The following is a 53,797-nucleotide window of genomic DNA, read 5'->3' on the forward strand; positions in this document are numbered from 1 at the left end:
GGAAACTCGCCCACATCTGCTTCGGCGTGTTCAAGAACCGTCGTCCCTACCAGCCCGATTACGCTTCTGCGGCTTGACGGGAAAGACGGTATCTTGGCGGTTCAATCTTCTGGCCGCTGGCCGCTGGCCGCTGGCCGCGCATCATCCCCGCGACGGCCGTCCGCTCATGCTAGGATTTCGCCGCCGGGCGGGGGTCGTCCGGGGCGGCGGTCCGGCCTGGTCCGCGCGCGGCTTGATTTGAGGCAGGCAGTCGAGACGATCATATCTATGGAATCCATCCCAGCGCGCCCCGGTGCCGCGACCGCGCCGGGCGACATCCGTCGTGTCGCCACCGCGATCCGGCGACGGGTGCTCGAACACACCCTCGAGAACAACGGCGGCTATCTCAGCCAGGCCTGTTCCTCGGCCGAGATCCTCGCCACCCTCTATCTCGGGGTGATGCGGCTCGGGCCGAGCACGGCCCCGCCCACCCCGCGGCCCTTCGCCGGGGTGCCCGGTGCGGACAATCCGCACGCCTTCACCGGCGCCGACTACAACGGCGCGCCCGCGCCCGAGCTCGATCGCTTCATCTTCTCCCCGGTGCACTATGCGCTGGTGCTCTACTCGCTGTTGATCGAACTCGGTCGACTGGGGCCGGATGCGCTCGATGCGTTCAACCGCGACGGCAGCACCGTCGAGCTGATCGGTGCCGAGCACTCGCCGGGTCACGAGGTCACCGCCGGGTCGCTGGGTCAGGCGTTGAGTCAGGCCGGCGGGATCGCGCTGGCGCGTCGGCTGCGCGGCGACACCGGTCGGGTGTGGGTGTTCATGTCCGACGGCGAGTTCCAGGAGGGACAGACCTGGGAGGCCTTCGCCGCGCTGGCGCATCACCGGCTCGGCAACATCGGGGTCTATGTCGACGCCAACGCCCAGCAGTGCGACGGCCCGATGGACACGGTGATGACCACCGAGCCGCTGGCCGCGCGGCTGCGCGCCTTCGGCGCCGAGGTGCGCGAGGTCGACGGTCACGACCCCGTGGCGCTGGCCGAGGCCGGGGAGGGGGTCGGGGAGGACGGCGTCCCGCGGGTGGTGATCGCCCGCACCGATCCCTGTCGCGGCATCGACCGGTTGCGCGAGCGCTGGCCCAAGCTCCACTACGTGCGCTTCAAGAACGAGGCGGAGTTCAATCTGTATCGCGGCCTGCTCGCGGGCCTGTCCGAGGGGGATGCCTGATGGAGATCGTGCAGCGGCCGCACCGCGACAACCTGGTGCGCTGGGCCGAGCAGCGGCCCGAGGTGCTGGTGCTCTCGGCCGACCTGACCAGCTCGTGCGAGGCCGACGGCTTCCGCGACGCCTATCCCGAGCGCTTCTTCTCGATGGGCATGGCCGAGCAGAACATGATGGGCTTCGCCGCCGGGTTGGCGCGCGAGGGCTTCTTCCCCTATGTCCACACCTTCGCGGTCTTCGTCTCGCGCCGCCCCTTCGACCAGGTGGCGATGTCGATCGCCTACCCGAATCTGCCGGTGCGACTGATCGGCTTCCTGCCGGGGATCACCACCCCGGGCGGCGTCACCCACCAGGCGGTCGACGACATCGGGCTGATGCGTCTGCTGCCGAACATGACGGTGCTCGAGTGCGGGGACGCCACCGAGGTCGAGCAGGTGCTCGACCTCGCCCAGGCGGTGCCGGGGCCGGTCTATGTGCGCATGCTGCGCGGCGAGGTGCCGCGGCTGTTCGACCCCGCCGAGCCGATGGTGCTGGGGCGGGCGCGGCTGCTCGGCGAGGGCGAGGACCTGATCGTGCTCTCCTCCGGGATCTGCACCGAGGAGGCGCTGCGCGCCACCGGCGCGTTGCGCGCCCACGGGCTCTCGGTCGGTCATCTGCACGTCTCCACCCTCAAGCCGTTCGACGACCCCCGGGTGCGCGCGGCGCTCGCCAGCGCCCGGCTCGGGGTCATCACCCTGGAGAACCACAGCATCGTCGGCGGGCTCGGCTCGGCGGTGGCCGAGCTCATGGCCGAGCGCGGCATCGGCGCCCGGCTGATCCGTCTCGGGCTGCGCGACACCTATGCCCACGGCGCCAGTCGTCAGTACCTGATGCGCGAGTACGGGCTCGACGCCATGGCCCTGGTGCGCGCCGCCGAGCGGCTGGTCGGTGAGCCGCTGGGCATCGACGAGGACGCACTCGCCGCGGTGCGCCTGGAGACCATGGGGCGCGCCGAGCGGACCGAGGACCTCTGAGGTCGTGGCGCCCGTGCTCGAGACCGCGCGGCTGCGGCTGCGTCAGTGGCACGGGCGCGACCTCGCCCCCTTCGCCGCGCTCAACGCCGATCCCCGGGTGATGGCCTGGCTGCCGCGTCCGCTCAGTCGCGCCGAGAGCGCGGCCATGGCGGCGCGCTGCCGGCGCTTGATCGCCGTCCAGGGCTGGGGCTTCTGGGCCGTGGAGACGCGCGCCGAGGGTGCTTTTCTCGGGCTCGTCGGGCTGCATCGCTGTGGCGTCGAGCTGCCTTTCGCACCCGCCGTCGAGATCGGCTGGCGTCTGGCCCGTCACGCCTGGGGCCAGGGCTATGCCGGCGAGGCGGCGCGCGCGGCGCTGGGCTTCGGCTTCACGCGTCTCGGGCTCGACGAGATCGTCGCCTTCACCAGTCTCCACAACCAGCGCTCGCTGGCGCTGATGGCGCGTCTCGGCATGCGCGCCGATCCCCAACCCTTCGAGCACCCGGCGCTGCCGCCGGGACACCGCCTGCGCGCGCACCGGCTGTGTCGTCTGGCGCGCGCCGACTGGCGCGACACGGCGGCGTCCGACCCGGCGCGCGACCATCGGGGCGGGATCGGCTAGTCTATGGCCCTCGATCGTCACCGGACCCCATCGTCATGCAGGACAGCACCCGGCTCGCGCTGAGCGGCGAGCGACTGACCGCCACCTATCACCTGCGTGCGAGCGCCGCCGAGGCCGAGGCGCGCGCGCGGGCGATCTGCGTCGAGCAGACCGTCGAGTTCCCCCCCGAGCTGATCGCCGAGACCGCGATCCATGATCAGGTCATCGGTGAGGTGCGCGCGCTGCGCCCGCTCGCGCCGGGGCGCTTCGAGCTGGTGGTGGCCTATCCGGTGGAAGCGGCGGGGGCCGAGCTGACCCAGCTGATCAATCTGCTGTTCGGCAACATCAGCATCCAGCCTGGGGTGCGGCTGGTCGATCTCGAGTTGCCGCCGGGGCTCGCCGCCGGTTATCGCGGTCCGCGCTTCGGGCGCGAGGGGCTGCGTGCCTGTTGCGGCGATCCGGCGCGCCCGCTGCTCTGCACCGCGCTCAAGCCGATGGGGCGCTCGCCCGCCGAGCTGGCCGAGCTGGCCTACCGGCTGGCGCGCGGCGGCATCGACCTGATCAAGGACGACCACGGGCTCACCGATCAGTCCTTCTGTCGCTTCGAGCCCCGGGTGCGGCTGTGCGCCGAGGCGGTGGCCCGCGCCAACCGCGAGTGCGGCGGTCACACCCGCTATCTGCCCAATGTCACCGCCCCGGCCGGCGAGCTGAGGGCGCGCGCGCAGCTGGCGCGTGCGGTCGGTGCCGGCGGGTTGCTGGTCTGTCCCGGGCTGGTCGGGTTCGATGCCATGCGCGCGCTGGCCGATGACGACACCCTGGGGCTGCCGATCCTCGCCCATCCCGCCTTCCAGGGCGCGCACTGCGCCAACCCCGACGGCGGGCTCGCCCACGGCGTGCTCTATGGCCTGTTCAACCGGCTGGCCGGGGCCGATGCGACCATCTTCCCGAGCTGGGGCGGGCGTTTCGCCTATACCGCGGAGGAATGTCGTGCGCTGGTCGCCGGTGCCAGCCGTCCCTTCGCCGGGCTGCGCCCGATCCTCCCGGTCCCGGCCGGCGGGATGCGGCTCGATCGGGTCGGCGAACTACTCGAATTCTATGGTCGCGACGCCATTCTCTTGATCGGGGGCGATCTGCATCGCGGAGACCTGAGCGCCAACTGCGCCAGGTTCGTCGCCGCCGCGACGGCCTGAGGCCGGTGCCGGGGACGGGCACGACGACCATGCACGAGGGAACGGAGACCCACCGCCGTCCGCTCCGTTGTCGTCATCCGGCGTGCGCCCCTGCGCATGCCCTGCCCGGAGGTGATTGCCCGTGATACGCTGGTTCCCGAGCCGGTCGACTCGAACACATCCGCTGCTCGGTCGGCGCGCCCTGGTCTTCGCCCTGGCCAGCGCCCTCTGTCTGACGCTGGCGCTGGGCATCGTCTACGGGCGCGAACCGGTCTATCGCGCCACCGCTTCGGTGCTCACGGTCAAGCCCAAGGCGGTCGATGCACCGAGCGCTACCGCCGATCCCGAACACGTGATGATCCAGCGTCGGCTGCTGCTCGGCGAGTCGCTGCTCGGTCGGCTCGCCATCGATCTGGCCGAGGCCGGGCTGGCGGTCGATGTGGCGGCGCTGCGCACGCGGCTCGCCGTCGAGCCGATCCCCGAGACCAACCTGCTCGAACTGCGCGCCGAGGGCGGTGACCCGGAGCGTCTGGCGGCGATCGTCAATCACTGGGTGCGGGCCTACGAACGGCTGCGCGCCGAGCAGGTCTCGGCCAGCGCCGGGCGCACCACCACCGAGCTCGAAGAGGAACAGGCGCGGCTGGAGCGGCGCATCGAGTCGGCGCGCGCCGAACTCGAGACCTTCGCCGCCGAGCACGACATCGTCGGCATCGAGCGCGCCGAGAGTCGCGCGCTCGCCGAGCTCGAGGATCTCAACGACGCACTCGGCAAGGCGCGCAACCGCGAGGTCGAGGCACTCGCCCGGCTGCGTGCGCTCGACGAGGCGGTGGCGCGCGGCGAGCGACTGATCCCGCGCGAGCAGCAGAACGACATCGCCCGGCTGCAACGCTATGTCGAGCGTGGCCGCGAGCGGCTCGATCAGCTCTATGCCCGCTACACCCAGGCCTATATCGATCGCGATCCGGCGTTGCGCGATCTGCCCGGCGAGCAGGCCGCGCTCGAGCAGTCGTTGGAGCGTGCGCTGCTGGTCGCGCGCATCACTGTCCGCGACGAGGCCCGTCAGGAGCTGGATGCGGCACGCGAGACCGTCGCCCTGCTCGAGGACGATCTCGATCGTCAGCAGCGCGCGGTGCAGACCTTCTCGCGCCACTTCGCCACCTTCGAGGGGCTGCGCGAGGGACTCGACGGGCTCGAGACGCGTTTTGCCGAGAACGCCCAGCGACTCGCCGAGATCGCGCTGCGCGACTTCGAGCAGTATCCGCCGATCCAGGTGGTCGAGTGGGCCTATGCGCCGAGCGCGCCGATTCGCCCCGACTATGCCCGCGATCTGCCGATCGCACTCGCCGCCGCGCTCCTCGCCGCGCTCTTCCTGACCTGGCTGACCGACTATCTCGGCGAGCGCTCCACGGCGCCGCGGGTCTCCTATCTCGGGGTGCGCATCGAGCGTGGCGAGGACGGTGACGGGGTGCGCCTGGTCGAATCCGCAGCGCCGGCGCCCGAGGACGGTGCCGGGCAGTCGGCGACGCTCGAGGCGCCGCGCGCGCGCGCGGCGGTGATCGACCTGCCGCGGTTGCCACGGCTGCTCGATCCGGCCGAGATCGAGCTGCTGTTGCGTGATGTCGATACCGAGGTGCGTGGTCACTGCGCGCTCTTGCTCTCGGGGGTCACCCCGGCGGAGCTGATGCTGCTCGATCGCGACTGCTTCGACCCGGTCGCGGGCACGCTCTCGGTGCCGGGCGCGGGGCGGCGCGAGCTGGCGCTCGCGCCCGGGGCCTGGGGCCGGCTCGAACCGCTGCTCGATGGTCTGAGACGCGGTATCGGGCCACTCGCCGCCGAGCGACTCGACCGTGCGCTGGGCAAGGCCGCCGGGGCCTCGATGTTGCCTGAGCGGCGTGGGGTCGACGCCCAGGCGCTGTGGCACAGTTATCTGGTGTATCTGGCGCACCAGGGCGCCGATTTCGAGTGGTTGCAGCGTCGGGTCGGTCCGCTGGCCCCGGAGCTGCGCTCGGCGTTGCGCAAGTTCATGGTGGCCGGTGAGCGCGGCGAGGGGATCGACTGGGTCCATCCGGTCTTGCGTGACTGACAATCGATGGAGGGTTGGAGATGGCACTGAGGATCAAGAGTCACTGGTCGGACCCGGACCGTGCGCGCTCGCTCGACGAGGTCGCCGGCGCGCTGGCCTTCATCGCCTGGCGCATCGCCCTCGATCGCGCGATCAACCTGCACTGCGAGCGCTTCGTCTATCGCGACGACGCCCAGCGTCTGGCGGTGATCGAGGAGTATCTGGTGTTCCTCATCCAGATCGCCGATCGGCTCGCCCATGCCCGTCTCGACGAGGACCGGCGGCGCGACCTGATCACCGGGTTCGCGCGTCGGGTCTTCGATCACGTCCAGGACAACGCCACCGACCTGCTCGGGCCGGGGGCGCACGGCGCGGCCTTCATCGAGCGGCTCAACGCCCGCTCCGGGGAGTATGCCGAGTACGGCTTCACCGACGAGGGACCGAGCTATGCGCTGCTGCGGCACCTCGGCTTCGAGATCCAGCGCCTGATGGGCGAGGGGCAGGAGAATCGCTGGGTGATCGATCAGGTGATGGACCAGGACGGCTGGGAGGCTTACCGCCGCTTCGATCGCGCCTTCGCTGACCTGTTCGAGTCCGACCCCGTCTGATCCGCTCCGGCGTCGCGCTCGCGGCGCGCCAGCGCCATGCCGCCGAGGATCAGCGCCAGGGCGAGCAGGTGGCGGGAGGCGAGCGGCTCGCCGAGCAGTCCCACCCCCACCCCCAGCGCCCACAGCGGGATCAGATAGTTGAGCTGGGAGACGAAGGCCGCGCCGGCGCGCTTGACCAGTCGCATGTAGAGGATCGCTGCGAGCGCGGTCGAACCGCCGCCGAGGGCGAGCAGTGCCAGCAGGTGGCGCTCCTCGGGGTGGATTGCGGTCGGTGTCGCCGGCAGTGCGAGCAGTGTCGGCAGCAACATCAGGGTCGCCAGGGTGGTGGTTGCCGCGGCGCTGTAGAGGGCGTCGCTCGGAGGCCGCAGTCGCGTCAGGATGGCGGCCACGGCATAGCTGCAGACGCCGAGCAGGATCACTCCCATCGCCGGCAGTCGCGCCGGGTCGACATCGCCCCAGGCCGCCGGTCCAATGAGCACCACGATCCCACAGAAGCCGACGAGGAAGCCGCCGGCGCGGTGTCGGGTGATGCGCTCGCCGGGTACGAGATAGTGCGCCATGCCGAGGGTGGCCAGCGGCATCGTCGCCATCAGGATGCCGGCCTGGGCGCTGGCGATCGTCTGCTGTCCCCAGGTCACCAGCGAATAGGGCAGGGCGTTGCCGAACAGCGCGATCAGCACATAGGCGCCCCACAGCCGTGCGCTGTGCGCCGGACGGCGGGCGAACAGCAGCGCCGCCGGGAGCAGCAGGGCGCAGGCGATCAGCAGCCGGGCGGCGACCACCAGCTGAACCGGCAGCGCCTCGACGCCGATCCCGGTGAGCGCGAAGGCCGAGCCCCAGAGTGCGGTGAGCGCGAGGAGCAGCAGCCAGTCGGTCGGGCGGTGGTGCATGGGGCAGGAGCCTGGGCGGTTCGATCAAGGGGGGCGGTATGTCATGGTGCGGGCTCGGGCGCGCGTCGCCCCATTTCGGGGCCGATGGGGCACGGGCGATGCTCGCAATCGCTGATCCGGGTCATTGTCGGAGCGTGCAAATCCATTGCAACGGTTGTGGTTGGGGGTTTTGCCCTTGCTTTTCGCCGGTCCCGGCATCATGATCCACGGCACTGCCGCAGTCCATCGCACCGCGTCCGTTCTCCTCCCCGGAGAAGCTCCTGAGACGCCATCACAGTCGATGCGGTAGCCCTCATAGCGAATCCACTCGGTCGCCGACATCGCGGTCTGTATCTTCCGCCTGGACCGAGTCTTGGGAGAAGATCAAGTATGTCCATTAAGATAGGCGGCGACACTCTCGCGCTCGATGCCGATATTCGTCGTCAGATTGAATCCGAGGCCAAGAAGCTCGAGGATCGCTTCACCGATGAGCGGATCGAGACGCAGGCCACCATCCAGGAGGAGTTCGACCGGTTGCACGGTCATCGCGTGCGCTGTGAACTCCGCATCAAACTCGCGCAGGGTCGCCAGTTGGTGGTGCGCGATGCCAGCAAGACCGCCGTCGAGGCGATCACCGGGGTGTTCGGCGCGGCGCGGCGCAGCGTGCGTCGGGTGCGCTGGCAGGGTGTGCTCGAGCGGACACCGGCCGGTCAGTCCGGCGAGCACGCCACCGAGATGGCTGGTCACTGAACCGGCCTCGTGCCGGGATGAGCGCCGCCATCCCGGCCGCTCCCGCCACCCCGCCCGGGCTTCGCTCTGTCCCTCACCGTCCCCACATCCTTCGCCATGGGCGGACGCGGGTATGCGTATCCGGCGTCCGCGTCGACTTCGAGCGATCGTCGTGCGCGGTGGTCGCGACCGTAGAACAGGAGTTACTCGAACATGAAGGTTGCAATCATTGGCGGGACCGGCTTCGTCGGTGCCCATCTGATCGATCATCTGCTCGCCGCCGGTCATGTGCCCCGGCTGCTGGTGCGCCCGGGCAGCGAGTCCAAGGTCGAGCGTGGCGTCGAGTGCGAGCTGGTGCCCGGCACCGTGGCCGAGCGCGGCGCGCTCGATGCCTGCGTGCGCGGCGCCGATGCGGTGATCTATCTGATCGGCATCCTGCGCGAGTTCCCGGCGCGCGGCATCACCTTCGAGGCGCTGCAGCATCAGGGCGTGGTCGACACCATCGCCGCGGCCCAGGCCGCCGGCGTGGGTCGCTTCCTGCTCATGAGCGCCAATGGGGTGCGACCCGATGGGACTGCCTACCAACGCACCAAGTTCGCCGCCGAGGAGGCACTCAAGACCTCGGGGCTGGCCTGGACCATCTTCCGCCCCTCGGTGATCTTCGGCGACCCGCGCGGGCGCATGGAGTTCTGCTCGCAGCTCAACAAGGACATCATCGCCGCGCCGATCCCGGCGCCGCTGTTCTACGACGGGCTGCTGCCGCAGCAGGCCGGGGCCTTCGAGCTGGCGCCGGTGCATATCGACGATGTCGCCCGCGCCTTCACCCTGGCGCTCGGCGAGCCGCGCACCGAGTCCCAGACCTACAGCCTGTGTGGCCCGCAGCGGCTGAGCTGGAAGGCGATCCTCGGCACCATCGCCGCGGCCGTCGGCAAGCAGAAGGCGATGGTGCCGGCGCCGGTGTTCGCGGTCCGGGCGATGGCCGGGCTGTTCGATCGCTATCCCTGGTTCCCGATCAGTCGCGACCAGATCCAGATGCTGCTCGAGAGCAACGTCTGCAGCGAGAACGACAGCTTCGCCCGGCTCGGTCTGACCCCGACCCCGTTCAACGTCGATCAGCTCGGCTATCTCAACGGCTGACCCGGCTCAGCGCCTGATCGCCAGCACCAGGTCCATGACGTTGGTGCCGGTGGGGCCGGTGCGCAGCAGCTCGCCGGTGGCGGCGAACAGGCTGCCGGCGTCGGCGCCGGCGAGATGCTCGGCGGGGTCGAGTCCGAGCCGACGTGCCCGCGTGCAGCTCGCCCCGTCGATCAGCGCCCCGGCGTCCTCGGTGGGCCCGTCGCTGCCGTCGCTGCCGGCGCTGAGCAGGGTGACGTCGTCGCGGTCGTCGAGGGCGATGGCCGCGGCCAGCGCGAGGTGCTGGTTGCGACCGCCGCGTCCGGGGCGGGGCGGTAGCCTGACCGTGGTCTCGCCGCTCCACAGATAGAGCCCCGGCGTGGTCGTGGCGGCGAGCCGGGTGGCCAGGCGCTGACCGGCGACGGCGGCCTCTCCGGTGAGCGGCTGGGGGTGCGGCCAGGTGGCGAGTCCCTGCGCACGGGCGTGTGCGAGCGCGGCGGCGCGGGCGTGGGCGGCGGTGGCCACCAACTCGATCTCCGGGCCGGGGCCGAGGCCGGGGCCGGTGGGCGCGGGGCGCGCGGCCAGTCCGTGGCGGACCAGCCGGTCGAGCCAGTCGGGCAGTCCGTGCAGCCCGGTGCAGCGGGCTGCCAGCTCCGGTTCGGGCACCAAGAGCCCGGAGCCGATCACCCCGGGGTCGTCGCCGGGGACGTCGGAGATCGCCAGCACCCGGGGTGTGCACCCCGCCGGGCAGGCGGCGAGCAGTCCGCCGGCCTTGATCCGCGACAGCGCCTTGCGCACCAGATTCATCGTCGCGATCGGTTGGCCGCTGGCGAGCAGCCAGTCGTTGACCCGCACCAGGGTGTCGAGATCGACCCCGGCGACCGGTACCTCGACCAGGCTCGAGGCCCCGCCGGAGATCAGCAAGAGTGGCTCGACCCCGGCGGGCAACGCGGCGAGCCGCGCGATCAGCGCGCGCCCGGCATCGAGGCTGCCGGCATCGGGCAGCGGGTGGCCGCCGCAACGGCAATCGAGTCGGGGGAAGTCGGCCGGGTCGACATGGCCCGCCTTGGTGATCAGCAGGCCGCCGGTGATCCTCTCCTCGCCGAGGGCGTCAAAGGCGCCTCGGGCCATGGCGGCCGCGGCCTTGCCGATGGCGAACAGCTCGACCGGGTGAGGCGGCGCGCGCGCCTCCAGTGCGCGGGTGACCGCCCGGGTGCCGCCGACGGCTGCGATCGCCGCCATGAAGCAGTCGATGAGCAGGCGCCGCTCGTCGGTCATTCCCGGGATCAGCCCTTGCGGGTGACCTGATCGCGCAGATAGACGGGGATGGCCAGCTCCGGCACCACCTCGTGACCGAGCCGGTGCTCGGCCTCGGCGAGCACCGCCAGGTCACGCGCCTCGCAGACCCCTTCCTCGAGCACCCCGGCGAGTGCCGTGCCGATCTGCGGGCGCAGCCGTTCCGCATAGGCCGCCCAGCCGGGACCGACCCCGTACCAACCCTCGCCCTCGGGTGCTGGCACCGCTTCGGGGGCACAGACGCGCTCGCTGCCGCGCGCCTCGGCCAGCCCGGCTTCGTTGATCTCGAAGGCCCCCCAGTAGACCTCGTCCATGCGCGCATCGAGCGCCACCAGCAGCCGGGTGTGACCGCTGCGACGGTAGGCGCCCTGGGCGATCGCCGCCAGGGTCGAGACCGGGATCACCGGCTGGTCGACGCCGAAGGCCACGCCCTGGATCACCGAGGCTGCGATCCGCACCCCGGTGAAGGACCCCGGCCCGCGCGCGAAGGCGAGCGCGTCGAGATCGGTGAGCCGCAGCCCGGCCTCGTCGACGAGCTGCTGCATCATCGGCAGGATGAGTTCGGCGTGGCGTCTGGGAGCGGTCTCGAGGCGCTGGGTCAGGGTCCCGTCCTGCAACAGGGCGGCTGAACAGGTCTCACCTGAGGTGTCGATCGCGAGGAGCTTCATGATGGTGGGATTACCGGGGTGATCGATGGTGCCCGTCGAGGACGGGCGATGACGCCGGGGCCGGGGCCCCGGCGGGCCGGGGCGGGCGGGATCAGGCGAAGTCGCGCAGCACCGCCTGGGTTTGCTCCGTGGTCAGGCGCGGGCCGAGGCTGGTGACCAGTCGCGCCGAGGCCGCCGAGGCCAGATCGCCGGCGCGCTGATGATCCCAGCCCTGGCTGAGACCATAGAGGAAGGCACCGGCGAACATGTCGCCGGCGCCGACGGTGTCGACCGCCTTGACCGGCACCGGAGCGATCTCGAGCATCTGTGCGCCGTCCCACACCAGCGCGCCCTGCGGGCCGCGGGTGATGGCGAAGCTGCGGCTGAGGGTCTTGAGATAGGTGATGGCGTCGCCGAGGTCCTCGCTGCCGGCCATGCCCATGGCCTCGAACTCGTTGGCGAACAGCAGGTCGACGCCCGAGCCGATCATCTCCAGCAGGCCGTCCTTGAAGAACTTCACCATGTTGGGGTCGGAGAGCGAGAAGGCGGTCTTGACGCCGGCCTCGTCGGCGATGCGCTTGGCCGCCTTGGCCGCCTCGCGGGCGCTGTCGGAGGTGACCAGATAGCCCTCGGTGTAGAACCAGCCCGAGTCGCGCAGCGCCTCCTCGACCAGTTCGTTGGTCGACAGCCCCTGGCTGATGCCGAGGAAGGTACACATGGTGCGATCGCTGTCGGGGGTGACCAGCACCACGCAGCGACCGGTGTCGCCGGCCTCCTTCTTGGTGTGGAGGTTGGTGTCGATACCGCCCTCGACCAGGTCCTGCATGTAGAAGTGCCCGAGTTCGTCGTCGGCGACCTTGCAGGAATAGAAACCGCTGCCGCCGAACTGACCGACCGCGATCACGGAGTTGGCCGCCGACCCGCCCGAGCCGCGCTGATGGTGACGCTCACGGAGGTGGTCCATGATCGCTGCCTGCTGCTGCTCGTCGACCAGGGTCATCACGCCCTTGTCGATGCCGAGGATGCCGAGGTCGTTGGGGTCGACCTCGAACTCCATGTCGACGAGTGCGTTACCGATCCCATAGATGTCGTACTTGGCCATAGTGTCTCCGTGCTCCTGAAGTCGAGGGGGCACATTGTACAGATGTCGCTCGGGGGTGCAGGGCGGCGATGTGCTCAGTCGCGACCGGCGCGGTCGACGCGTCCGCCCTTGCAGCCAGCCGCGCGCGGCGGTGCGGCGCGCAGCAGTGCGTCGAGTCCGCGTCCGGCCTCGATCGGCCCCTTGAGGGCGAGGCGCAGCTCGCTGATCAGGCCGTCGTGACAGACCAGCTGCACCCGCTCGCCCGCGCCCTTGCTGAAGGCCCTGTCGAAGGCCGCGCGTACCTCGCTCGCGCGCAGGTGCTGGCCGATGCGCGAGACGAAGAGGTCGCGGACCGGCGAAGCGTTGAGCGCGGCCAGGAGTCGCAGCGAGTCGGCGAAATAGCCCTCGGGGTCGTCGCCGTAGCAGCTGCCGTGCTTGACCCACTCGTGACGGTGCAGGGCCGAGCGCGTGCCCGGCATCACCCGGTCGAGTTCGCGTCGGGTGTCGGGCGCGAGTGCGAGCGCCGGCAGACGCTGCCAGTCGCCGTCGCGCGACAGCGCCCGTGCCTTCGCCGGGACATCGCAATAGACGTTGTCGCGCGGTTGCGGCCATAGTCCGTGGAGCGAGAAGGCGCGGGCATCGAAGCGTTGCGGGGTCTGGTCGCGGCACTCCGGTGCGCGGCCACGGCGCTCGCAGAAGGCCGGCTGCCAGCTCACCGCGAGCAGATAGCGCGGTTCGCCGGTTGGGGCGGGCGGCGTGGCCGTGTCGGCGACCTCGACCAGCCGACCGCAGTCGTGCGCCACCCAACGCTGGGACGGCTCGACGCCCTGCAGACGCAGCAGATAGTGGCTGGGCTGGTCGGGGCGGTTGGCACCGACCACCGGGTAGCGCGCGCCCGGGTCGAGATGGATCGCCCCCGGGTTGGCGTCGTGACGGATGGCGACGGTGGCCGGGCAGGCGCGTTCGGCGATCAGGGTCGCCGAGAGCGGCGCGGCGCGCAGCGGCGCGAGCGCGCCGAGCGCGAGCAGCAGCGCCGCCGTCGCGCGCCATGTCGGCAGCGGTCTGATCGATGGGGTTCGGGTCATACGGTCACGTCCTCGCTGGCGCGGGCCCGGCGCGTGCCGGGCCGATCAATGTGGGTGCGGGTGCGCGGGCGAGGGCAGCTGACGGTATTCCGAGCAGCGTCGTGGCGTCGGCACGCCCTTGCCGGGGTTGAGCAGTCCCGCTGGGTCGAAGGCCGATTTTACCGCGTGGAACTGGGCCAGTTCGCGGGCGCTGAACTGTACGCACATCTGTCCGAGCTTCTCCACCCCGACCCCGTGCTCGCCGGTGATGGTGCCGCCGACCTCGACGCACAGCTCGAGCAGACGGGCGCCGAGCGCCTCGGTGCGTTCGAGTTCGCCGGGACGGTTGGCGTCGAACAGGATCAATGGGTGCAGGTTGCCGTCGCCGGCGTGGAACACGTTGGCCACCGCCAGGTCGTGCTCGGCGGCCAGCTCGGCGGTGCGGCGCAGCACCTCGGGCAGGGCGCGGCGTGGGATGGTGCCGTCCATGCAGTAGTAGTCGGGGGAGATCCGACCGACGGCGGGGAAGGCCGACTTGCGCCCCTGCCAGAAGCGCGCGCGTTCGGCCTCATCGCGCGAGACCCGCACCTCGGTGGCGCCGGCGCGCGCGAGCAGGGTCTCGACCGCCTCGACCTGGGCGGCGACCTCGGCCTCGGTGCCGTCGAGCTCGCAGAGCAGGATGGCGGCGGCCTCGACCGGGTAGCCGGCACCGATGAAGTCCTCGGCGGCGCGGATCGCCGGGCCGTCCATCATCTCCAGCCCCGCCGGGAGGATGCCGGCGGCGATGATCTCGCCCACCGCCGCGCCGGCCCGACCGACGTCGTCGAAGGCGGCGAGCAGCGCGCGCGCCAGCGGCGGGCGGGGCAGCAGCCGTACCGTCACCTCGACGGTGATCCCGAGCATCCCCTCGGAGCCGATATAGAGCGCGAGCAGGTCGTAGCCGGGGCCGTCGAGCGCCTCGCCGCCGAGTTCGATCAGCTCGCCCTCGGCGCTGACCAGCTTGAGCGCGAGCACGTTGTGCACCGTCAGGCCGTATTTCAGACAGTGCACCCCGCCCGAGTTCTCGGCGACGTTGCCGCCGATGGTGCAGGCGATCTGGCTGGAGGGGTCGGGGGCGTAGTAGAGCCCGTGGGCGGCGGCCGCCTCGCTGATGGCGAGGTTGCGCACCCCGGGCTGGACCCGCGCCAGCCGCGCCTCGGGGTCGAGTGCGAGGATGCGGTCGAGCCGCGCCAGGCTGAGCACGATGCCCTCGCCGCAGGGCAGGGCGCCGCCCGAGAGTCCGGTCCCGGCGCCGCGCGCGACCACCGGCACCCGACGCTGATGACACAGCCGCATCACTTGCTGCACCTCGGCGACATCGCGCGGCAGGACCACCAGCAGTGGCGTCTGGCGATAGACCGAGAGTCCGTCGCACTCGTAGGGGCGCACCTCCTCCTCGCGTGCGAGTACCGCCTCGGCGGGGAGGAAGGTGCGCAGCGCGCGCGCCAGTTCGGCACGGCTGGCGCACAGCTCGGGGTCGTCGAACGGACGTCCGGGTGGCTGGATCCGACTCATCGGCGGTCTCCTCGGCGCTGGTGTGATGGTGCGCCGTCGGTCGGGACGAACGACGGCATTTGAGCATCGGGTGCGCTTCGCGCTAGAATCGCCTCCCCCAGCACCCTTCTTGGGTGCCGGCACCCCTACCTCAAGGCTGGCGTAGCTCAGTTGGCAGAGCAACTGATTTGTAATCAGTAGGTCGTCGGTTCGAATCCGTCCGCCAGCTCCATTAAATCAATAACTTAGCACTGCATCCCGCCATCGACTACTTTGATGTGTGACGGAAAATGTGCCCCTTGATCGCGCGACTCGATCCGCGCTGCGTACTCGGCGAGATGCTCTGGAGCTAGGTGCGCATAGCGGCGCACCATCTCGAAGCTCGACCAGCCTCCCATCTCTTGGAGTGCGTGAAGCGGCGTCCCAGCCTGGACGTGCCAGCTCGCCCACGTGTGCCGGAGATCGTGCCAACGAAAGTCTGCAATCCCCGCCCGCTTGAGCGCTTTGTACCACGCGGCACTATTTGCCTCAGCGATCGGCTCCCAGCGCACACCGCCGCCCTTAACTCTGCGCTGATAGCAGAAGACACGCGTCGCGTGGCGACCGATCCAGCGACGCAACACCTGGACCGCGTCCGAGTTAAGCGAAACGCCGATGGCGCGCCGAGCCTTGGCCTGATCGGCGTGAATCCAGGCGACTCGGCGCGCCAGATCAACTTGACTCCACTCGAGCCCGGTGACGTTACTGGCTCGCAGCCCTGTCGCCAGAGTGAATCGCGCCATATCCGCCAGATGCTCCGGGAGCTCATCGATCAATCGGTCGGCCTCCTCGTGCGTCAGCCAGCGGATGCGCTGCTTGGGCTCTGGAAGCAGGCTGATTGCCGGCGCTCGGTCGATCCAGCGCCACTTGCGTTCCGCGCGTCGCAGGATCGCGCGCAGCACGGCCAGGGTTCGGTTGACGGTCGCATTGCTGACACCCGAGCCTTTGCGCCCCTTGATGACCTCATCCACGCGATCGATGTCGATCTCGTCCAGCATGACGTCGCCAAGGTGTGTGTCGAGCCAGCGCAAATGCATCAAGTCATCCCCGTGGCTGGCTTTGTGGCTGGTTTCGTCGATCCAACGCACCACGGCCTCCTGCCAGCTTTTGCGCGGCTTCTCGCCCAGCTTCGATTGCTGCCATAAGTCACGCTTCAGCTTCGCTTCATACCCTTCCGCGTCTTTGCGGTCGGATGTTCCAGTAGACTGGCGTATCTCTCGGCCGTCCGGCGTGGTGAACCTGCACCACCAGCGGCTGCTGTTCTTCCTGCGGTAGAGCATCTCTCACTCCTCGGCTCCGCCGCTCGCGCTGCACGGTCAGCATAGTGACCGCGCAGCCAGTCGGCCAGATCATCGTCGATGAACACCCAGTGCTTCCCTGGCTTCGCGCTCGGGATCTCGCCAGCGACAGCGCGCCGGCGCAGCGTCTCTGGGTGCATCCGCAGGAACTCTGCGGCCTCGTGCAGGTCGAGCGTCCTCATCGCGACCACTCCAGGCTGCGCCACTCATGCCGCCCCGCTCGCACAGTTACCGACCGCACCCCGGGCCGCCGCGCCCGCCGCCGGCCAATCCAGCGCGCGACAGTATGGCGATCGGCGTCGACCGCATCGGCGGCGGCGCTGATGCTTGCGCCGTGCTCGACCAGGTCGCGGGCGCGACGGCGAGCGGTTTCAGGGTGTGGTGTGCTCATACCGCCATCTCCATTTGCACGTCGCGCCTCGGCCCGTACTGATACTCCAGACGCACTCCTCGCAGCGCCTCGACTGCACTGGCTCTCTGGAGCCAGATCGATTTCAGTCTCCCGTCACCCCCTAGATCCTCGCCCATGGCGAGCTGCGCGCGCGTTATGTGGATACCGGCGTGGACGAGGCATTCCATAGCGGCCTCGATCTCGAGGATGGCTGGATCATTGTCTGGCACGATAGGGCCGTCCTTGCCCCAGCTCATCGTCGCGCGACCTCTTGCGCCAAGACCTCGTGATCGCCGCAGATCTCGACTGGACCGACGATGCCGGCGCGCTCCATTTCATCCATCAGTCGCGCTGCGCGGTTGCGGTCGATCTCGAGTTCGTGCCCTAGCTCGAAGGCTGAGATGTAGCGGGTCTTTGTGACGATCTGCACCGCCTCGTCGAGCAGTGGGTCGGTGGCCTCGGAGTCTCCGGCGCGCACCTCGCCGAACCCGAACACCGTCTCAAGCCGCGCGAGCAGGTTGCGCATCTGCAGCGCGAACAGCGCGAACTCGGCCTCAAAGCGTGCCGCCGGGTCCTCGATCTCGTCGTCGAGGGTGTCGAGCAGCCCCTCGGTCATGCGCAGCCGCTTCAGAGACAGGTCGTCGGCGAGGGTGAAGCTGAAGCGCTCGTCCCAGGTCAGCGCAAGCTTGACCGCGCGCTTGCCGGTGCGCAGGTGGGCGAGCGCCTCGTCGCTGGTGGGGTCGCCGCCGCTGATCCGCACCACGTCGGCCTCGTCGCTGGGGTCGCGCAGCTCGCAGGCGTCACCGGCGACGAAGTCGGCCGGGGCGCTGTCCTCGAGCAGCCAGCGCGAGAGCACCTCGGCGGGGTGCTCGCCCGGCGCCGGCAGCAGCGCCGACAGGCCGCCCAGGGTCTCGCGCAGCAGCGAGACGACATCCTCGGCCTGCTTCTCGGTGGCCGCGTCGATCACCATCCAGCCGCTCTTGGTATCGATATAGGCGAGGGTGTGGCGCGAGCGGGTGAAGGCGCGCGGCAGCATCTCGTCGACGATCTGCTCGCGCAGACGGCGCCGCTCGGTGCGACCGACCTCACGCGACTCGCCGGCCTCGATCTCGCCGATACGCTCCTCCAGCGCCTCCTTCACCGCCGCCGTCGGCAGCAGACGCTCCTGCTTGCGCGCGCAGATCAGCAGGCAGCCCTCGAGGGGATGGACCAGCGCGCCGCCGTCTTCGCCGAGCGGCGCGCTCCAGCCCATGGTCGCGGTCTCCAGCGGACCACAGGGGCGGAACCTGCGCCCGTCGAGCTGGGCCTCGAGTTCCTGGCCGTCGATGCGGACGGGCTGTTCGAGGCGATAGAGTCTGGCGTTCTTGAACATGATTGGCTCCTTGCCCGGCTCGGCGCCGGGCACGCTGATGAGTGGGGTCAGGTCCGCGCCGCGCGCGCCTCCAGGTACGCGCACCGCTCGTTTGCTGCGCGCCTGATCTGGTCGCCTCGCGCGACGCTAGGGTTGATGTCGCGCGACAGATCAACCCACTCATCGACCGTATCGGAGTCCTCCGCGGCGGAGATGCCGGCCAGGATGCGGTCGATGGTGAGCGGCGGCGCGCCCGGTTGGTCCTGGGTCTGAGCCTGGCCGATCTCATCGGATGGCGGATTGGTGGTCAGGTCGCCCTCATCCATCAGCTCCCGCTCGATCCGCTCGACCAGCGCCGGGTCGACACCGCGCTTGCGCCGCCACGCCCCGTCGGCCGTGCGAGCTCGGCTCGACGAGTGGATGCGCTCATCCCACGGGATGCCGCGGGCGTCGACGCCACTATCTCCGTCGTCGAGGTTGTCGTCGGGCTCCTGCGGCGCCTGCTCGGGAGCGGTGACCGATGCGGCATTGCTCGGCGACGAAGCCGCGTCAGCGCTGGTGCTGGGGTGGTGACCGGCGGCCTGTCCGGGGTCGCCCACCTCCGGGCTCTGGGGCGCAACCGATGGCTGCTGGCTGCCAATGCTCTGAAATGAGCGAGGCGCCCGCTCATCGTCGCGCCGATTGAAAAAATCAGAAGCGCTGGCCGTACCAGTCTTGATCGAGTTGTAGACGCTGGCCAGATCGGCGAGATCATCCGACAGCACCTTATCGAGCGACTTCCCGAGATAGGTGGACAGGTGCGCTTCAGTGACTCCAAACCCCTTGAACGCGGTGATCATCTTGCGCACGCGGTCAGAGATCGGCTCGGCGCTGTTGCCGGCGAGCGTTTGCCGGCAGCGCTCCACGGCCGCGTCGACCAGATCCGGGGGCAGAATGGCCAGAATGCGGGCGCGAAGGCGACGGCCGCCCTGGTTGGCGGTTAGCTCGTAGATGTCGCGCTCGTCGGACAGCGCCTTGCCGCCGCCCTTGGTGTCGCGGATGTGGCGGACGGTGAATTTCTGGCTGGAACAGGTGTTGGTCTCCAGATCCCAGCAATAGGCTTCCATCTCCGACACGCCGCCCTTGCGCGACAGCTCGCGGATGCCGTAGTCCAGGTTCCCCCAGCAGCGGGCCAGTTCTTCAGCAAGCCGGATCGACGGGCCGCGCACGGTCTGACCGCCGCGAGGGAACGCATACTCGGCGCTGGAGGCCAAACTCGGGCGCGAGCAGGACTCCATGACGCGATCGAAGGCGCGGGCTTGGTCGCGCGGAAAGCGCTTGGCGATGATCAGCTTCCCCTGGGCCTCCGCGATGGCGCGCTCTGACTCGATCGTGACGGTGCCAGCGTTGGTGTGCTCTGGCATGTGAGCGCGCGCAAACGGGTTGGCCGGCGCAGCTGGCTGGTGGGTGGTGGCGTTTGCGAGTTCAGTGGTCATGTCGGATCCTCAGTTGTAACGGGCGGGTACGGATAGCTTCTGGACGCCGGGCCAATCGCCGGTGCGCTCACAGGAGGCGATCATGGCGAGATCGGCGCGGTACTCGGCTCGGGCACGCTCAATGGCGTCGCGGTCCAGCTCGAAGACCCTGACCGGGTAGCGCCCCATCTCTCGGCGCTTGCCGACAACCAAGAAAAGGAAGGCGTCGAGGGGCTCACCGGTCACCTCGGCGAGGCCGTCGGAGTAGAACGCCTCCTGGACGTCGTAGCGGTAGTCGCGTACGGACCAATGGAATTTGCTGATGTCGTCAGTGGTCTTGACGTCGGCGACGACCCGGTACATGGGCGCCCACCAGTCTGGGCGGCACCGGCACAGCAGCCCGGTCTCGACGTCACGCCAGTACACCGAGCGCTCAGCCACCCCGGAGCGCAACTGCAACAGTGCGGCAGCCTCAGGGTGTGCCAGCACGGACTGGCGCATCTCCTCCAGGGTCTCGCGCTCCTCCAGCGTCAGCGCGATACGCCCGTCGAGCTGGGCCTCGAACTCGGCCCAGCGCGCCTTGTCTGCGTTCGAGCGCCGCCCGCAATCCGGCCCGACCGCATAGCGCTGGTCGAACTCGGTCGGTTCGAGCAGTAGGGTATGGATCGCGCTGCCCGCGTGAGCCGCGCCGCTGTATGAGCGCGGCGCCTGCCGCGCCCACTGCAGCAGTGCCGGCGCCTGGTGCGCGAGATCGAGCTGGCTCTTCGAGATACCGGGCCCGGAGTGGTAAGCCTCGTTCGGGATGTCGTAGACACCGGTGGCCTCATTGGCAGCGATCGCTACCGCACTCACGCCCCACCTCCCGCCACCATCACGACCAGCGGCAGTGCACCCACCAGCGTCGCGGCGACGCCAATACCCAACGCCCGATCAGCCCGGGCGAGCAGCTCCATCAGATCAGGCCGCATCACGCACCTCCCGCCCCGTCACATCAGGGATATCAGCCAGCAGTCGAGCGCACAGCTCGGTCACGCCCTGCAGTGCGGCAGCGCAGTGATAGACGCAGTCCTCGTCGAGGGCGCCGGCGGGTGCGACCTGGCGGGCGCGGTGCAGACCGATGGCGATGTCGAGCGCCGAGACGACCTCGTCGCGCAGCGCAGGGATCGGCCAGCTCGACCGCGCGAACTCGTCGCCAGCCTCGCTGCAGCCAGCCCGGTCGAGACACGCCTCGGCGTCATCCTCGAACCCATGCCCGGCGATCATCCGCCGGAGATCATCGATAGCCATCTCTCAGGCCCTCCACGTGAGCCGCACGCCGGAGACGCGGGCGGCATGGTCGTTGGTTTCGCGCAGCCGCAGCCGCCGCGGATCAGGGGCGCGATCGACGCGCACCATCGGGCTGCCCGCATGCGCCGTGGCTGCGATGACGCGGCAGCCGCAGCGAGCAGCGAGCCCGCAGAGCGCGATGGCGGTATAGGCGTCGCTCCGAGCGCTCATGACGTGAGCCTCCATGTGATGAGAGCGATGGCTACCTGCAGGGCGATCGAGACGCCGAGCAGGAGCGTCCAGGTGGAGATCAGGCGCAGACGGGTCATGCCGCCGCCTCCAGCGAGCGCTCTACCGCGGCGCCAATTTGCTCGCGAGCGCTCTTGAGCGAGGCCAGCGCCTCGGAGAGGTGCAAGGGCGCCTGGTCGTCGCCCTCCTCGGCCATGACAACCATTGCGACGCGGATGCGGCGTTCGGCCTGGTCGACGACATCGAGGCAGAAATCGCGCTGAGAGTCGTAGCGGTCGCTCATGCCGCATCCCCTCCCGGCCGCCCCGGGCGCGACGGCGGCCAGCGACGCGCCGGGCGGCGCAGCGGCAGGACGTTGTGACCGGCGGCCTGCGACCGAGTGCGCGGCAGTGGCGGGAGCGCAGCGCGCTCGGCGTCACTCAGCGTGCGATCGACGGCGACGATGCCGCCTGCGCCGTCCTGGCGGACGTCGGCGCAGACCTCGCGCAGCCACGCAGCGATCTCGGCGGCGGAGCGCTGGTCTGCGACATGGATCGTGATCGTGTGCATGGCTATCTCCGGTTCCTCTTGGCGAGTGCCCGCTGCCGGGCGATCTCGCACTGGCGCTCGTTGGGGAGGTTGACCCGCTCGCGCTCGGCGCGGCGGTGCGCCTTGGCGCGGGCCATCGTCGGGGTGAGGCGTGGTGCTCCGGCGAGGCTCATGCCGCGGCCCTCCGCTCCAGCGGCAGGCCGCCCTGCCGCGAGGCATACCGCCGCTCGACCCGCTGATGCACCTCGGCGCGCAGCGCTTGCCTCAACGCATCAACATCTCGGGCGAGCTGAGCCAGCTTGGTGTCGTCGAGGTTGCGGTGGTCCTTGATCAGTACCTGGACCGCGTCGACGGCCTCGGCCAGCTCGACGGCGGCGCAGTTCGGGCACTCACGCGTCTCGGTCTGCCAGTGGCGCTCCCAGACGTGGCCGCAGAAACCACAGACGGCAGCGAAGACGCCGTCTCCGAGATGCCAGAAGGCGTGATCGGTGCCAGCCGCGTAGCACGGGCCTTCAGCGCCAGGGAAGCGAGCCAGCAGCTCTTCTTCGGTGCTGATCTTGGCGAGCTGGTCGGACTTGTGGTCGTGCTCGGCGTAGGGGTTGTCGTCGGGGTGCATGGTGGTCTCCCTCGGTTGGCTGCTTGGGGCGGCTGTTGAGAGTGAAGATAGCTTTTGCTAAATATTGAGTCAATAGCAAAAGCTAAATTCTTGAAATCGCGCTTCTTGGTCTATCCAAGAAATTGACGCTGACGGCGCAGTGGGTAGACTCCACACCATGAAAAGCGCCGAAGTGATCAAGCGGCTGCAGGCCGACGGGTGGGAGCTGGTGAGGGTGAAGGGCTCCCACCACCAGTTTCGCCGCCCCGGTCAGGCTGGGCTGGTGACGGTGCCCGATCTGGCGGGCTGCTTCTCGGCGGGCGAGTCGCTCGACGCGGCCATCGAGGCTGCGCGGGAGGCGATCGACGCCCATGTCGAGCTATTGATGGAGGAGGGGGCCGATATCCCGAGCACGCGCCCCCTGGCCGAGCACCAGGCAAACCCCGATCTGGCCGGGGCGGTGTGGGCGTTTGTCGATGTGCCGGTGGAGCGCTATTTCGGCCCGGCGGAGAAGATCAACATCACGGTGCCGCGCAGGCTGCTGCGCAGCATCGACGCTCACGCCAAGGCACGGCATCTGAGCCGCTCGGCGTTTCTTGCGCAGGCGGCGCGGGAGGCGATGGGGCGGGGGTAAGGCTAGAGGCTACATCAAGCCTTCAAGCTATGAGCGACAACGACTTGCCGCCCTCTCCCTTTCGGGGGAACGCCAATCTCGTCGAGTGCCGAGTTGAACCGGGCTGAGAAGGCCTGTCGCTCATCTTGCATGACCAAGAGATGACCTTACCCGGCTGCTCGGCGATTCTCGAGAAGCTCCTTCAAGAGCCGGTCGTAGTACGATTTTTTCTCACCAAGATCATGCACAAGCTGGTCGATCTCGCTTTGAGGGAAGCCCTCCAGCAGCCTGATGATCGCCTGATATTTCGCCGGCAGTTCCGATAGTCGCGGATCGTCTCCCGGGTCGTTCGCGGGGGTTGCTGGTGGTTGCTCGTGTCGCGGCTGCTCCTCCATCTCTCCGCGCCCATATAGCAGCCACTCCTGGCGTATGTGCAGATAGCTGCACACCCGAACAAGGTTCTCCCCCTTCAGGTTCTTGATGCCGCCATGCAACCAGCCGTGCACCGTTGGCGGTTTCACGTCGACGGCGCGTGAGAGCTCTGCCGGCGACTTTTCGCGCGCAGTCAGGGCGTCTCGGAGGCGCTCATTCCAAGTCGTTTTCATGTAGGGAAGCCCAGGGCCTCAAGAAAGACTACACCCCACCCGCACGCCACACCACCCGCCCGATCACATGCACCTGCCCGTTCTGATCCTTCGGCGGGATGATCTCCTCGGGGTAGCGACCGGCGTTATCCGAGCGCAGGATCAGTGAACCGTCGTAGCGCCGGAACAGCCGCTTGACGCGCAGCTCGTGGCCATAGCGGATCGCGTAGACCTGCCCATCTCGGATGTCGTCACCGGCCGTGTCGATGTCGATCAGCAGCACGTCGCCGTCGCAGATGCTCGGCTCCATGCTGTCGCCCTTGGCGTAGACCACCACCGCGTTGCTCGGGCGCACCCCGGTCTGGCGTGCCCAGTCGGAGGTGAAGGCCAGCGGCGGCGCTTCCTCTTCCTCGAACACCAGGTTGCCGTTGCCCGCCGAGAAGGCGACGCGGCGGCGCGGGATCAACACGTACTGCCCCTCGGGCAGGTCCGCCGGGTCGTCCCAGACGACGATCGGGTGGATGACCGTGCCTGTTATGGCTGCGGTCAGGCCAGGGAGCTCGCAGCGGGGCAAGTCGGCGGTGCTGGTCGTGTCGCAGGCCTCAGCGGCCTGATGTCGCTCATCGAGCCAGCCGCGGTTGCAGTTGAGTCGAGCCTCAATCTTGCGTGCGGTACGTTCACCAATGCCTCGCTTCCCCGTCAGCATCTGGTTGATGTAGGCGGGTGCGAGGTCGGCTTTTTCTGCGAGCGCACGCTGAGAGCCGGCCGCGCTAACCAGTCGCTTCAGGTTCTGCTGGCGAACTTCTGTGATGTTTTCGTGCATATGCACGACGTTAGCAATAGCTAACTGTCTAGCAAATGAGCATCTGCTATTGTCGTGACGTTTAGCATATGCTATATGTTGCGGCATGAGACTCCTTGACTACTACAAATCGCTGTCAACGCCTGAGCGAGAGGCATTTGCAGGACGGATCGGGACAAGCTTGGCGTACCTCACGCAACTGGCCTACGGGCATCGGCGTCCAGGTGGCCGGCTTACGTTAGCGATTCTCCAAGAAGCTCATGGGGCCATTGATCCCTCACCCGACAGCTTCGGCCCTCCACGCTCTCAGACACCCCGCGCCGCCTAACCCACCAAGGAGATAGACATGACCTCAGCCCTTGCCGTGCTCCACGCGAGCAACCCAGCTCGCGAACTGCATGCGTGCCTTGGCATCGACGTTCAGGCCCCGAGCGGCACACCAGGCCGGAAAGGTCTTCGGGTCGATGTAGGCCCGTTCGATGCGGTGTCCCTCAGCCGTGAGCTTGTCGTGGATGCGTTGGGCCGCCTGATGCCACTCCTCGTAGGTCTCCGGCAGCTTGTGCCCGTCGACGAAGAGTTGACGGCAGCGGTCGTAGTCCTCGGGCCGGAACCAAGCGATTCCGGTAGCGGCGAGCTGTGATTCAGTCACGGAGGTCTCCTGTGAACGCAAGTGTGTGTGGTAACCGCGAGCCTAGCATGGGGATCTCCGCCTTTTCCGCGCCGGGCGCTCTTTCGGCTGATGGTGCGCCCGGCAGGCGATCGCTTCCACGTGATCCAAGGAGTCAGTCCCATGCACGACCCCGTTGAAACCGCCATCTCCGAGATGGCGGGCGGTTACAAGCCCGGCGGCTATGTCGGGCTCGCGAAGGCCATCGACCGCAACCCCGGCACATTTTTCAACCAGTTCACATTCCAGGAGCGCAACCAGCCGGGCATCAACACGCTGCGCGCCGCCATGCGGGTGACCGGCAACCACGGCCCGCTGCATGCGCTGTGTCATGAGTTCGGCTATGGGCTGATCGCGCTCGGCGAGTACCAGGATTGCTCGGATACGGACCTGATCGACTGCCTGACGGCGCTGGGCGCCGCCCGCGGCGAGGTGGATGCCGAGGTGCATCGGGCCAACGCGGACCGGCGCATCACGCGCGAGGAGGCGCTGCGCGTGCGCGCCCGTGCGATGGAGGCGATCCGCGCGAATCTGGAGCTGCTGTCGCGGTTGGATGCCCTGGCCGAGGCCGAAACTCAGGCCGAGGAGCGACGGGCGCTGCGCGCCGTAGGAGGCGCGTGATGGACCGGACGATCGACGCCGAGCTACTGCGCCTCGCCGAGCATGCCCGCGCCGTGGCGCGACATGCCGGGGCGCGATGGCGTGCGCTGGAGTATCGGGGCGACTGGTGCAGAGCTGTCGAGATGCGGCGAGCTGAGGCGCGGCTGATCGAGATTGGCGATTGGTGCGCGCAGCAGACGCGAGGAGGGGCGCATGCCGATCACAGCGTTCAATGACGCAGAGGACGAGGCGTTGCGCAGGCTCCCGTGGCGCGCGCGCATCGTCTACCTGCAGGGGATTCGGCGGTATATGGACTACTCGACAGGGTGGTCCGGCAAGCGCCGGGTGCTGAGCTACCAGTTCTTCATCGAGCTGCTGGATTGCGGGGAGCGCACGACTGCGCCGGACCCCAAGGTCAGCAAGGACGCGCTCCGAGCCATTTTCCGCATGCTCGAGCGCGTCGGTCTGGTCGAGTGGCCGCGCGGTACAAGCCAGCAGCGCGGCGTCGTTTTTCGGTGTCTCTTGGCGGATACGGATCAGTCTGCCCAAAACAAAGACGCACCCAAGACGCACCCAAGACGCACCCAGCAAGACGCACCCAGCAAAGCCAGCAACCACGCGGCATCCGGCGAGTCGAGCGCACCCAAGGCGCACCCAGCGCGCGCCCAGCAAGACGCACCACCTCCGGTATCCGGTAATCCGGTTAAGAGAGAAGCTAACGCTTCTCCCCCTCCGTGTGACGAGCCATCGCGCTTCGACGAATTCTGGGACGCCTGGCCCGCCGCCACCGGCCGCAAGCGCGACAAGCACAAGGCACGCCTGGCTTGGAAGCGCCACAAGCTCGACCGCATGGCCGACATGATCATCGACGACGTGCGTCGTCGAGCCATCGAGGATCAGCAGTGGCTGCGGGGCTACGCGCCGTTGCCGACGACCTACATCAACGGACATCGCTGGGAGGATGAGTTCGATGCACCAACCGACCGCAGCAACAAACCCCGGACAGCAGCGGAGCAGCGAGAGGCAGCCGCTGCAGAGATCTGGGAGAACCTCGAGCGCCACGGCCGGCCGCAACCCGCCTCCTGGCACGACCCAGCCCCCACAGACGACCCCGGCTCGCGAGACGCGATCGAGCACATGCCCTGGCACTGAGCCGGAGATGGAGCGCCAGATATTGGACGGGCTGTTCGCGTTATTCGCTGTTTGCTGGCCCAAGGACTGGCTGGATCGCGTGACGCTTGCTGGCGGCGTTGAGCGACTTGCGAGCGAGTGGGGCAAAGGCCTTGCAGGCATCGGCCTCGAGCAGTTCAAGCGCGGCGTCAGCTACGCCCGGAGGCACTACGACTACGCACCCTCAATCGCCAAATTCCGCCGCGCATGCCTCGGCCTCGAGGATGGTCAGGGCGGCTCGAACGCAGAACAGCGAGCCCGGGACGCGCTGATGGCTCGCCAGCGCGCCGAGCAGGCCGCCCTGCCCAACGGCACGTGGGCCGAGCGGCGCGAGCGAGGGCGGCAGCATCTGGCAGGGCTGCGAGCGGCGCTCGGTGGCGACCAGCGCCAAGACGCGCCCTCGGATGACGAGATCGCAGACCGTGAGCGGCGGCGCGCCGAGCAGCTCGCGGCACTCAAGGCGCGCGAGGCCGAGCGGCCCGTACAGCCTCGGCGCGCACCGGTGTTCGGGTCGCGCGTCGACTCGGATGCCGTCCCGCTTGGAGACCTGGTCGCCGAGGCCAAGCGCAGATCACAGGAGCAAGAGGCAGCATGAACGTTTGCACTTTCACGGGGCGCCTGGTCGCTGACGCTGAATCGCGCACAACCCCGTCGGGGACTGAGTTGGTCCGGTTTCGGGTGGCCAGCGATATCGGCTGGGGCGATCGCCGCCAGACGCACTGGCTGGACTGCGTGCTGTTCGGCTCGCGCGGCAAAGCGCTGCTGCAGCACCTGGCGAAAGGGTTGCAGGTGACGGTATCCGGCGAGCTGGAGCCGCCGCGGCAGTACCAGGGGCGAGACGGGGAGCCGCGCATAGCGCAGGGCCTCGTCGTCAGGGACATCGACCTCCAGGGCGGCGCAGGAGGCCGCCAGAGCGCCCAGGGCGGGCAAGGTCGTGGCGGCGCCCCGAGCCCCGGTAATCACCCTGCAGGCGGTGCGGACTATGACAATGACCCCCCATTCTGAGCGCGAAGACGCCCCGGCGCTCACCTGTTGGAGCTGCGCCCACTGCCGCGCCGAACGCTGCGAGCGCGGGATCTACGGCTGGCCCGCTCGGCGACTCGCCGCCTGCCCGGCGGGGTGCTATGAGCCGGGGAGTGACGAGGCTGATCGGCGGGAGGGTGGCGATGATTGAGGTCAGGCTGCCGTATCCGCCGGGCGCCAATCGACTGTGGCGCGTCGCTAGGGGGAGGGTGATCGCCACGGATGCAGCGAAGAATTGGAAGCGTGAAACGGCGCTGCGCGCCAAGGTCGCCGGGGTGCGACCGACGAAGCAAGCCGTCGCGGTCGAGATGATCCTGCATCCGAGGCTCACCACGAAGGGGGTGGCAAGCCGGGCTCGGCTCGATGTCGACGCGCCCATCAAGGTCGCGCTCGATGCCCTGCAGGGCATCGCCTATGCCGATGATCGCCAGGTGTTATCGGTGTCGTCGCGCATCGGGTCACCCGTCCGCGATGGCGGTCTCACGATACGGATCAGCGCAGCATGAGGAGGCATTGGATGGATCTCGCCGACACGCTGGAGGGCGTAGCACTCCAGACCCTGGCGCCGCTGCTCGAGCGCGAGCAGGCGCTGCTCGCCGCCGAGCAGATCGCCGCGGCACTACTCGATCGGTATCGAGGCTCTCAGGTCTACGTGGGGTCTGCCGCGGCGATCGAGCGCCGACGCCGAGATCGGGCGATCGCCGACGAGTACGACGGGACTGTCGCCAGCGCTCGCGCCCTGGCGCGGCGGTACGACATCCATGAGATGTCCGTCTACCGCATCGTCGCGCGCGCCAAGGGGCGGGAGCGGGCGGATCGGCGGGCGCGCTAACCCGGATTAACTGACGCGCGCGCGGTGGACGGCGATGCTGAAGGCGTCAACAACCAACCGGAGACGATCGATGGAATCGAAGCCGTGGTGGCAGTCCCGCGCCGTGATCGGCGCCCTCATGGTGGTGCTCGCTCAGATCGCGAGCGCCGCCGGCATCACCATCGACAGTGCCGCGCTGACCGACGCCGCGCTCGAACTCATCAGCCTGGCCGGCGCCGGCGTGGCGATCTGGGGGCGGGTGCGCGCACGCGTGCCGCTGCGGCTGCGCTGATGGCCAGCGGATTCCGCTTCTCCAAGCGCTCCGAGCGCGCCCTCGCCGGTGTCCATGACGAACTGGTGCGGGTGGCGCGCCGCGCGCTCGAGCTGACCGAGGTCGACTTCGTCGTCACCGAGGGGCGACGCACCGAGGCGCGGCAGCGCGCGTTGGTCGCCGCCGGGGCCTCGCGCACCCTGCGCTCGCGTCACCTCAGCGGGCACGCGCTCGATGTCGCCGCCTGGGTCGATGGCGGCGTGCGCTGGGACTGGCCGCTCTATCCGCGCATCGCCGCGGCCTTCAAGGCCGCCGCCGCCGAGCTGGGGGTGGCGATCCGCTGGGGTGGCGACTGGACGTCGTTTCGTGACGGCCCGCACTTCGAGCTGGATCGGGCGGTGTATCCGTGACTGCATCGCTGGAGCATCAGGTCAGCGAGCTGCGGCTGCGCGTCGAGCGCGTCGAGGTCGAGGCGCGCGAGCTGCGTGATGGGCTGACGACGCTCTCCAAGGAGCATGCCATCACCCGCGAGTCGGTGCGCATCTTCACCGAGCTCGTCGACGATGTGCGCGCAGAGCTTGGCGCGACGCGCGCCGATGTTCATCAGGTCCAGCTCGCGTTGCAGCAGCACATGGTCGACGAGGCGCGTGATCGGAGGAGGCAGTTTTCAGCCCAGGTTGCAGCTATCGCTGGGACGACGGGCACGTTGGCTGTGCTGCTGTGGGAAGTGACGCGCAGCGGGGTGTGAGCGGGCGATGCCAAGACTGACGGCAGACCAGTGGGAGAGTGTGCGCGCAGATCGTGAGGCGGGCGCGAGCTTTGGTGAGCTCGCTGCGCGCCACGGCGTAAGCAAGGCCGCAATCGTCAAGCGCGCCAAGAAGGAGTCGTGGGGGGACGGCACGGACGTCGGCGAGGTGGTGCGCCGCAAGGTGACCGAGAAGGTGACCGGCGTGGTGACCGTCGGTGACCCGCAAAAAAAGGCCGCCGCCCTGGATGCCGCGGCGGATCGTGCTGCCGCTGTCGTGCGTCGCCAGCAAGACGACTGGGACGCGCACCGAGAGCGCTTCGGCTCCGTCCCGGTCGACTTTGATGCGGGCAAGCTCGCCAAGATCAGCGCCGAGATGCTGGCGATCAGACAGAAGGGCGAGCGCGCAGCATGGGGGCTGGAGGAATCAGAGAAACCAAAAGACCGTGCCTCCCCGGTCGTCTTCTACCTCCCAGACAATGACCGCTGACACCATCATCCGTCCGCAGCCCGGCCCACAGGAGCAGTTCCTGTCGAGCCCGGCGGATATCGTCATCTACGGGGGCAGCGCCGGCGGCGGCAAGACGTTCGCTTTGCTGCTCGAGGGGATGCGCCATAGCGGGTTGGCCGAGTTTGGTGCCGTCATCTTCCGTCGCGAGTCGACGCAGATCACCAACGAGGGTGGACTCTGGGATAGCGCCATGCAGCTCTACCCTCAGGCCGGTGCTCGCCCGTTCAAGTCGCCCAAGCTCGGGTTCGCGTTCCCGGCCGGCGCGCGGGTGACCTTCGGGCATCTCAATCAGGAGGCTGACGTCCTGAACTGGCAGGGCGCCCAGATTCCGCTGATCTGCTTCGATGAGCTGACCCACTTCTCGCGCGCCCAGTTCTTCTACATGCTTAGCCGCAACCGCTCGACCTGCGGCGTGCGCCCCTACGTTCGCGCCACCACGAACCCGGATGCCGACTCCTGGGTTGCCGAGTTCATTGGCTGGTGGATCGACGACGAGAGCGGCCTCCCCATCCCGGAGCGCGCCGGCGCGCTGCGCTACTTCGTCCGCGTTGACGACGCGGTGCACTGGGCTGACTCGCGCGAGGCGCTGGCACAGGCGCACGGCGTGAGCCCTGAGGACGCCAAGAGTGTGACATTCATCCCGGCCAGCGTGTTCGACAACCAGGCACTGCTCGAGCGCGACCCGGGGTATCTGGCCAACCTGAAGGCACTGGGGCGCGTTGAGCGTGCGCGCCTGCTTGAGGGTAACTGGCGCGTGCGCCCCGCCGCCGGGCTCTATTTCCCTCGCCACGCCGTCACCCTGCTGGATGTTGCGCCGACCGACATCGTTGAGCGGGTGCGCAGTTGGGATCTGGCGGGGACTGAGCCGACGCAGGACAGCCCCAGCCCCGACGCAACAGCTGGCGTATTGATGGGGCTGCAGAAAAACGGGCGCTACGTTGTGTTGGACGTGGCGCATCTGCGCGCTCGCGCGCACCGCGTGCGCCAGACGCTATCTGCCGTTGCTCAGCAGGACGGGCATGCCACGAAAATAACTATCCCACAAGACCCCGGGCAGGCCGGGAAAGACCAAGCCGCCTCGATTATCGCTGGGCTGGCCGGGTACTCGGTATCCGCTCGCCGCCCTAGCAGCGACAAAATCACCCGTGCCGAGCCTCTTTCAGCGCAATGGCAGGCTGGGAATGTCGACGTATTGCGCGGCCCATGGGCGGAGGCGTTCTTGGCAGAGATGGAGTCGTTCCCCGTCGGCCACGATGACCAGGTCGATGCTGCCGCTGACGCTTTCGCTGCGCTTGCGCGCGGCGTGACCGACTACTCGCTCGCTCGCAGCGCCGGCCAGCGCGCCGCGCACCACCTTGATGATGCCGCGCCCACTCTCACCGCCGCCGGCTGGGGCACGGTTGCCGGCGCATCGAAGGCCTACGGACTCTGATCATGACGCATCGCCTCCACTCCAGCGGTCTGCTGCTCCCCGCCGACTTCGCCGAGCCAGCCCCCGATCTGCGTGAGATCGCCAGCACGCGCGATGGGCGCGATATCACTCGCGGCTATGTCACGCCGATGGCTCAGCTCGCTCCCCAAGACACCATTCTGCAGGCGCGCGGCGGCGGAGACTGGGCGATCTACCAGCAGGTCAAGAGCGACCCCCAGGTCGGCGCCACACTGCAGCAGCGCCGCCTCGCCGTCACCAAGACCGAGTGGGAGGTGACCCCGGGCGGCACGCGCCGCATCGATCAGCGGGCTGCCGAGCTGCTCAAGCAGACGCTCGACCGCATCCGCTGGGACGCCGTGACCGCCGCGATGCACTGGGGCGTGTTCTACGGCTGGGCGGTCGCCGAGTGTCTGTGGTCGCGCGAGGGTGAGCGCGTGGTCCTCGATGCCGTGCGCGTGCGCGACCGCACTCGTTTCGTCTTCGATGGAGCGGGGCGGCTGCGACTCAAGACGCTGGCGAACGCCGAGGGTGAGATCCTCCCTGAGCGCAAGTTCTGGACGTTCGCCACTGGCGCCGATCATGACGACGAGCCCTATGGTCTCGGGCTCGCCCACTGGCTCTACTGGCCGGTCCTTTTCAAGCGCGCCAACATCAAGTTCTGGTTGATCGCCGCCGAGAAGTTCGGCAGCCCGACCGCGCTCGGTGTCTTTCCGCCCGGCGCCACGGCGACTGAGCAACAGAAGCTCCTGACCACCCTCCAGGCCATCCAGACCGACGCCGGGGTCATCCTGCCCGAGGGCATGACGATCGATCTACTGGAGACCAAGCGCACCGGCGGCGCCGACTATGCCGCGCTCTGCGACTACATGGATGCCGCCATCGCCAAGCTGACCCTGGGGCAGGTGATGACCAGCGAGGCTGTCGGCGGACAGTACAAGGCCGAGGTGCAAGACGGCGTCAAGGATGACCTCGTCAAGAGCGACGCGGACCTGCTGTGCGACAGCTTCAATCGCGGCCCGGTGCGCTGGCTCGTCGACTTCAACTACCCCGGCGCCGCCTACCCCAAGGTCTGGCGCCGGGTTGACGACGACAACGACATCCCGCCCGACGCCCTCAATGCGTACGCTATGGGTGTTGAGCGCCTGGCCAGGCTCATGCCCATTCCCGCTCGACACATCTACGAGATCACCAAGATCCCCGAGCCGAGCGGCGAGGAGGCGCTGCTCACCCCGCCGACGGCACCGACCCAGGCGGGCGGGCTCCAGTCTGGGTCGCTCGATGCCGATCCACCAGCCTTCGCCGAGAGTGATGGTGAGGGCGCCCAGGCTCTCATCGATGCCGAGGGCGAGCGCGACCCGGGTTGGGGGCAGGTGATGGATGAGCTGCTCGCGCCGCTCTTCTCGGCGCTCGCCGAGGGGCAAGCGCCTGAGCAGATCCTCGCGCGCATGGACGAGTGGTATCCAGCCATGGATGACGGTGCGCTCGTCGATCTACTGACCCGCGCCATTGCCGCCGCCGAGGCGAGCGGCCGCCTGGAGGTCGGGGGGCGGGCATGAGCGCAGAGCTCGCCGCGCTCTTCCAGCTCCCACCGGAGCAAGCAGCGCGCTATCTGGAGGCGAAAGGTTACGCGCTCACCTGGGACTGGTGGGAGATGGTGCGCGGGGCGCATGCTCGCGCCGTCACCGTGGCCAAGGTCGCGCGACTCGACATCCTTCAGGATATCCGCTCCGCCGTCGAGACTGCGCTCCAGGAGGGGCGCACGGAGCGTTGGTTTCGAGGCGAGCTCGAAGAGGTGCTCCGCAAGAAAGGATGGTGGGGGCAGCAGCTCGACGCCGACGGTCGCCCGTATCAGGCCGGCAGCCCTCGTCGGCTCCAGACCATCTATCGCACCAACCTTCAGAGCGCTTACATGGCCGGACGTCAGCGCCAGTTCGACATCGAGCGCGACCGTGCGCCCTATGTGCAGTATCTGGCCGTGCGCAACAGTAGCACCCGGCCAGCGCACGCCGCGCTGCACGGCAAGGTCTTCCGTCTCGACGACCCAGCGTGGGACGTCGTCGCGCCGCCCAACGGATTCAATTGCCGCTGCCGCGCGCGCAATCTCAGTCAGCGTGAACTCGATGCGCGCGGCCTCAAGGTCGAGGGTGACGCCCGCATCGAGGCGCGCCAAGCACCTGATGCGCCGCCGGGTCTGGATCTGCGGCGCGGCGTCTCCGTGCCGGACCCCGAGGGCGGCCGTCGCACCCTATGGGTCGACTCGGGGTGGGATGCCAACCCGGGGCGATCGGCCCCCTGGGTCGACATCGAACTCTGGAGTCGGGTGCGCGCCACGCTACCTGATGAGCTGGCCGCTCAAGCGTTGCGTGAGCACGCGCTGCACCCGGCCCGGCTCGCAGCCTACGACGACTGGGTCGATGCCCGCCTCGCGCAGGGCGGCGCGCGCGGCTTGGAGTGGGTCATCGGGTATCTGGGCGCAGCGGATGTCGCGGCACTGACCGAGCGTGGCGGGGTGGTGGCCAACGGCAGTATCGTGCTCGGCGATCGCCTACTGGTCGGCCCCAAGGCGCGGCGGCATGAGTCAGCCGGCAACGCGCTGTCTGCCGACGAGTGGAAGGCCGTGCCGCGACTACTCGCTGAACCCGAGGCGGTGTTGTACGACACCATCAACAAGACGCTGCTCTACGTGCTGCCAAGCCAAGACGGGCGCAAGGCCAAGGTCGTCATCGAAGGCGGGCGGATCGAGCGCAAGCGTGCGGCCTATGAGTCGGTGCGCACGGCGTTCAAGGTGCAGGCTAGTGACCTGCGCAGCAGGCAGTACGAGGTGCTGCGCGGGTCGCTATAGAGGGGTGGACGAGTGGGAGGCCTGCCGTCCCTCCATCCGGCGACCGCGACCGCGGCCCCCGCGCCAGCGCGCAGAAAGTTTCTGGCGTCACTCGTCCCCGACGGAGTATAGCCCATGCCAAATTTCACGATCGAGGTGCAAGACCGTCCGTTGCGTGAGGCGCTCGACCGACTGACCCGTCGCCTCGAGGATGCATCCCCAGCGATGGAGGACATCGCTCGCGCGCTCCAGAACCACGCCGAGGACGCATTCCAAGCCGAGCGCTCCCCCTTCGGCGAGCCCTGGCGGGACCTCAAGCCCGCCACCAAGGCGCGCCGCGCGCGGCGTGGGCACTGGCCGGGCGCCATTCTGAGCGATACCGGGGGGCTGGCCGGCAGCATCAGCCGCCGCGCCGGCGCGAATTTCGCCGAGGTCGGAGCCGGCAAGGAGTACGCCGCCATCCATCAGTTCGGCGGGCGCGCCGGCATGCCCCCTGGCCCGGCCGCTGTCCCCGCGCGCCCCTTCCTGCCCATCGACCAAGCCGGCGATCTGCCGGAATCCCTCAAGCGCGAGGTGCTCGACATCCTCGACGAGTACCTGCGCTAACCCAAATTAACTGACCTGACGCGTGCGCGTGACCACACTCGGCCACATGAACGCTATCGACATCTTCAGCGCCGGCGCGCACACCGCGATGAGTGGGGTCAAGTTGTCCTTCTCCGAGGCCGACCTCGAGGCCACCGTCAGCGCCTACGATCCAGCCCTCCACGAAGCGCCCATCGTCGTCGGCCATCCCAAGCACGATGCCCCGGCCTACGGCTGGGTCCGCACCCTGGTGCGCGATGGGGCCACCCTGCGCGCCGTCCCCGACCAGATCGATCCGGCCTTCGCCGAGCTGGTCGCCGCCGGGCGCTACAAGAAGATCTCCGCCTCCTTCTACCACCCCGACGCTGAGGCCAACCCGGCGCCCGGCACCTACTACCTGCGCCATGTCGGCTTCCTTGGTGCGCAGCCGCCAGCAGTCAAGGGGTTGCGCGATGCCCAGTTCGGCGAGGAAGAGGCGGGCGTGGTGACGCTCGAGTTCGCCGACCCCCACCCCCCAGAGGAGCCCATGGACAAGCCATCCAACACCCCGCCCAAGCGCGAACCCCTCAAGCCGGACGCCGTCGACTTCGCCGAGCGCGAGGCTGCGCTGGCGGCTCGCCAAGCCAAACTCGACGCCCGCGAGAAGGCCTTGGCCGAGCAGGAAGCCTCCGCCCGCCGTCGCGCTCATGTCGAGTTCGCCGAGCGCCTCATCACCGAGGGTCGACTACTCCCCAAGGACCGCGACGGCTTGATCGAATTTCTCGCCGCCCAACCTGCCGAGACCGCGATCGAGTTCGGCGAGGGTGATAGCGCCTTCAAGGGTGCCGCGCTCGATTGGCTCACAGGCTTCCTCTCCACCCTCCCGCAGCAGGTCGACTTTGCCGAGCGTGCCGCGCCCGAGCAGGGGTCGCCGTCCAGCAAGGGCCGCTTTGCCGCGCCCGCCGAGGCCCAGGTCGACCCCGAGCGTCTCGCGCTGCACGGCCGGGCGCTGGCCTACCAGGAGGCCCACCCTGGCGTGTCCTACGCCGACGCCGTCCTGACTGTTCAAGGAGCCTGACATGCAACGCTTCCCCCTCTTCACCCGCACCCTAACGGCCGTCGGTACCGTCAACCCGCACCGCTTCGCTCGTGCCGACGGCGCCCAGGCCGGAGCCGGCGACATCCCGCTCGGCATCACGCCGCCGGATATCCAGGAGGTCTATGCCGTCACGCTGCTCGGCGACGAGATCCTCGAGGCCGGCGAGGCGTTCAGCGCCGGCGAGCTGCTCGCCCCGGACGCCGAGGGCCGCGGTATCCGCGCCTCGACCGGTTACGCGCTGGCGATGGATGACGCCACCGCTGCTGGCGACCTGGTGCCCGTGATGCTGCTCCAGCCGGGCAGTGTGCGCCCGGTCTACTACGACAGCGACGGCGCCATCGCCCCCACGGGCGTCGCCCTCATCACCGGCGGCACCGGTATCGGTGGCCTCACGCTCGCCGCGCCGCAGCCAGGACAGCAGGTCACCATCCGCGTCGACACCCTGGAGGGCGGAAGCGTGGTGCTGACCCTTGCCGAGGGCGCCACCTTCGACGATCTGACCAGCAACACCGCAACCTTCGACGCCATCGGTGAGGAGCTGGTCCTGCGCACCCTCGATGATGTGACCTGGAAGGTCATCAAGAACACCGGCGCCGTCGCTCTGAGCGCGGTCTGATCAGGAGCCCCTCCATGCCTCTCAACACCCAGAACGCCCGCATCGTCGATCCGGTCCTGACCAACCATGTGCGCGGCTACAAGAACCCCGATGTGCAACGCATCGGCTCGGTGCTCTTCCCGCGCGCCCCGATCGCCAAGCGCGGCGCCAAGATCGTGCGCTTCGGCAAGGAGAGCTTCCGCCGCCACGCCACCGAGCGCGCGCCTGGAGACCGCATCCGCCGCGTGCGGGTCGGCTACACCAGCGACTCGGTCAATCTCTTCCAGCACGCGCTGGCCGGCGAGGTGCCGCGCGAGCTGCTGCAGGAGGCTGAAGGCGTGCCGTCTGTCAATCTTCAGATGCGTGCCATGGCGCTCCCCGCAGAGGTCATCGAGCGCGAGAAGGAGATCAAGGCCGCCACCATCGCCTCCAACCCCGCGAGCTACGCCGCCTCCAACCACTCCGCTCTGACCGGTGTCTCGCGCTGGAACGGCTCCTCGGCGGCGATCAGCGCCGATGCTGACGCCGCCCAGGACATGATCCGCTCCAAGACCGGGCGTCGCGCCAACGTGCTCGCGGTCGGTCCCGCCGTGGCGCGCCGACTGCGCCGCAGCGAGGCGATCATCAGCAACTTCTTCACCGGCAACACCCGCCCGGATCGCGTCACCGACGCCCAGATCGCCGAGTTCTTCGGCGTCGCCCGCTTCGTCGAGGGGACCGATACCGTGGTGGAGGGCAAGGATGCCGATGGCGGCGACTTCAAGGATATCTGGGGCAACGTCGCCATCCTGGCCTATGTGCCAACGGTCACCGGCGATGGTGACATCGAGGTGCCGAGCTATGGCTACGAGTACTACCTGCAGGGTCACCCGATGGTCGAGCCGGGGCGCTGGGACGCCGACACCAAGACCTGGGTCTATGACGTCATCGACGAGTATCAGCACGTCCTCACTGCGATGGACGCGGGATTCCTGTTCTCCAACGTGATGGACCTGAAGACGCCGTAACCCTCGCGCCGCCATGACCATCACGCCGCTCGACCTCGCGCGCATTCACGGCATCCATGGCCTGGCGCAGATCACCGCGCCGCCAGGGTTTGCGCCGCCGCCTGACGACCTGCTCCTCGCCACCCTGCGCGGCGAGGATCGCGCGGGCTGGACGCCTGAGGAGCAGGCAGCGGCCGACGCCGCGGCGGCGACCATCCAGGCCGCGGTCGATACCGCCAACGCCATGATCGGGCGCGTGAGCGCCGGGCGCGTACTCAGTGAGGACGAATCGCGCCTGCTGGCCGCCTACGCCACGGACATCGCCCGTTACCGCCTCTACGACGAAGGCGTGCTGGCCGACGACGATCCGGTCAATCGTCGTGCCGAGGCCGCCGTTCGCTTCCTCGAGCGCGTCGGTGCCGGCACCGAAACTCTTGGTGTCGCGCCGCTTGGCGGTGCTGGTGCGCCTGTCGCTTGGGCGCCTGAGCGGCAGTTCAGGCACGACACCCTGAAGGACTACTGATGCCCTCGCTGCTCGCCCTCGGCCCCGAGATCGTCGAGCGCCTCGCCGCACACCTCCCCGCGACCGTGCAGGTTCTGGAGGGGCGTAGCGCCGAGGACTTCGCGCGGTCCACCCAGATCGCCCCCGCGGTCTACGTCATCTACGACGGTGGCGCCATTGCCCAGTCGCGCCCTGACGCCCGTGCCGCGCGCATCACCCAGCGCTGGCTGTGCGTGTGCGTGGCGCGCAACCTCCGCGAGCTGGCCAGCGGTGCCGCCGCGCTGAATGACGCCGGCGCGCTCGCCGATGGCGTGCTCGAGGCGCTGATGGGTTGGCAGCCTGAGGGCACCAGCCAGCCGCTGACGCTCACCGATCTGCCAACCCCGCGATACGACACCGGCTACCAGATGGTGCCGCTTGCGTTCACCACTGAACTCGTCCGCAAGACGACCGCCGCTTAACGGAGACCCCTCATGCCCATCACCACCCAAGCCTACCGACCCACCCTCAACGCCGGCCAGGTCTACCTGCGCCTGGCCGGCAGCGACGCCCCGCTCAAGGCCATCGGCAACGTCTCGGCGCTCGACCTGGAGATCAGCGAGGACGAGAAGACCCTCACCGACTACACCCAGCCCGGCGGCGGGCAGTGGGCCTCGGTCTCGCGCATCACCGGCATCAACGCCAAGATGACCCTCCACGACCTCGACCCCGACAACCTCGCCCGCGCCGTCTACGGCACCACCAACGCCGTCACCGGGGCAAGCGTCACCGGTGAGGCCCACACCGCCCACCCCGGCGGGCTGATCCGGCTCGCCCACCCGGGGCCTGCCGAGGTCACCGTCACCTCCGACCCCGCCGGCACCACCTATGTCGCCGGCGCCGACTACGAAGTCCGCCCCGAAGGCATCCTGATCCTCGACGGCGCCATCGCCGACGGTACCGCCATCCTCGTCGACTACACCCACGCCGGCTACAACGCCATCGAGGCGCTCGCCGGCGGCAGCGCGGTCTACGAGCTGTCCTTCGGTGGCCTCAACGAGGCCAACTCCAACAGCCCGGTGGTGCTCGACATCTTCCGCCTCAAGATCGGCGCGGCCACCAACCTCTCCATGCTCGGCGACGACTTCGCCGCCCTCGAGGTCACCGGCAAGGTACTGCTCGACCCGACCAAGACCGGTGCCGGCGTCTCGAAGTACTTCAAGATGCAGATGGTCTGACACCCCTGATGCGCCTCACCCGGCTCGATACCGGCGCCGCGCTCGACCTCCCGGATGATCTCTACTGGGAGGACGAGCACGCCCGCACCGGCGTGCGCCAAAGCATCACCCCCAGCCTCACCGGTGCGGCCCTGATCCAGGTCGCCACCCTGCAATATCGCGCCCTCACCCTCCGCCCCTGGGCCGAGGACGCCGCCTGGATCGACCGCGCCCAGCTCGACACCCTCAGCGCCTGGGCCGCACTCCCCGACCTCGAGATGACGCTTGAGCGCCACGGCCACGCCCACCAAGTCCGGTGGCGCTACGACAGTGACGGACGCGCCATCCTCGCCGAGCCCGTGCTCTATGCCGCGGATCAGACGCCGTACTGGCGGGTGAGCTTGATGCTGTTGGTGGTGTAGGTGAGGGCGCCTATGCCGTCGCCTCCAACGCCCCCAGCAACACCCGGCGCTCGACCGCATCCAGCAGCGCCCGCAGCGCCTGCCGATCGCCCGAGGCGCGCACCTGCTCACCATCCGCCCCCAGCAGCGTCGTCACCAACTCCACGGCCAGCGGCAGCTCCAGCGCCGCGGCCTGATGCAGCCACCGCATCCCCTCGGCCTGATCGGGCGCGCCACCCTCGCCGAGCAACAGATCGCGGCCCAGCCAGCACATCGCATCAGCGTGCCCGGCACGCGCCGCCAGCCGGAACCAGTCACGAGCCGCCTTGGGTCGCTCACGCTCGAGCAGCCAGACGCCCAGATCACACTGCGCCTCGGGCTCGCCCGCGTCGGCGGCGAGCACCAGCGCCTCCTCGTCGCTGTCGAGCTGCGCCCCGCACAACGCCAGCGCCTCACCGAGATCGAGTCGCGCCTTACCGCTGCCGGACTCTTCGACGGGGTGCAGTCGCCCGTCCTTGATGTAGCGCCACAGCGTGCGCCGGGTCAGGCCCGTGATCGTAGCGGCCGTGTTGAGGTAGATTAGCGGCATGAGGGGTCTCCCAGTGGCAATATTCAACCGTACCGCCCCAGTATGGCCACTGACCGCGCGACAGAGCCAGTGCGCGCCCCTGTCACACCGCCGGGGTGTGACATGACCCCGCCTGTCACACCTTGCGGGTGTGACACAACCCTCCCTGTCACACCCCGGAGGTGTGACACGACACCCCAGCAGCCGTCGGGCGACACAGAATCAACCGCTTACCGAAGCCCACAACCCCTGGCCCGGAACTTGATACCCTGAAGCCAGGACCGGCGCCGCCATGTCGGCCCCGCCTCGACGAGACAGGCTCAGTTCACCCCAACCGGAGAACCACTCCATGAAGAAGCAAATGCAAGCCGGTTTCACCCTGATCGAACTCATGATCGTGGTGGCTATCATTGGTATTCTGGCGGCAGTTTCATTGCCGGCGTATCAGGACTACACGACGCGAGCGAAAATCAGTGAAGCGCTGATAATGGCGGCACCGGCAAAACTGGCAGTTTCCGAGACGGCCTCGTCTCTGGGTGGGCTCGACCAAGTTACAGCGGCAAATAGCGGTTATACGTTCCCGGGCGCAACAGACTACGTAAGCGACATTGCTATCACCGATGCTACCGGGGTAGTAACCGTAACAAGCACGGTTACAAATGCCGCCGGCGGTATCACGCTGACACCTACGGATGTTGCGGGTGGTCAGCTGACATGGGTTTGTGCATCTGCAGATATCGACGCTAAATTCTTGCCGGCGAATTGCCGTTAATCGACCTCCACCAAAAAAACCGCCCTCCGGGGCGGTTTTCTGTTTCCCGCCCCAACCACCCAGTCATTACCCCCCCTCCTGCATCGCCGAGGCCAGGACCGACCTCACCCGCTGGATCATCGGCGCCGGGCTGCTCCAGACCACCGTCATCATCGGGGTGCTGCTCAAGGTCGCCGGGCTGGTCTGACGGCGCAGCCGCTTGACATCCTCCCGCAGACTCTCCTATGCTTTCCGCCAGAGGCGTGAGAACCTCTTCTGTGCGGACACCGCACCCGTCAGACATGCGGTATTTTTGTTTGTGCGCCCGCGCCAGATTTCGCTGGCCGGGAGTGCGCAGCCATACAAGACCGGTTCGTCCGGAAAAGCTGCGCGCGGTCTCACAGAGCCGTCTCACCCTCCTGGCCGCCCTTCGGGGCTTCCCGTTACGTGAGAGTAAATCTGTGGAGGTCGTCATGACCAACCCCATCGTCTCCATCAACTCCGTTGAGATTCACCCGATCGTCATCCGCGATCAGCGCGTGTTGACGTTCACCCAGGTCGACGAGGTTCACGGCCGCCCTAAAGGGACTGCGCGCCGCAACTTCACCGAGAACAAATCGCGCCTGATCGAAGGGCAGGATTTCTTCGTCATCACGCGCGAATCCTCAATGGACGAAATTCGTGCATTGGGAAATATCCCGCCGAAGGGCATCACCGTCGTCACCGAGTCCGGCTACCTGCTACTGGTCAAGAGCTTCACCGACGATCTGGCGTGGCAGATCCAGCGCGAACTGGTCAACGCCTACTTCCGCGTGAACCCCGAGCGCACCGTGGGTGAGCGGTATGACACCATCATCCCCTCCGAGCAGCAAACCCTCTCCGAACTCGCTCAACGCAAGGTCGCCCACCTCGCGCCCGCACTCCAAGGCAAGGGCCTGGCCGAGATCTGGTCGCGGCTGCACAACAAGTTCCGCATCGCCAAGTACAGCCAGCTGCCACGGACCCGGCTCGCCGACGCCATCGTGTACATGGCCAGCATGGAACTGCGCGGCGTCCCCAACGCCGAGCACACGCCCCGGCGCCCCGCCTCCGAGCCGCTGACCAACAACGACATGGCCAACCTGCGGCGGGTGATCTGGCTCATCAGCCATCGCTTCCACTACGAGCAGGCGTGGACCCAGGGCGTGTGGTACGCGCTGCGCGATGCGACCGGGGTGCCCTCGCCCAACCGCTTCACGGTGGACAACCTCCCGGTGCTCACCCAAGAGATGCGGCGCATCCTGCAGGCCGTCGAACCGCTGGTCCAGATGCGCAACGAGGCCGAGTTGGAGGTGCTGCGCCGCGTGGTGCGCCGGCGCGAACAGGCCGAGCCGCTGATCGAGGACTGGCGCGCACGCCTGATGCGATCGGCCAAGGAGGATCGCGGCGAGATCGCACACACGCTCTCGGGCTGGATGGAGCGCGACCTCGAAGAGCTGGCGGCGCGCGCCCAGGCCGGACGGGACTATCCCGAGGTCGCCGAACCGACCGAGCAGCGCCGGCACTGAGGATCACGGCCTGATGTAACCCCCGCCGCGGCGCCACGATGGCGCCGCGCGCCTCTGCGCGCTTCCCCCTTGAGGTTGCGCTCTGACCAAGCCCGCACAGCTCGCCGCCACCGTCAATCGGGCGCTCCAGACAGGTAAACGGGTGGCCGAATGCGCTAGACTACCGTCAGTCTTCGGCGTCCGATCCGCCCCGTCGTCACCCATACTTACCTGGACAGTTCTTCCTTATGAATCAGCAGCAAAGCCTCTTCCATTTTGACGATGGCCGCCTTGCGTTCGACGATCTCGGCCACGAGAACGGCTTTCGCTACTGGTGGGCGAGCGATCTGCGTCATGCGTTGGGTTACGAGAGCGAGCCCCCGTTCCACAAAGCCCTGAATCGCGCGATGTCGACTTGCGCGGCGCTCAATATCAACATCATCGAGAACTTCGTTCAGCAAGAGCGGGAGATCGACGGGCGCCGTGTCGCTGACTACCGCTTGTCGCGCTTTGCCTGTTACCTGGTCGCCATGAACGCGGACCCGCGTAAGCCGCAAGTGGCCAGCGCCCAGGCCTACTTTGCAACGCTGGCCGAGGCCTTCGCTCGCTATGTCGAGGAAGCCGAAGACGTTGAGCGGGTGCTGATCCGTGACGATGTCAGCGAGCGTGAGAAGCTACTGCATGGCGCCGCGAAGCGCGCTGGCGTGGATAACTACGCGTACTTCCAGAGCGCCGGTTATCGCGGCCTCTACAACATGAACCTCAAGAAGCTGCGAGCCCTGAAAGGCGTGCCCGGTAAGCGCTCCCCATTGGATTTCATGGGCAAGACCGAACTCGCCGCCAACCTGTTTCGCATCACCCAGACCGAGGAGAAGCTCAAGGCCGATGGCATCCAGGGGCAGCGCAACGCCGAACGAACCGCTGAAAGTGTCGGGCGCAAGGTGCGCCAGACGATGATCGAAATTTCCGGCACGCCCCCTGAGCGACTCCCCTCGAAAGCGGACATCAACGAAGTCAGGAAGTCCCTGAAATCAACCCACAGGGACCTCAAGAAGCTCGACAAGCCGCGCTGAGGAAAGTCCAGGAGGCGCCGCATGCAAGTTCGCGTCAGGTCATATCGCAAGATCCGCGCGGCGGGGTCTGTCATGGAGATCTGGCCGGTGGGCAACTACACCGAGTACATGCCCAAGGGTACGTCTCAGCAGCGCATAGAGCAGTACTGGCAGAACGTGGGGAGCCAGCTTCGCTGGTCCACCCCGGGCCGACCAGGAACCCGAGTAAATCTGCCCAGCTCACCACGGCGCATCCCCCCCCCGCTAACCCGTTTTCACTGACAGGTGCCCGTCTGGCAGCGATGCTGCCAGCATGGCAGACGATCTCAAACTCAAACTCCGCATCGACGCCGACAGCAGCGAGGCCGAGGCCGCGCTCGATGGCGTCAAGTCCTCACTCGGTGGTGTTGGCGACGCCGCCCGTCAGGCCGACGCAGACGCCGCCTCGCCGCTGGAAACGCTCGGCGGCGAGGCGGCGTCTGCGGCTGAGCGCGGCCTGGATCGCGTCGGCGCTGCGGGTGGGCGAGCGGGGAAGCAGGCAGGTGACGGTCTGGATCGCATTGCCGACGAGGCTAGAGACGCCACTGACGCTACCAACGGGGCTGGCGCCGCCCTTGGTGGCTTGGCCAAGGCGGCGGCTGGAATCGCTGCCGGCGCTGTCACTTTAGACGCCATCAAGGACCTGGCTACCACGCTACTCGACGCCGGCATGCGCGCCCAGGACCTGCGCAGCGATCTCGCCTTCGCCGCCGGAGGCGTCGAAGAGGCTGACGAGGTCATGCGGGCGCTCAGGGTCACCGCTGACGACCTGGGGGTGCGCGCCGACGAGCTGGCCCAGGCTTGGATTCGCCTCAAGAACCTCGGCCTCGACCCCTCGCGGGAGGCATTGGAAGCCTACGCCAACGTCGCTGCCGGCAACTCGGGCAAGTCCATCATGGACTTCATCGAGGCCGTGGCCGACGCCTCCGTGGGGGAGTTCGAGCGCCTCAAGGAGTTCGGCATCAAGGCGACCGTCGAGGGCGAACGCGTCGCACTGTCCTTCAAGGGCACGACGGTCGAGATCGAGAACGACGCCAAGGCCATCCAGGACGCCCTGCGCAAGATCGGCGAGACCGAGTTCGCCGGCGCGCTGGAGGCGCGCGCGGGCAACGCGAGCACGGCACTGGACGCGCTTAACGAGTCCGTGGGCCGATTGACCGCAAGCCTTGCCGAGGACTCCGGGCTGCTCGGGCGAACCACCAGCTTGGCCGGGGCGCTCACCGAGCTGGCCAACGCGATCGAGGCGCCCAACCAGCGCGCCGAGCAGATGTCCAGCACCCTGGGGGTGATGGATACCGCACTCAAGGTAGCCAGCAACCCCGTCGGCGCGTTGATCGGCCAGCTTGACAGCATGGGGGTCAACGCTGAGGGCGCGACAAAGGCCATAGCTTGGCTGGTGCGCGACGCCAAGGGTCTCGAGGAGGCGGCTGGGGAAAGCACCGACGCGCTCAAAGAGCACGGCGATGCCGTAGACGGCAACACTGACGCCCTGATGAGCGCCGAGGATGTCGCCAAGGCATACGCCAAGGCGCTCAGCGATCTGGCTGCCGAGCGTCAGCTCGAACTCGCCGCCGCCGAGCGCGCCACCGAGCAACTCCAATCCGAGATCGACCTGCGCGTCGATCACCTCCAGCACCTCGCCGACGAGGCCCGCGCCCGCGGCGATGAGACTGAGGCGCTGCGCCTGGAGGCGCAGGCGCGCGACACGGCAATCAATGGCATCGGTCAGCTGATCGCAGCCAAGGAACGGGAGCTGGCCGCAGCGCGCGCCTCAGCGACTGCCCGGCTCGACGACGCCGAGGCCGCCGGCATGGAGGCGCAACAGATCGCCGCGCTCAAGGGTGACCTCGACGCCGGCATCGAGGCGCGCCTGCGCGAGATCGAGACGATGCGCGAGGAGATGCGCCATCGTCAGATGCTCAACGACATCAACAACAACGTCACCGACACCACCCGCAACCTCTCCGACAGCCAGCGCGACCTCGGCAATAGCGCCAAGGATGCAAGCGACGGTGTGCAGCGGGTCGTCGGGTCGAGCAACGACCTCAACATCGCCTTTCTGAACAGTCGCGAGCAGATCCGCAACGCCATCGCTGATCTGCGCGGCTACTCCTCGGCGGCGGCTGATGCCGTCGAGGAGATCGTCAGCGGCCTCGATCGCTGGGACAACAAGATCCGTGCGATCCAGGCGCTGGAGGCGAGCGACTTCGTCGGCGACGGCGCGGTGGACGAGGCCTCGGCGCGCATCGCCCAGCTCGAGGCCGAGCTGGAAGCGACCGGCGCCACGGCTGATGCGCTCGCCGAGCGCGTCGACATGGCCTTCAACTATCTGCGCGACACCGATGCCGTGGTGCTCGCGATCACCCAGCTCAAGCAGGAGGTCATCGAGGCTGAGATCGCCGCCGAACGTCTGGCGCAGCGCGGCGAGCGGCTGCAGACCGAGTTCAGCAAGCTCGGCGAGGCGCTCGACGCCGGCTCGATCGGCCTGAGCGAGTATGCCGATAAGCTCGACCGCCTGATCGATGCCAACCAGCGCCTCGGCGAGGAGGAGTTGGAGCCGTTGCGCGCGGCGCTCGACGATGCGCGGCGCAAGATGGCCGACTTCACCGAGGAGGCCCAGGCCGGTTTGCGCGACCTGCAGGCCGAGTGGGCCGAGCTCAACGGCCAGCAGCTCGAGGCGCTGCTCCTCGAGCAGGAGGCGCAGCGCCTCGAGATCGAGATGGCGCTCGCCGAGGCCAAGCGCGACGGCAACACCGAGGCGATCCGCGCGCTCGAAGACCAGCTCGACATGCTTGAGCAGATCCAGGCCGTCGAGCGCGAGCGCGCCGCCGAGGCCGAGGCCCAGGCCGCGATCGAGGCGGCGGAGGCCGAGGCCGAGGAGGCCGCGCGGCGCGCCGCGCTGAGCGATGCCGATCGCGCCCATGAAGACAGCATCGCCACGCTCGAGGCGCGGCTGCTCGAGGCGGTGCGCGCCCAGGACCAGGCGCTCGAGGACGCCCTGGCCGCGCAGATCGCCGCCGAGCGACAGCGCCACGAGACGACCATGGCCAACCTCGAGGCCGAGTCTGCGGCGCGCACCAGCACCGATGCAGCGAGCACCACTGGCACGACCTCGAGGGCCACGGGGAGCGCGGCGAGCGCGAGCCGTGCGATCGACGTGCGCGTCAGCGTCAACGGCCAGTCGAGCCGCACCATCACCGTGGCCGATGAGGCCAGCGCCGATGCGCTCGAATCCATCCTGTCATCCCTTGAGTCCGCCGCCGCTGTGGCGATCTGACCCGCGAGCCCAACCGACATGCCCATCCAAGAAGAGAACATCGTCTTCGTCGAGAGCCAGGTGATGGACGACGTCCCCGAGGGCGGCGGCGCCGCCACCGGGCGCGAGATCGTCGACGGCGCGCTCAACAACGTCTTCGAGGACATCTCCGATCTCGACCGCGCCTACGGCCGCTTCAACCTGAGGAAGCTCGCGCTGGCGGTGCGCAGCCTCGACACCAGCCTCTACGGCGGCGCCAAGCTCGCCCTCACCGCGCTGCCGCGCGACCCCGCCGTCGGCTACACCCTGTTTCGCACCGCCGACCCCTTCGATACCCGCACCCAGGCCGCCGATCGCGTCCAGGCCTATCTCTACAAGGGGCCGATGTGGCCGGGCGTGCTCTACGACGACCACATCGCCGGGATGCGCGCCATCCGCATCATCCAGCGCGTCGACACCACGCTGCCGCCGATCGGCAAGACCCTGTCGCTGATCCACCACGAGGGCGCGGCCGATGCCGTCGAGCAATACGTGCGGGTGACCGACGTCGAGACCGTCGAGACCACCTTCACCGACGCCAACGGCGACTACACCCGCTGGGTCGTCACCCTGACCCTCAAGGACGCGCTGCGCCACGACTTCGCCGGCCACACCCCGCGCCGCGACGACCTCTACGACTACGACCAGGGCGCGCGGCTGCGCGACACCACGGTGGCCGACGCCGCGCGCTACAGCGGCGCCCAGCCGCTGGCCGAGCCCGCCCAGTCGGGGGACCTGCGGGTGCGCGCGGCGAGCCTCTACAGCCAGCTCGTCCCGGCCAGCCAGACCGAGACGCCGCTGCCCGATCAGCGTCTGGCCGACTCGCTGACCCTGCACGTCGATGCCGGCGGCGGTCACGCGGTCGAGGTCGCGCAACCGGCGCACACCCGCTCGCGCCCGGTCACCGCCGAGAACCGCCGCCTCAACTGGATCGAGACCCTGTCGCCGCCGCCGGCGCCGGGCACGCTGCGCGTCGCCTTCATGGCCCAGGGGGTGTGGTATGAGCTGGCCGAGGACGGCGCCGGCACCCTCGGCGGCACCGACCCCAGCCTCGGCGCCGGCACCTATACCGCCGCCACCGCCACCGCGGCGGTCACCCTGGGGGCGCTGCCCGATGCCGGCTCGCAGCTGATCTGGACCTGGGCGAGCCCGGTGCACTACAGCATCCGCGCCGGGGCCGGCGCGACGGTCGACCCCCGGGGCGCGTTGCTCGAACGCCAACTGCCCGAGGCCGAGCGGCCCTATGTCCCCGGCTCGCTGCGCGTCGACTATGTGCGCGCCGCCGCCCCCCTCACCCTGAGCGCCGCCCCCGACGGCAGCATCACCGGCGCTGGCGTCAGCGGCAGCATCGATCGCGCCGGGCGGCTGCGGCTGTTCTTCACCGAGCTGCCCGACCCCGAGACCGAACTCACCCTGCGCTGGGACTACCTGCTCCCCGAGGACGCCCAGCTCGATCCGGTGCAGCTCGAGCGGAGCGCGCCGGTCACCGCCGCCCAGACCTTCGACTTCGGCCAGGCGCTCACCCCCGGCGGGGTGTCGCTGGTGGTGCCCTTCATCGCCCCGGATGCCACCACCGTGGTCGAGATCACCCTCTACGACGACGGCGACGGCGCGCTGGTCTCGGGCGATGCGACCCTGGTCGGCGACCCGCCGACGGCGGTCAGCGGCCAGACCCTCGGCAGCGTCGACTATGCCACCGGCCTGTGCACCATCGACGGCACCCTCGCGGTGCCGGAACAGGTCTATGTCACGACCACCTCGGAGGGGTGAGACATGCGCATGACCGAGATTCGCACCGGCGGCACTCCGACCTGCGGCAACGATGAGCGCTACTACCCCGGCATCGGCTGTCTGGGGCCGAGCGATTACGAGTTGCCCGCCACGCCCACCACCGGCGAGTGGGTCACCCAGCAGGCCATCTACACTCCAGCCCTCGGCCAGCCGATCCGCGGCACCGCCGTGCTCACCGGGGCGGCGACCACCGACGCCGCGAGCGAGACCCTGACCCTCACCGACGGCGTGCTCGGGGTCGATCTCACCCGCTCGCTGTCAGCGCCGATCGTGCCCGGCTCGGTGCGGCTGCTCCTTGGCGGCTGGCTCTATCGCGACCGCGGCGACGGCAAGCTTTATGATGACGCCGGCGCGGCGATCGCCGACCTCGACTATGCCGCCGGCCGGGTCGCGTTGCGCCGCTGGCCGGGCGGGGCGAGCGTGCCGCCCGCGGTCGAGAGCTGCCTCACCAGCTACGGCCAGTGGGGGCAGATTGCCGCGAGCTTCCGCACCGCGACCGCGCCCTTGAAGCCCGAGGCGCTGCAGGTGGTCGCCACCACCCTCGACGGCACCCAGCTGATCGCCACCGCGGATGCCGACGGGCGCATCCAGGGCGAGGGTATCGAGGGCCGGGTCGACTATGCCGTCGGCGTCGCCGCCGTGCACTTCGGTACCCGCGATGCCGAAGACGCCTGGCAGCCGCTGGCGGTCGACCCCACCACCCTGCGCTACAACGCCGTCGCCTACAGCTACCTGCCGCTGGATGCCGACATCCTCGGCATCGACGGTACCCGGCTGCCCGCCGATGGCCGGGTGCCGATCTACCGCCCCGGCGATCTGGTGATGATCCTCCACGCCGCCGAGACCGCCCTCAGCCCCAGCGCCGGGGTCGCCGCCGCAATCGGTCGCACCCGGCTCGCCTGGGTGCGGGTGACCGACGCCACGGGCGCGGTGATCGAAGGCGATCGCTACCAGCTCGACCGCGCCTCCGGGCAGATCATGTTCCCCGACCTCGCCGGCCTCACCCTGCCGCTCACCGTGCGCCACACCGTCGGCGACCTGCGCCAGATCACCGATGCCCAGATCAGCGGCTGGCTCGCGCTCTCGCGCCCGCTCACCCACGACTACCCGGCCGGGGAGACCATCGTCGCCGGCTGCCTGATCATCGGCGATCGTCGCGCCCGGGTCTCGGCGACCTGGGATCAGGCGAGCTGGAGCGGGGCGTGGGCCGACGCCCCCAGCGGCAGCGCCGCCACCGCCACCCTCAACCTGATCGACCACCCCATCCAGGTCACCAACGAGGGCTGCGACACCGACCGCTGGGTGCTGCGCTGCACCAACGCGGCCAGCGACCAATGGGAGCTGATCTCGGAAAACCGCGGGCTCGTCTGGCAGGGCGTCTACGCCCCCGGCGGCGAAGACATCGCGCCGATCAACCCGCGCACCCGGATCGACCTCGGCGGCGGCGCCTACAGCGCCGGCACCCCCTACATGACCATCCCCGCCGCGGCCAACGGCGGCGGCTGGAGCACCGGCAACGTGGTGCGCATCGACACCGTCGGCGCCATCGCCGAGTTCTGGGTCGCGCGCTCGATCCAGCAATCCGACGAGCCTGCCGACCCCGCCGCCGCCGATGGCTGCGAGATCCATGCGCTCGGCAACATCGACCGACCCTGAGGTGAGGGATGACTGACTACTTCCTGGCCGTCGGCTCGAGCGACGACACCCTGCGGACCCTGGAGGGGCCGACGTTCGATGTGGCGACGACGCGGTTTGCCTCGGGTGGGGATGTCAATGCGGTGGCGTTTTCGCCGGATGGTCGGTATTTGGCGGTAGGGCATCACAGTTCTCCCTATCTCACCGTCATGCGTACAGCTGATTGGGCTGTTGTACAGGTGCCATCGATCTCTGGTAGGGGGAAGGGTGTCGCCTGGAGTCCGGACGGGGCCTACCTGGCCGTGGCGCACATGTACTCACCGCACTTGACTGTGATCAGTGCGGTCGACTGGGAGGTGGCGGCCGCGCCAGCTGTTGCTGGCAATGCGATGGATTGTGCTTGGAGTCCGGACGGGGCCTATCTGGCCGTGGCTCATCTCCAGGGCGATAACCTGACGGTCATCAATGCTGCTGATTGGTCTGTCGTGCCGGGTCCGTCGGCGCCAGGTTATGGGCGCGGTGTCGCCTGGAGTCCGGACGGGGCCTACCTGGCCGTGGCGCATGATGGGTCGCCTAATATTCAAATCCTCCGTGCCGCCGACTGGCTTCCAATATCTGGGGCGCTTGGATCTGTTGCCCCTGTAATGGATTGCGCCTGGAGTCCGGACGGGGCCTACCTGGCCGTGGCGCACAACAGTAATCCGCGCTTGATTGTGCTCAGCGTGGCGGACTGGTCGACAGTATCGACTCCTTCTATACCGTACACGACGAACAGTGTCGCCTGGAGTCCGGATGGAGCCTATTTGGCCGCAGCGCACCTTGGCGCGCCATACTTGACGGTCATCAATGCTGCTGATTGGTCTGTCGTGCCGGGTACCGCGACAGTGGGCGCTCCGGGGACCGCGACAGCCTGGCTCCCCGACATCAACCGCCCGACCCGTCACGGCATCCTCTACGACCACGACGGCAACCCCCTGAGCCTCCCGGTGCAGCTGTTGCGCCGTCCGGCCTGGGCGCGCTCGCAGGTCGTCACCCCGGACCCGGTCTCGGGGGCGTTCACGGTGCGCGGCTTCGCCCCCGGCGACTACCACCTGCTGATCCCCGACACCCGCCCCGGGGCGACCGACGATCGCCTGCTGCGCATCACCCTCGACGAGGCCACCGGCGCGCTCGCGCCGCTGGCGGTCCACATGCCCTACGCCGGGGCGCTCGCCACGATCAACGGCAACGCCACCAAGGCCATCGGCGGCGCTGCCGTCGATGACGTGATCGTGCGCGCCTGGGGCAGCCACGGGCACGTCATCGACGTGGTGCCCGCGCCCAGCGGCGACTGGTCGGCCGAGGTGCCGCCGGGGACCTACGACATCACCTACCGCAGCGCCGGTTGTCAGCCGGTCTGTCACGGCCCCTACACCATCGCCGCGCCGGAGGAGCAGGGCTGATGAACCTCGGCACCCAGCACCAGGCCGCGCGCGAGGCCGCCGCCCGCCTGCCGGTGCTCGAGGCCGGGCTGGCCCTGCTCGCCGGCGGCGCGGTCGGGGCGCGGCTCGTGCTCTACGGTGCGCCGCTCCCCACCATCCCCGGCGAGACCCCGTCCGAGGCTACCGCCCTGGTCGAGATCCCGCTGGCGACGGGCATCGGCGCGGTCGACCCCGCGACCCACCAGCTCCGCCTCGACACCCCGCTCGAGGCACCGATCACCGGCGCCGACCCCGCGACCGGCACCGCCGCGGCCTGGGCGCGAATCTATGACGGCCACGGCGACTGGTGGGCCGACTGCACGGTGAGCGCCACCGGTGACGGCGGCGAGGTGCAACTCGACAGCCCGATGCTGTACCAGGGCGCGTCCGTGCGCGTCACCTCGGCGGTCTTCCAGGGCTGAGCCATGAGTGCTCCGACGAGCGGCTACAACGTGTCGAGCGGCCCCGTCCCGGGGATGAGGATCCCCAATCCGCTCCCGCTCGATGACGACGGCCATGCGCGCCCGTTTACGGTCGAGCACTGGTACCGCTTGCACGCACTGCCCAGTAACGCGGGCGTGCTGGGGACGCTCATTCCTGGCGAGCGGTTCGACTCGCTCGGCATCAACCTATATTTCCGCACCGCTGCCGGGGCCGGCCTACGGCTGGGGATCGGCGCCTCCGACATCCGCGTCGGCACACCAGTGATCGGCGCCTGGACCCATCTCGCCTGGGTGTACGACGGCGCGCTCGCCGAGATCTGGCAGGATGGCGTCCTGGTCGGCTCCGGGGCCGTGACCAACATGGATCTGCGCGCGGCGGCCCCCTTCTGGCACGCCCAGTACAACACCCTGGACTGGCCTCGGGCCGACTGCGAGATCGCCAGGCTACGCTTCTGGGAGCGGGCGCTGACCGGCCCCGAGATCACCACCGCGCGGCAGGCCGAGCATCTGCCGTTCGGCACCCCGGGGCTGCTCGCCGAGTATCGGCTCGACACCCGGCATCCGCTGGAGCCGCCCAGCGTCCACGCGGTCCCGGCCCAACTCCTCGGCAACACCGAGCAGACCGCGACGCGTGTCAGCGGCATCATCACCGATCAACAGGGCGCGCCCGCCGCGCGGACCGTGCGACTCTATCATCGGCAGAGCGGCACGCTGCTCGCCGAGACACGATCGAGCGCCACCGACGGCGCCTACCTGCTCACCACCACCGTGCCGGGCGAGGTCGATCGTCTGGTGCTCTCCGACGACGACGGCGGTCCGGCCGATCCGGTACTCCCCGATCTGGTCGATCGCCTGATCCCGGGGTGAGCGACGTGCGCCTGCCGCCGGACGCCGCCGACGCCTCCTGGCAAGGGCGCGCGGCGCTGCCGCGTCTACCGGCGGATGCCGCCGACGGGGCATGGCGCGAGGAGGGCATCGGTTACGCGGCGCTGTACGCCGCGCTGCCCGCACCGACGGCGGGGCTGACTTTGACGCTGACGGCGCGCATCTATCAGCGTGTCCGTCCTGGAGATCCCGCGCCGTCGCTCGATCGAGCCGTCGTGCTCGCCTGTGGCGCGCCGCCACCAGCACTGGTCGAGACAGCCCTGCAATCAGTCGTGGTGCTGGGGCGGTCCTATGGCTCGCCGCCTCTTGCCGCCACCGTGCTCGACTCGATCTGCCGCCCGGTCATCGACCCGAGCGATGTCGAGGCCGTACTCCAGGCCGCGCTGCCCGCGCCGAGCGCCGGTCTGTCGCTCACCGCTGCGCTCCGGGCACGGGTCATCGAGGATGCGACCCTCGTCGCCGCCTTGCCCGCGCCGACGGCGGGGCTGACGCTCGGTGCCGCGCTCGTCGTCGAGCTGGATCTGGCCCTCCCTGCCGCCACCGGACCCAGCGCCGAGGCCCTGGCACGCGACCAGCGCACCACCGCTCGCGGTTGGCGGCTCATCGGCACCGAGATGCGCGCGACCCGCCACGCGGCGGCGCTCGGCCACCGGCAGGCACAAGCGTACCCAGGACCGGCGCTCGGGCTACTTCACACCGAGACCCGACGGCTGCGCCGGGTCGCCCAGGTCCCGCATGCCGAGGCGCGCCCGATCCGCGCCGCGCGTACCGCGCCCCATGCCGAGACCCGGCGGCTGCGGCGCGCGACCCGGGCGGTGCAC

Annotated in this window: 62 protein-coding genes, 1 tRNA gene and 2 pseudogenes (1 of these 65 cut by a window edge); 43 read left to right on the top strand and 22 right to left on the bottom strand. The window is 69.0% G+C overall.

Going from position 1 to position 53,797, the window contains the following annotated elements:
* The first annotated feature begins 267 nt into the window (after positions 1-267).
* From EDC29_RS16335 to EDC29_RS16360, 6 genes are all read left to right on the top strand, one after another.
* Positions 268-1,212 carry a transketolase gene (locus EDC29_RS16335; protein ID WP_123142204.1) on the top strand — a complete coding sequence of 315 codons (945 nt, stop codon included), beginning with the start codon at positions 268-270 and terminating at the stop codon, positions 1,210-1,212.
* Positions 1,212-2,219 (top strand): transketolase family protein, encoded by a 1,008-nt coding sequence (locus EDC29_RS16340; protein ID WP_190287900.1) that lies wholly within the window; start codon positions 1,212-1,214, stop codon positions 2,217-2,219. The genes EDC29_RS16335 and EDC29_RS16340 overlap by 1 nt, the downstream gene beginning before the upstream one ends.
* A 4-nt stretch (positions 2,220-2,223) precedes the next feature.
* On the top strand, positions 2,224-2,817 hold the full coding sequence (locus EDC29_RS16345; RefSeq protein ID WP_132230619.1) for a GNAT family N-acetyltransferase: 594 nt from the start codon (positions 2,224-2,226) through the stop codon (positions 2,815-2,817).
* Positions 2,818-2,852: 35 nt separating this feature from the next.
* Positions 2,853-3,986 (top strand): RuBisCO large subunit C-terminal-like domain-containing protein, encoded by a 1,134-nt coding sequence (locus EDC29_RS16350; protein ID WP_123142203.1) that lies wholly within the window; start codon positions 2,853-2,855, stop codon positions 3,984-3,986.
* A gap of 121 nt (positions 3,987-4,107) precedes the next feature.
* Positions 4,108-6,048 carry a GumC domain-containing protein gene (locus EDC29_RS16355; protein ID WP_165913558.1) on the top strand — a complete coding sequence of 647 codons (1,941 nt, stop codon included), beginning with the start codon at positions 4,108-4,110 and terminating at the stop codon, positions 6,046-6,048.
* Between the two features lie 20 nt (positions 6,049-6,068).
* Positions 6,069-6,635 carry a hypothetical protein gene (locus EDC29_RS16360; protein ID WP_123142853.1) on the top strand — a complete coding sequence of 189 codons (567 nt, stop codon included), beginning with the start codon at positions 6,069-6,071 and terminating at the stop codon, positions 6,633-6,635.
* On the opposite strand, the gene EDC29_RS16365 is transcribed toward EDC29_RS16360, so the two are convergent.
* Positions 6,581-7,525 (bottom strand): DMT family transporter, encoded by a 945-nt coding sequence (locus EDC29_RS16365; protein ID WP_132230621.1) that lies wholly within the window; start codon positions 7,523-7,525, stop codon positions 6,581-6,583. The two genes, EDC29_RS16360 and EDC29_RS16365, sit on opposite strands and share 55 nt — an antisense overlap.
* Before the next feature lie 369 nt (positions 7,526-7,894).
* Between EDC29_RS16365 and EDC29_RS16370 the strand changes: the two genes are divergently transcribed.
* On the top strand, positions 7,895-8,254 hold the full coding sequence (locus EDC29_RS16370) for an HPF/RaiA family ribosome-associated protein (RefSeq protein ID WP_062275241.1): 360 nt from the start codon (positions 7,895-7,897) through the stop codon (positions 8,252-8,254).
* 192 nt (positions 8,255-8,446) lie between these two features.
* Positions 8,447-9,370 (top strand): SDR family oxidoreductase, encoded by a 924-nt coding sequence (locus tag EDC29_RS16375; protein ID WP_123142855.1) that lies wholly within the window; start codon positions 8,447-8,449, stop codon positions 9,368-9,370.
* Between the two features lie 6 nt (positions 9,371-9,376).
* On the opposite strand, the gene EDC29_RS16380 is transcribed toward EDC29_RS16375, so the two are convergent.
* The 5 genes from EDC29_RS16380 to EDC29_RS16400 all read right to left on the bottom strand — a co-directional run bounded on the left by EDC29_RS16380 (position 9,377) and on the right by EDC29_RS16400 (position 14,988).
* Complete coding sequence (locus EDC29_RS16380; RefSeq protein WP_132230622.1) at positions 9,377-10,624, bottom strand: glycerate kinase type-2 family protein; 1,248 nt, start codon at positions 10,622-10,624, stop codon at positions 9,377-9,379.
* Positions 10,625-10,632: 8 nt separating this feature from the next.
* Positions 10,633-11,310, bottom strand: coding sequence for a tRNA (adenosine(37)-N6)-threonylcarbamoyltransferase complex dimerization subunit type 1 TsaB (tsaB, locus tag EDC29_RS16385; RefSeq protein ID WP_123140126.1), 678 nt, complete (start codon positions 11,308-11,310; stop codon positions 10,633-10,635).
* Between the two features lie 91 nt (positions 11,311-11,401).
* Positions 11,402-12,391 (bottom strand): adenosine kinase, encoded by a 990-nt coding sequence (locus EDC29_RS16390; RefSeq protein WP_123140127.1) that lies wholly within the window; start codon positions 12,389-12,391, stop codon positions 11,402-11,404.
* Positions 12,392-12,465: 74 nt separating this feature from the next.
* Positions 12,466-13,455, bottom strand: coding sequence for a ribonuclease T2 family protein (locus tag EDC29_RS16395; protein WP_132230623.1), 990 nt, complete (start codon positions 13,453-13,455; stop codon positions 12,466-12,468).
* A gap of 45 nt (positions 13,456-13,500) precedes the next feature.
* A complete protein-coding gene (locus EDC29_RS16400) occupies positions 13,501-14,988 on the bottom strand; it encodes an FAD-linked oxidase C-terminal domain-containing protein (RefSeq protein ID WP_132230624.1) in 1,488 nt (495 codons plus the stop codon).
* 135 nt (positions 14,989-15,123) lie between these two features.
* Between EDC29_RS16400 and EDC29_RS16405 the strand changes: the two genes are divergently transcribed.
* Positions 15,124-15,199 (top strand) — tRNA-Thr (locus EDC29_RS16405).
* 13 nt (positions 15,200-15,212) lie between these two features.
* On the opposite strand, the gene EDC29_RS16410 is transcribed toward EDC29_RS16405, so the two are convergent.
* The 12 genes and pseudogenes from EDC29_RS16410 to EDC29_RS16460 form a co-directional block, all read right to left on the bottom strand.
* Positions 15,213-16,286, bottom strand: coding sequence for a tyrosine-type recombinase/integrase (locus tag EDC29_RS16410; protein ID WP_132230625.1), 1,074 nt, complete (start codon positions 16,284-16,286; stop codon positions 15,213-15,215).
* A gap of 56 nt (positions 16,287-16,342) precedes the next feature.
* Positions 16,343-16,486: pseudogene (locus EDC29_RS17715) on the bottom strand (helix-turn-helix domain-containing protein); the annotation flags it as partial.
* A 205-nt stretch (positions 16,487-16,691) separates the two neighbouring features.
* Positions 16,692-16,952 carry a hypothetical protein gene (locus EDC29_RS16420; protein ID WP_132230626.1) on the bottom strand — a complete coding sequence of 87 codons (261 nt, stop codon included), beginning with the start codon at positions 16,950-16,952 and terminating at the stop codon, positions 16,692-16,694.
* Entirely contained in the window at positions 16,949-18,067 is a 1,119-nt protein-coding gene (locus EDC29_RS16425; RefSeq protein WP_132230627.1) for a recombination-associated protein RdgC, read from the bottom strand. Before EDC29_RS16425 ends, EDC29_RS16420 begins: the two co-directional genes overlap by 4 nt.
* Before the next feature lie 47 nt (positions 18,068-18,114).
* Positions 18,115-19,521, bottom strand: coding sequence for a hypothetical protein (locus tag EDC29_RS16430; RefSeq protein ID WP_132230628.1), 1,407 nt, complete (start codon positions 19,519-19,521; stop codon positions 18,115-18,117).
* Positions 19,522-19,530: 9 nt separating this feature from the next.
* Positions 19,531-20,352, bottom strand: coding sequence for a PD-(D/E)XK nuclease-like domain-containing protein (locus tag EDC29_RS16435; RefSeq protein WP_200189339.1), 822 nt, complete (start codon positions 20,350-20,352; stop codon positions 19,531-19,533).
* Between the two features lie 105 nt (positions 20,353-20,457).
* Entirely contained in the window at positions 20,458-20,787 is a 330-nt protein-coding gene (locus EDC29_RS16440; protein WP_132230629.1) for a hypothetical protein, read from the bottom strand.
* A 3-nt stretch (positions 20,788-20,790) separates the two neighbouring features.
* A complete protein-coding gene (locus EDC29_RS16445) occupies positions 20,791-20,997 on the bottom strand; it encodes a hypothetical protein (RefSeq protein ID WP_132230630.1) in 207 nt (68 codons plus the stop codon).
* A 94-nt stretch (positions 20,998-21,091) separates the two neighbouring features.
* Positions 21,092-21,298: a hypothetical protein gene (locus tag EDC29_RS16450; protein WP_132230631.1), complete on the bottom strand. Its 207-nt coding sequence runs from the start codon at positions 21,296-21,298 to the stop codon at positions 21,092-21,094.
* A complete protein-coding gene (locus EDC29_RS16455; RefSeq protein ID WP_132230632.1) occupies positions 21,295-21,564 on the bottom strand; it encodes a hypothetical protein in 270 nt (89 codons plus the stop codon). The genes EDC29_RS16450 and EDC29_RS16455 overlap by 4 nt, the downstream gene beginning before the upstream one ends.
* A gap of 2 nt (positions 21,565-21,566) precedes the next feature.
* On the bottom strand, positions 21,567-21,716 hold the full coding sequence (locus EDC29_RS17340; RefSeq protein ID WP_165913559.1) for a hypothetical protein: 150 nt from the start codon (positions 21,714-21,716) through the stop codon (positions 21,567-21,569).
* Positions 21,713-22,159 carry a hypothetical protein gene (locus tag EDC29_RS16460; protein ID WP_132230633.1) on the bottom strand — a complete coding sequence of 149 codons (447 nt, stop codon included), beginning with the start codon at positions 22,157-22,159 and terminating at the stop codon, positions 21,713-21,715. The genes EDC29_RS17340 and EDC29_RS16460 overlap by 4 nt, the downstream gene beginning before the upstream one ends.
* 157 nt (positions 22,160-22,316) lie before the next feature.
* On the opposite strand from EDC29_RS16460, the gene EDC29_RS16465 reads away from it, so the two are divergent.
* Positions 22,317-22,772: a type II toxin-antitoxin system HicB family antitoxin gene (locus EDC29_RS16465; protein ID WP_132230634.1), complete on the top strand. Its 456-nt coding sequence runs from the start codon at positions 22,317-22,319 to the stop codon at positions 22,770-22,772.
* Between the two features lie 146 nt (positions 22,773-22,918).
* On the opposite strand, the gene EDC29_RS16470 is transcribed toward EDC29_RS16465, so the two are convergent.
* From EDC29_RS16470 to EDC29_RS16480, 3 genes are all read right to left on the bottom strand, one after another.
* Complete coding sequence (locus EDC29_RS16470; protein ID WP_132230635.1) at positions 22,919-23,356, bottom strand: helix-turn-helix domain-containing protein; 438 nt, start codon at positions 23,354-23,356, stop codon at positions 22,919-22,921.
* Between the two features lie 28 nt (positions 23,357-23,384).
* Positions 23,385-24,158 (bottom strand): LexA family transcriptional regulator, encoded by a 774-nt coding sequence (locus EDC29_RS16475; protein ID WP_165913560.1) that lies wholly within the window; start codon positions 24,156-24,158, stop codon positions 23,385-23,387.
* Between the two features lie 331 nt (positions 24,159-24,489).
* Entirely contained in the window at positions 24,490-24,786 is a 297-nt protein-coding gene (locus tag EDC29_RS16480; protein ID WP_132230637.1) for a hypothetical protein, read from the bottom strand.
* Between the two features lie 141 nt (positions 24,787-24,927).
* On the opposite strand from EDC29_RS16480, the gene EDC29_RS16485 reads away from it, so the two are divergent.
* The 22 genes from EDC29_RS16485 (at position 24,928) to EDC29_RS16590 (ending at position 39,552) form a co-directional block, all read left to right on the top strand.
* The gene (locus EDC29_RS16485) at positions 24,928-25,425 is read left to right on the top strand and encodes a phage regulatory CII family protein (RefSeq protein WP_132230638.1); all 498 of its coding nucleotides are present in this window, start codon (positions 24,928-24,930) and stop codon (positions 25,423-25,425) included.
* The gene (locus EDC29_RS16490; RefSeq protein WP_132230639.1) at positions 25,425-25,640 is read left to right on the top strand and encodes a hypothetical protein; all 216 of its coding nucleotides are present in this window, start codon (positions 25,425-25,427) and stop codon (positions 25,638-25,640) included. Before EDC29_RS16485 ends, EDC29_RS16490 begins: the two co-directional genes overlap by 1 nt.
* Positions 25,618-26,556, top strand: coding sequence for a hypothetical protein (locus tag EDC29_RS16495; protein WP_132230640.1), 939 nt, complete (start codon positions 25,618-25,620; stop codon positions 26,554-26,556). Before EDC29_RS16490 ends, EDC29_RS16495 begins: the two co-directional genes overlap by 23 nt.
* 7 nt (positions 26,557-26,563) lie before the next feature.
* Positions 26,564-27,169 carry a hypothetical protein gene (locus tag EDC29_RS16500; RefSeq protein WP_132230641.1) on the top strand — a complete coding sequence of 202 codons (606 nt, stop codon included), beginning with the start codon at positions 26,564-26,566 and terminating at the stop codon, positions 27,167-27,169.
* A complete protein-coding gene (locus EDC29_RS16505) occupies positions 27,166-27,579 on the top strand; it encodes a single-stranded DNA-binding protein (protein WP_132230642.1) in 414 nt (137 codons plus the stop codon). The genes EDC29_RS16500 and EDC29_RS16505 overlap by 4 nt, the downstream gene beginning before the upstream one ends.
* 161 nt (positions 27,580-27,740) lie before the next feature.
* Positions 27,741-28,103 carry a RusA family crossover junction endodeoxyribonuclease gene (locus EDC29_RS16510; protein ID WP_165913561.1) on the top strand — a complete coding sequence of 121 codons (363 nt, stop codon included), beginning with the start codon at positions 27,741-27,743 and terminating at the stop codon, positions 28,101-28,103.
* A gap of 11 nt (positions 28,104-28,114) precedes the next feature.
* Positions 28,115-28,429, top strand: a complete 315-nt coding sequence (locus EDC29_RS16515; RefSeq protein WP_160330990.1) for a Mor transcription activator family protein — start codon at positions 28,115-28,117, stop codon at positions 28,427-28,429.
* A 70-nt stretch (positions 28,430-28,499) separates the two neighbouring features.
* Complete coding sequence (locus tag EDC29_RS16520) at positions 28,500-28,700, top strand: hypothetical protein (protein WP_132230644.1); 201 nt, start codon at positions 28,500-28,502, stop codon at positions 28,698-28,700.
* Positions 28,700-29,089: a M15 family metallopeptidase gene (locus tag EDC29_RS16525; protein ID WP_132230645.1), complete on the top strand. Its 390-nt coding sequence runs from the start codon at positions 28,700-28,702 to the stop codon at positions 29,087-29,089. Before EDC29_RS16520 ends, EDC29_RS16525 begins: the two co-directional genes overlap by 1 nt.
* Positions 29,086-29,427, top strand: a complete 342-nt coding sequence (locus tag EDC29_RS16530; RefSeq protein ID WP_132230646.1) for a hypothetical protein — start codon at positions 29,086-29,088, stop codon at positions 29,425-29,427. The genes EDC29_RS16525 and EDC29_RS16530 overlap by 4 nt, the downstream gene beginning before the upstream one ends.
* Before the next feature lie 7 nt (positions 29,428-29,434).
* A complete protein-coding gene (locus EDC29_RS16535; protein WP_123140564.1) occupies positions 29,435-29,914 on the top strand; it encodes a helix-turn-helix domain-containing protein in 480 nt (159 codons plus the stop codon).
* Entirely contained in the window at positions 29,904-31,367 is a 1,464-nt protein-coding gene (terL, locus tag EDC29_RS16540) for a phage terminase large subunit (protein WP_123140565.1), read from the top strand. Before EDC29_RS16535 ends, terL begins: the two co-directional genes overlap by 11 nt.
* Before the next feature lie 2 nt (positions 31,368-31,369).
* Positions 31,370-32,923, top strand: coding sequence for a DUF935 domain-containing protein (locus tag EDC29_RS16545; RefSeq protein WP_132230647.1), 1,554 nt, complete (start codon positions 31,370-31,372; stop codon positions 32,921-32,923).
* The gene (locus EDC29_RS16550) at positions 32,920-34,209 is read left to right on the top strand and encodes a phage head morphogenesis protein (RefSeq protein WP_132230648.1); all 1,290 of its coding nucleotides are present in this window, start codon (positions 32,920-32,922) and stop codon (positions 34,207-34,209) included. Before EDC29_RS16545 ends, EDC29_RS16550 begins: the two co-directional genes overlap by 4 nt.
* Before the next feature lie 114 nt (positions 34,210-34,323).
* A complete protein-coding gene (locus EDC29_RS16555; protein ID WP_123140568.1) occupies positions 34,324-34,794 on the top strand; it encodes a phage virion morphogenesis protein in 471 nt (156 codons plus the stop codon).
* Between the two features lie 46 nt (positions 34,795-34,840).
* The gene (locus tag EDC29_RS16560) at positions 34,841-35,830 is read left to right on the top strand and encodes a peptidase (RefSeq protein ID WP_123140569.1); all 990 of its coding nucleotides are present in this window, start codon (positions 34,841-34,843) and stop codon (positions 35,828-35,830) included.
* A gap of 1 nt (position 35,831) precedes the next feature.
* Positions 35,832-36,467 (top strand): capsid cement protein, encoded by a 636-nt coding sequence (locus EDC29_RS16565; protein ID WP_132230649.1) that lies wholly within the window; start codon positions 35,832-35,834, stop codon positions 36,465-36,467.
* Between the two features lie 14 nt (positions 36,468-36,481).
* Positions 36,482-37,453, top strand: coding sequence for a hypothetical protein (locus EDC29_RS16570; RefSeq protein WP_132230650.1), 972 nt, complete (start codon positions 36,482-36,484; stop codon positions 37,451-37,453).
* 13 nt (positions 37,454-37,466) lie between these two features.
* Positions 37,467-37,955 (top strand): phage protein Gp36 family protein, encoded by a 489-nt coding sequence (locus tag EDC29_RS16575; RefSeq protein ID WP_123140572.1) that lies wholly within the window; start codon positions 37,467-37,469, stop codon positions 37,953-37,955.
* On the top strand, positions 37,955-38,395 hold the full coding sequence (locus tag EDC29_RS16580) for a phage tail terminator protein (RefSeq protein WP_132230651.1): 441 nt from the start codon (positions 37,955-37,957) through the stop codon (positions 38,393-38,395). The genes EDC29_RS16575 and EDC29_RS16580 overlap by 1 nt, the downstream gene beginning before the upstream one ends.
* A gap of 12 nt (positions 38,396-38,407) precedes the next feature.
* Entirely contained in the window at positions 38,408-39,151 is a 744-nt protein-coding gene (locus EDC29_RS16585) for a phage tail tube protein (RefSeq protein ID WP_132230652.1), read from the top strand.
* An 8-nt stretch (positions 39,152-39,159) separates the two neighbouring features.
* Complete coding sequence (locus EDC29_RS16590) at positions 39,160-39,552, top strand: hypothetical protein (RefSeq protein ID WP_132230653.1); 393 nt, start codon at positions 39,160-39,162, stop codon at positions 39,550-39,552.
* 10 nt (positions 39,553-39,562) lie between these two features.
* On the opposite strand, the gene EDC29_RS16595 is transcribed toward EDC29_RS16590, so the two are convergent.
* Positions 39,563-40,120 carry a tetratricopeptide repeat protein gene (locus EDC29_RS16595; RefSeq protein WP_132230654.1) on the bottom strand — a complete coding sequence of 186 codons (558 nt, stop codon included), beginning with the start codon at positions 40,118-40,120 and terminating at the stop codon, positions 39,563-39,565.
* 328 nt (positions 40,121-40,448) lie between these two features.
* Between EDC29_RS16595 and EDC29_RS16600 the strand changes: the two genes are divergently transcribed.
* From EDC29_RS16600 to EDC29_RS16645, 11 genes and pseudogenes are all read left to right on the top strand, one after another.
* Positions 40,449-40,871, top strand: a complete 423-nt coding sequence (locus tag EDC29_RS16600; protein ID WP_132230655.1) for a pilin — start codon at positions 40,449-40,451, stop codon at positions 40,869-40,871.
* Between the two features lie 452 nt (positions 40,872-41,323).
* Complete coding sequence (locus EDC29_RS16610; protein WP_132230657.1) at positions 41,324-42,397, top strand: ORF6N domain-containing protein; 1,074 nt, start codon at positions 41,324-41,326, stop codon at positions 42,395-42,397.
* A 227-nt stretch (positions 42,398-42,624) separates the two neighbouring features.
* Positions 42,625-43,449, top strand: a complete 825-nt coding sequence (dinD, locus tag EDC29_RS16615) for a damage-inducible protein D (protein WP_132230658.1) — start codon at positions 42,625-42,627, stop codon at positions 43,447-43,449.
* Between the two features lie 292 nt (positions 43,450-43,741).
* Positions 43,742-46,744, top strand: coding sequence for a phage tail tape measure protein (locus EDC29_RS16620; protein ID WP_132230659.1), 3,003 nt, complete (start codon positions 43,742-43,744; stop codon positions 46,742-46,744).
* Positions 46,745-46,762: 18 nt separating this feature from the next.
* On the top strand, positions 46,763-48,532 hold the full coding sequence (locus EDC29_RS17400; RefSeq protein ID WP_207906553.1) for a hypothetical protein: 1,770 nt from the start codon (positions 46,763-46,765) through the stop codon (positions 48,530-48,532).
* Between the two features lie 9 nt (positions 48,533-48,541).
* Positions 48,542-50,209, top strand: a complete 1,668-nt coding sequence (locus EDC29_RS16625) for a hypothetical protein (protein WP_200189473.1) — start codon at positions 48,542-48,544, stop codon at positions 50,207-50,209.
* An 8-nt stretch (positions 50,210-50,217) separates the two neighbouring features.
* Positions 50,218-50,373, top strand: a pseudogene (locus EDC29_RS17720) (hypothetical protein); the annotation flags it as partial.
* Between the two features lie 699 nt (positions 50,374-51,072).
* Complete coding sequence (locus EDC29_RS17345) at positions 51,073-51,630, top strand: hypothetical protein (RefSeq protein ID WP_165913562.1); 558 nt, start codon at positions 51,073-51,075, stop codon at positions 51,628-51,630.
* Entirely contained in the window at positions 51,630-52,070 is a 441-nt protein-coding gene (locus EDC29_RS16635; protein ID WP_132230661.1) for a hypothetical protein, read from the top strand. The genes EDC29_RS17345 and EDC29_RS16635 overlap by 1 nt, the downstream gene beginning before the upstream one ends.
* A 54-nt stretch (positions 52,071-52,124) precedes the next feature.
* Positions 52,125-52,958, top strand: a complete 834-nt coding sequence (locus EDC29_RS16640; protein WP_165913563.1) for a LamG domain-containing protein — start codon at positions 52,125-52,127, stop codon at positions 52,956-52,958.
* A protein-coding gene (locus EDC29_RS16645) for a hypothetical protein (RefSeq protein WP_132230663.1) crosses the window boundary here: on the top strand, positions 52,955-53,797 show its start. The gene runs 1,362 nt beyond the window's last position; 843 of the gene's 2,205 nt are visible here — the first part of the coding sequence; the start codon lies at positions 52,955-52,957; the stop codon falls past the right edge of the window. Before EDC29_RS16640 ends, EDC29_RS16645 begins: the two co-directional genes overlap by 4 nt.

This window comes from Marichromatium gracile, assembly GCF_004343155.1.
Lineage (GTDB): Bacteria > Pseudomonadota > Gammaproteobacteria > Chromatiales > Chromatiaceae > Marichromatium > Marichromatium gracile.

Bases quoted from the DNA above. Each gene is read 5' to 3' on its own strand.
- EDC29_RS16335 (WP_123142204.1), top strand. From the start codon at position 268: ATGGAATCCATCCCAGCGCGCCCCGGTGCCGCGACCGCGCCGGGCGAC.
- EDC29_RS16340 (WP_190287900.1), top strand. From the start codon at position 1,212: ATGGAGATCGTGCAGCGGCCGCACCGCGACAACCTGGTGCGCTGGGCC.
- EDC29_RS16350 (WP_123142203.1), top strand. From the start codon at position 2,853: ATGCAGGACAGCACCCGGCTCGCGCTGAGCGGCGAGCGACTGACCGCC.
- EDC29_RS16360 (WP_123142853.1), top strand. From the start codon at position 6,069: ATGGCACTGAGGATCAAGAGTCACTGGTCGGACCCGGACCGTGCGCGC.
- EDC29_RS16365 (WP_132230621.1), bottom strand. From the start codon at position 7,525: ATGCACCACCGCCCGACCGACTGGCTGCTGCTCCTCGCGCTCACCGCA.
- EDC29_RS16370 (WP_062275241.1), top strand. From the start codon at position 7,895: ATGTCCATTAAGATAGGCGGCGACACTCTCGCGCTCGATGCCGATATT.
- EDC29_RS16375 (WP_123142855.1), top strand. From the start codon at position 8,447: ATGAAGGTTGCAATCATTGGCGGGACCGGCTTCGTCGGTGCCCATCTG.
- EDC29_RS16380 (WP_132230622.1), bottom strand. From the start codon at position 10,624: ATGACCGACGAGCGGCGCCTGCTCATCGACTGCTTCATGGCGGCGATC.
- tsaB (WP_123140126.1), bottom strand. From the start codon at position 11,310: ATGAAGCTCCTCGCGATCGACACCTCAGGTGAGACCTGTTCAGCCGCC.
- EDC29_RS16390 (WP_123140127.1), bottom strand. From the start codon at position 12,391: ATGGCCAAGTACGACATCTATGGGATCGGTAACGCACTCGTCGACATG.
- EDC29_RS16395 (WP_132230623.1), bottom strand. From the start codon at position 13,455: ATGACCCGAACCCCATCGATCAGACCGCTGCCGACATGGCGCGCGACG.
- EDC29_RS16400 (WP_132230624.1), bottom strand. From the start codon at position 14,988: ATGAGTCGGATCCAGCCACCCGGACGTCCGTTCGACGACCCCGAGCTG.
- EDC29_RS16410 (WP_132230625.1), bottom strand. From the start codon at position 16,286: ATGCTCTACCGCAGGAAGAACAGCAGCCGCTGGTGGTGCAGGTTCACC.
- EDC29_RS16420 (WP_132230626.1), bottom strand. From the start codon at position 16,952: ATGAGCTGGGGCAAGGACGGCCCTATCGTGCCAGACAATGATCCAGCC.
- EDC29_RS16425 (WP_132230627.1), bottom strand. From the start codon at position 18,067: ATGTTCAAGAACGCCAGACTCTATCGCCTCGAACAGCCCGTCCGCATC.
- EDC29_RS16430 (WP_132230628.1), bottom strand. From the start codon at position 19,521: ATGACCACTGAACTCGCAAACGCCACCACCCACCAGCCAGCTGCGCCG.
- EDC29_RS16440 (WP_132230629.1), bottom strand. From the start codon at position 20,787: ATGGCTATCGATGATCTCCGGCGGATGATCGCCGGGCATGGGTTCGAG.
- EDC29_RS16445 (WP_132230630.1), bottom strand. From the start codon at position 20,997: ATGAGCGCTCGGAGCGACGCCTATACCGCCATCGCGCTCTGCGGGCTC.
- EDC29_RS16450 (WP_132230631.1), bottom strand. From the start codon at position 21,298: ATGAGCGACCGCTACGACTCTCAGCGCGATTTCTGCCTCGATGTCGTC.
- EDC29_RS16455 (WP_132230632.1), bottom strand. From the start codon at position 21,564: ATGCACACGATCACGATCCATGTCGCAGACCAGCGCTCCGCCGCCGAG.
- EDC29_RS17340 (WP_165913559.1), bottom strand. From the start codon at position 21,716: ATGAGCCTCGCCGGAGCACCACGCCTCACCCCGACGATGGCCCGCGCC.
- EDC29_RS16460 (WP_132230633.1), bottom strand. From the start codon at position 22,159: ATGCACCCCGACGACAACCCCTACGCCGAGCACGACCACAAGTCCGAC.
- EDC29_RS16465 (WP_132230634.1), top strand. From the start codon at position 22,317: ATGAAAAGCGCCGAAGTGATCAAGCGGCTGCAGGCCGACGGGTGGGAG.
- EDC29_RS16470 (WP_132230635.1), bottom strand. From the start codon at position 23,356: ATGAAAACGACTTGGAATGAGCGCCTCCGAGACGCCCTGACTGCGCGC.
- EDC29_RS16475 (WP_165913560.1), bottom strand. From the start codon at position 24,158: ATGCACGAAAACATCACAGAAGTTCGCCAGCAGAACCTGAAGCGACTG.
- EDC29_RS16485 (WP_132230638.1), top strand. From the start codon at position 24,928: ATGCACGACCCCGTTGAAACCGCCATCTCCGAGATGGCGGGCGGTTAC.
- EDC29_RS16490 (WP_132230639.1), top strand. From the start codon at position 25,425: ATGGACCGGACGATCGACGCCGAGCTACTGCGCCTCGCCGAGCATGCC.
- EDC29_RS16495 (WP_132230640.1), top strand. From the start codon at position 25,618: ATGCCGATCACAGCGTTCAATGACGCAGAGGACGAGGCGTTGCGCAGG.
- EDC29_RS16500 (WP_132230641.1), top strand. From the start codon at position 26,564: ATGGAGCGCCAGATATTGGACGGGCTGTTCGCGTTATTCGCTGTTTGC.
- EDC29_RS16505 (WP_132230642.1), top strand. From the start codon at position 27,166: ATGAACGTTTGCACTTTCACGGGGCGCCTGGTCGCTGACGCTGAATCG.
- EDC29_RS16510 (WP_165913561.1), top strand. From the start codon at position 27,741: ATGATTGAGGTCAGGCTGCCGTATCCGCCGGGCGCCAATCGACTGTGG.
- EDC29_RS16515 (WP_160330990.1), top strand. From the start codon at position 28,115: ATGGATCTCGCCGACACGCTGGAGGGCGTAGCACTCCAGACCCTGGCG.
- EDC29_RS16520 (WP_132230644.1), top strand. From the start codon at position 28,500: ATGGAATCGAAGCCGTGGTGGCAGTCCCGCGCCGTGATCGGCGCCCTC.
- EDC29_RS16525 (WP_132230645.1), top strand. From the start codon at position 28,700: ATGGCCAGCGGATTCCGCTTCTCCAAGCGCTCCGAGCGCGCCCTCGCC.
- EDC29_RS16535 (WP_123140564.1), top strand. From the start codon at position 29,435: ATGCCAAGACTGACGGCAGACCAGTGGGAGAGTGTGCGCGCAGATCGT.
- terL (WP_123140565.1), top strand. From the start codon at position 29,904: ATGACCGCTGACACCATCATCCGTCCGCAGCCCGGCCCACAGGAGCAG.
- EDC29_RS16545 (WP_132230647.1), top strand. From the start codon at position 31,370: ATGACGCATCGCCTCCACTCCAGCGGTCTGCTGCTCCCCGCCGACTTC.
- EDC29_RS16550 (WP_132230648.1), top strand. From the start codon at position 32,920: ATGAGCGCAGAGCTCGCCGCGCTCTTCCAGCTCCCACCGGAGCAAGCA.
- EDC29_RS16555 (WP_123140568.1), top strand. From the start codon at position 34,324: ATGCCAAATTTCACGATCGAGGTGCAAGACCGTCCGTTGCGTGAGGCG.
- EDC29_RS16560 (WP_123140569.1), top strand. From the start codon at position 34,841: ATGAACGCTATCGACATCTTCAGCGCCGGCGCGCACACCGCGATGAGT.
- EDC29_RS16565 (WP_132230649.1), top strand. From the start codon at position 35,832: ATGCAACGCTTCCCCCTCTTCACCCGCACCCTAACGGCCGTCGGTACC.
- EDC29_RS16570 (WP_132230650.1), top strand. From the start codon at position 36,482: ATGCCTCTCAACACCCAGAACGCCCGCATCGTCGATCCGGTCCTGACC.
- EDC29_RS16575 (WP_123140572.1), top strand. From the start codon at position 37,467: ATGACCATCACGCCGCTCGACCTCGCGCGCATTCACGGCATCCATGGC.
- EDC29_RS16580 (WP_132230651.1), top strand. From the start codon at position 37,955: ATGCCCTCGCTGCTCGCCCTCGGCCCCGAGATCGTCGAGCGCCTCGCC.
- EDC29_RS16585 (WP_132230652.1), top strand. From the start codon at position 38,408: ATGCCCATCACCACCCAAGCCTACCGACCCACCCTCAACGCCGGCCAG.
- EDC29_RS16590 (WP_132230653.1), top strand. From the start codon at position 39,160: ATGCGCCTCACCCGGCTCGATACCGGCGCCGCGCTCGACCTCCCGGAT.
- EDC29_RS16595 (WP_132230654.1), bottom strand. From the start codon at position 40,120: ATGCCGCTAATCTACCTCAACACGGCCGCTACGATCACGGGCCTGACC.
- EDC29_RS16600 (WP_132230655.1), top strand. From the start codon at position 40,449: ATGAAGAAGCAAATGCAAGCCGGTTTCACCCTGATCGAACTCATGATC.
- EDC29_RS16610 (WP_132230657.1), top strand. From the start codon at position 41,324: ATGACCAACCCCATCGTCTCCATCAACTCCGTTGAGATTCACCCGATC.
- dinD (WP_132230658.1), top strand. From the start codon at position 42,625: ATGAATCAGCAGCAAAGCCTCTTCCATTTTGACGATGGCCGCCTTGCG.
- EDC29_RS16620 (WP_132230659.1), top strand. From the start codon at position 43,742: ATGGCAGACGATCTCAAACTCAAACTCCGCATCGACGCCGACAGCAGC.
- EDC29_RS17400 (WP_207906553.1), top strand. From the start codon at position 46,763: ATGCCCATCCAAGAAGAGAACATCGTCTTCGTCGAGAGCCAGGTGATG.
- EDC29_RS16625 (WP_200189473.1), top strand. From the start codon at position 48,542: ATGACCGAGATTCGCACCGGCGGCACTCCGACCTGCGGCAACGATGAG.
- EDC29_RS16635 (WP_132230661.1), top strand. From the start codon at position 51,630: ATGAACCTCGGCACCCAGCACCAGGCCGCGCGCGAGGCCGCCGCCCGC.
- EDC29_RS16640 (WP_165913563.1), top strand. From the start codon at position 52,125: ATGAGGATCCCCAATCCGCTCCCGCTCGATGACGACGGCCATGCGCGC.